36 protein-coding genes and 2 pseudogenes are annotated in these 42,999 nt (G+C 40.1%); 5 read left to right on the top strand and 33 right to left on the bottom strand.

All coding sequences use genetic code 11. The features are described from left to right. A pseudogene (locus tag HMPREF0848_RS02640) lies at nucleotides 1-559 on the top strand (transposase); the annotation flags it as partial. A 98-nt stretch (nucleotides 560-657) separates the two neighbouring features. Then, on the top strand, nucleotides 658-1,914 hold the full coding sequence (locus tag HMPREF0848_RS02635) for an ISL3 family transposase (RefSeq protein ID WP_008534445.1): 1,257 nt from the start codon (nucleotides 658-660) through the stop codon (nucleotides 1,912-1,914). A 171-nt stretch (nucleotides 1,915-2,085) separates the two neighbouring features. Here the strand turns inward: HMPREF0848_RS02635 and pyk are convergent, their stop codons facing one another. The 9 genes from pyk to HMPREF0848_RS02590 all read right to left on the bottom strand — a co-directional run bounded on the left by pyk (nucleotide 2,086) and on the right by HMPREF0848_RS02590 (nucleotide 14,028). Further along, on the bottom strand, nucleotides 2,086-3,588 hold the full coding sequence (pyk, locus tag HMPREF0848_RS02630; RefSeq protein ID WP_037608823.1) for a pyruvate kinase: 1,503 nt from the start codon (nucleotides 3,586-3,588) through the stop codon (nucleotides 2,086-2,088). Nucleotides 3,589-3,657: 69 nt separating this feature from the next. Further along, nucleotides 3,658-4,677, bottom strand: a complete 1,020-nt coding sequence (gene pfkA, locus HMPREF0848_RS02625; protein WP_008534441.1) for a 6-phosphofructokinase — start codon at nucleotides 4,675-4,677, stop codon at nucleotides 3,658-3,660. Between the two features lie 91 nt (nucleotides 4,678-4,768). After that, a complete protein-coding gene (locus HMPREF0848_RS02620) occupies nucleotides 4,769-7,879 on the bottom strand; it encodes a DNA polymerase III subunit alpha (RefSeq protein WP_008534439.1) in 3,111 nt (1,036 codons plus the stop codon). A gap of 186 nt (nucleotides 7,880-8,065) precedes the next feature. Further along, nucleotides 8,066-8,656, bottom strand: a complete 591-nt coding sequence (gene leuD, locus HMPREF0848_RS02615; protein WP_008534438.1) for a 3-isopropylmalate dehydratase small subunit — start codon at nucleotides 8,654-8,656, stop codon at nucleotides 8,066-8,068. Between the two features lie 11 nt (nucleotides 8,657-8,667). Beyond that, entirely contained in the window at nucleotides 8,668-10,059 is a 1,392-nt protein-coding gene (gene leuC, locus HMPREF0848_RS02610; RefSeq protein WP_037608821.1) for a 3-isopropylmalate dehydratase large subunit, read from the bottom strand. A gap of 30 nt (nucleotides 10,060-10,089) precedes the next feature. Beyond that, nucleotides 10,090-10,371 (bottom strand): DUF1294 domain-containing protein, encoded by a 282-nt coding sequence (locus tag HMPREF0848_RS02605; RefSeq protein ID WP_002888863.1) that lies wholly within the window; start codon nucleotides 10,369-10,371, stop codon nucleotides 10,090-10,092. A gap of 4 nt (nucleotides 10,372-10,375) precedes the next feature. Beyond that, nucleotides 10,376-11,413 carry a 3-isopropylmalate dehydrogenase gene (leuB, locus tag HMPREF0848_RS02600; protein WP_008534433.1) on the bottom strand — a complete coding sequence of 346 codons (1,038 nt, stop codon included), beginning with the start codon at nucleotides 11,411-11,413 and terminating at the stop codon, nucleotides 10,376-10,378. Between the two features lie 12 nt (nucleotides 11,414-11,425). Beyond that, nucleotides 11,426-12,988 carry a 2-isopropylmalate synthase gene (locus tag HMPREF0848_RS02595; protein WP_008534432.1) on the bottom strand — a complete coding sequence of 521 codons (1,563 nt, stop codon included), beginning with the start codon at nucleotides 12,986-12,988 and terminating at the stop codon, nucleotides 11,426-11,428. Between the two features lie 347 nt (nucleotides 12,989-13,335). Next, nucleotides 13,336-14,028 (bottom strand): phosphoglycerate mutase, encoded by a 693-nt coding sequence (locus HMPREF0848_RS02590; RefSeq protein ID WP_004184061.1) that lies wholly within the window; start codon nucleotides 14,026-14,028, stop codon nucleotides 13,336-13,338. 255 nt (nucleotides 14,029-14,283) lie between these two features. Between HMPREF0848_RS02590 and HMPREF0848_RS02585 the strand changes: the two genes are divergently transcribed. Beyond that, nucleotides 14,284-15,219 carry a dihydroorotate oxidase gene (locus HMPREF0848_RS02585; RefSeq protein ID WP_037608819.1) on the top strand — a complete coding sequence of 312 codons (936 nt, stop codon included), beginning with the start codon at nucleotides 14,284-14,286 and terminating at the stop codon, nucleotides 15,217-15,219. A gap of 66 nt (nucleotides 15,220-15,285) precedes the next feature. Here the strand turns inward: HMPREF0848_RS02585 and HMPREF0848_RS02580 are convergent, their stop codons facing one another. From HMPREF0848_RS02580 to HMPREF0848_RS02465, 24 genes are all read right to left on the bottom strand, one after another. Further along, nucleotides 15,286-15,486 carry a hypothetical protein gene (locus HMPREF0848_RS02580; protein ID WP_008534427.1) on the bottom strand — a complete coding sequence of 67 codons (201 nt, stop codon included), beginning with the start codon at nucleotides 15,484-15,486 and terminating at the stop codon, nucleotides 15,286-15,288. 58 nt (nucleotides 15,487-15,544) lie between these two features. Next, nucleotides 15,545-15,820 (bottom strand): HU family DNA-binding protein, encoded by a 276-nt coding sequence (locus HMPREF0848_RS02575; protein ID WP_002884048.1) that lies wholly within the window; start codon nucleotides 15,818-15,820, stop codon nucleotides 15,545-15,547. 136 nt (nucleotides 15,821-15,956) lie between these two features. Then, on the bottom strand, nucleotides 15,957-16,526 hold the full coding sequence (locus HMPREF0848_RS02570) for a YpmS family protein (protein WP_008534425.1): 570 nt from the start codon (nucleotides 16,524-16,526) through the stop codon (nucleotides 15,957-15,959). Then, the gene (locus tag HMPREF0848_RS02565; RefSeq protein ID WP_037608816.1) at nucleotides 16,519-17,394 is read right to left on the bottom strand and encodes an SGNH/GDSL hydrolase family protein; all 876 of its coding nucleotides are present in this window, start codon (nucleotides 17,392-17,394) and stop codon (nucleotides 16,519-16,521) included. The genes HMPREF0848_RS02570 and HMPREF0848_RS02565 overlap by 8 nt, the downstream gene beginning before the upstream one ends. Further along, entirely contained in the window at nucleotides 17,387-18,223 is an 837-nt protein-coding gene (locus tag HMPREF0848_RS02560) for a DegV family protein (protein WP_008534423.1), read from the bottom strand. Before HMPREF0848_RS02560 ends, HMPREF0848_RS02565 begins: the two co-directional genes overlap by 8 nt. Before the next feature lie 69 nt (nucleotides 18,224-18,292). Next, the gene (gene recN, locus HMPREF0848_RS02555) at nucleotides 18,293-19,963 is read right to left on the bottom strand and encodes a DNA repair protein RecN (protein ID WP_008534422.1); all 1,671 of its coding nucleotides are present in this window, start codon (nucleotides 19,961-19,963) and stop codon (nucleotides 18,293-18,295) included. An 8-nt stretch (nucleotides 19,964-19,971) separates the two neighbouring features. Further along, entirely contained in the window at nucleotides 19,972-20,418 is a 447-nt protein-coding gene (locus HMPREF0848_RS02550; protein ID WP_008534421.1) for an arginine repressor, read from the bottom strand. After that, a complete protein-coding gene (locus HMPREF0848_RS02545; protein WP_008534420.1) occupies nucleotides 20,405-21,232 on the bottom strand; it encodes a TlyA family RNA methyltransferase in 828 nt (275 codons plus the stop codon). Before HMPREF0848_RS02545 ends, HMPREF0848_RS02550 begins: the two co-directional genes overlap by 14 nt. Beyond that, complete coding sequence (locus HMPREF0848_RS02540; protein ID WP_008534419.1) at nucleotides 21,225-22,097, bottom strand: polyprenyl synthetase family protein; 873 nt, start codon at nucleotides 22,095-22,097, stop codon at nucleotides 21,225-21,227. The genes HMPREF0848_RS02545 and HMPREF0848_RS02540 overlap by 8 nt, the downstream gene beginning before the upstream one ends. Continuing rightward, on the bottom strand, nucleotides 22,097-22,312 hold the full coding sequence (locus tag HMPREF0848_RS02535; RefSeq protein WP_002884058.1) for an exodeoxyribonuclease VII small subunit: 216 nt from the start codon (nucleotides 22,310-22,312) through the stop codon (nucleotides 22,097-22,099). Before HMPREF0848_RS02535 ends, HMPREF0848_RS02540 begins: the two co-directional genes overlap by 1 nt. After that, entirely contained in the window at nucleotides 22,290-23,630 is a 1,341-nt protein-coding gene (gene xseA, locus HMPREF0848_RS02530; RefSeq protein WP_008534418.1) for an exodeoxyribonuclease VII large subunit, read from the bottom strand. Before xseA ends, HMPREF0848_RS02535 begins: the two co-directional genes overlap by 23 nt. A gap of 188 nt (nucleotides 23,631-23,818) precedes the next feature. Continuing rightward, nucleotides 23,819-24,580 (bottom strand): hypothetical protein, encoded by a 762-nt coding sequence (locus HMPREF0848_RS02525; protein ID WP_037608813.1) that lies wholly within the window; start codon nucleotides 24,578-24,580, stop codon nucleotides 23,819-23,821. 126 nt (nucleotides 24,581-24,706) lie between these two features. Beyond that, nucleotides 24,707-25,351 carry an endonuclease III gene (gene nth / locus HMPREF0848_RS02520; protein WP_021151990.1) on the bottom strand — a complete coding sequence of 215 codons (645 nt, stop codon included), beginning with the start codon at nucleotides 25,349-25,351 and terminating at the stop codon, nucleotides 24,707-24,709. Next, a complete protein-coding gene (locus HMPREF0848_RS02515) occupies nucleotides 25,351-26,049 on the bottom strand; it encodes a DnaD domain-containing protein (protein WP_008534415.1) in 699 nt (232 codons plus the stop codon). The genes nth and HMPREF0848_RS02515 overlap by 1 nt, the downstream gene beginning before the upstream one ends. A 73-nt stretch (nucleotides 26,050-26,122) precedes the next feature. Then, nucleotides 26,123-27,067 (bottom strand): homoserine O-acetyltransferase MetA, encoded by a 945-nt coding sequence (gene metA / locus HMPREF0848_RS02510; RefSeq protein ID WP_008534414.1) that lies wholly within the window; start codon nucleotides 27,065-27,067, stop codon nucleotides 26,123-26,125. Between the two features lie 170 nt (nucleotides 27,068-27,237). Continuing rightward, complete coding sequence (locus HMPREF0848_RS02505) at nucleotides 27,238-27,756, bottom strand: adenine phosphoribosyltransferase (protein ID WP_008534412.1); 519 nt, start codon at nucleotides 27,754-27,756, stop codon at nucleotides 27,238-27,240. 114 nt (nucleotides 27,757-27,870) lie between these two features. Next, nucleotides 27,871-30,081 carry a single-stranded-DNA-specific exonuclease RecJ gene (recJ, locus tag HMPREF0848_RS02500; protein WP_008534411.1) on the bottom strand — a complete coding sequence of 737 codons (2,211 nt, stop codon included), beginning with the start codon at nucleotides 30,079-30,081 and terminating at the stop codon, nucleotides 27,871-27,873. 299 nt (nucleotides 30,082-30,380) lie between these two features. Next, nucleotides 30,381-30,785, bottom strand: a complete 405-nt coding sequence (locus HMPREF0848_RS02495; RefSeq protein WP_008534410.1) for a GNAT family N-acetyltransferase — start codon at nucleotides 30,783-30,785, stop codon at nucleotides 30,381-30,383. 76 nt (nucleotides 30,786-30,861) lie between these two features. After that, the gene (locus tag HMPREF0848_RS02490) at nucleotides 30,862-31,629 is read right to left on the bottom strand and encodes an SDR family NAD(P)-dependent oxidoreductase (protein WP_008534409.1); all 768 of its coding nucleotides are present in this window, start codon (nucleotides 31,627-31,629) and stop codon (nucleotides 30,862-30,864) included. Continuing rightward, the gene (gene rnz / locus HMPREF0848_RS02485) at nucleotides 31,629-32,558 is read right to left on the bottom strand and encodes a ribonuclease Z (protein WP_008534408.1); all 930 of its coding nucleotides are present in this window, start codon (nucleotides 32,556-32,558) and stop codon (nucleotides 31,629-31,631) included. Before rnz ends, HMPREF0848_RS02490 begins: the two co-directional genes overlap by 1 nt. Before the next feature lie 31 nt (nucleotides 32,559-32,589). After that, nucleotides 32,590-33,231 carry a cystathionine beta-lyase gene (locus HMPREF0848_RS02480; protein ID WP_008534407.1) on the bottom strand — a complete coding sequence of 214 codons (642 nt, stop codon included), beginning with the start codon at nucleotides 33,229-33,231 and terminating at the stop codon, nucleotides 32,590-32,592. Continuing rightward, a complete protein-coding gene (gene hflX, locus HMPREF0848_RS02475; RefSeq protein ID WP_008534405.1) occupies nucleotides 33,224-34,462 on the bottom strand; it encodes a GTPase HflX in 1,239 nt (412 codons plus the stop codon). Before hflX ends, HMPREF0848_RS02480 begins: the two co-directional genes overlap by 8 nt. Before the next feature lie 119 nt (nucleotides 34,463-34,581). Beyond that, nucleotides 34,582-36,009, bottom strand: a complete 1,428-nt coding sequence (locus tag HMPREF0848_RS02470; RefSeq protein WP_037608810.1) for an FtsW/RodA/SpoVE family cell cycle protein — start codon at nucleotides 36,007-36,009, stop codon at nucleotides 34,582-34,584. Nucleotides 36,010-36,148: 139 nt separating this feature from the next. Continuing rightward, the gene (locus tag HMPREF0848_RS02465) at nucleotides 36,149-40,948 is read right to left on the bottom strand and encodes a glycoside hydrolase family 70 protein (RefSeq protein WP_008534402.1); all 4,800 of its coding nucleotides are present in this window, start codon (nucleotides 40,946-40,948) and stop codon (nucleotides 36,149-36,151) included. Nucleotides 40,949-41,362: 414 nt separating this feature from the next. Here HMPREF0848_RS02465 and HMPREF0848_RS02460 point away from each other — a divergent pair, with 414 nt between their 5' ends. Continuing rightward, a complete protein-coding gene (locus HMPREF0848_RS02460) occupies nucleotides 41,363-41,893 on the top strand; it encodes a hypothetical protein (RefSeq protein ID WP_008534401.1) in 531 nt (176 codons plus the stop codon). Between the two features lie 192 nt (nucleotides 41,894-42,085). Further along, nucleotides 42,086-42,999, top strand: a pseudogene (locus tag HMPREF0848_RS02455) (ISL3 family transposase); the annotation flags it as partial.

The following is a 42,999-nucleotide window of genomic DNA, read 5'->3' as shown; positions in this document are numbered from 1 at the left end:
ACTAGCTCGTAGACTTTTCCCGAACGCCGAAATTCATTATTGATCGTTCCATATAATCCAACACCTTGGTCGAGCCTTTTTGAAGACAAGAATTGCCATTATGAACCAGTTTGATAAGAAGTCACTCCCTTATCGAGCCTTGAAAAATCACTGGAGACTCTTCCAAAAGGACAGCCGTAAGTTATCCTGTAAGTCATTTCACTCGAAGACCTTTGGTCAAACCTTAAGTCCACATGAAGTCGTTAGGAAGACACTGAATTTCTCAGAAGAACTCGCTAACTATTATAACCTCTATCAGCTGTTGCTGTTTCACTTTCAGGAGAAGAGGGTAGATGAGTTTTTCGAGCTCATAGAGGAGAATATAAGCAAGGTCAATCATTACTTCAAAACTGTCTTTAGGACCTTCCTTAAACACAAACCATACATCAAAAATGCGCTAGAAACACATTACTCAAATGCAAAATTGGAGGGGACCAATAAGCTTATCAAAGACATTAAACGTCTGGGCTTTGGTTTTAGAAACTTTATTAACTGGCTCTATAATTTCTGTAGTGGGTAAAACCACCATAGGAATTATGGAGCCGATTTTGTTGTAGAAAAAAAGCCCCATAAGACCTATAATGAAAAAGTGACCAAACCCTCATTAGAAAGAATCTTATGGAACAATTAAATTTTATCACAAACATACTCGGAATTAAAGACAACAACATCATAATCTTGGATTATCTGGATGCTGGAACACATAAAGAAATCATCGCTAAGCTAGATTATCCTGCTCCTAAGTGTCTCGATTGTCAAGGACAAATGGCTAAATATGACTTCCAAAAAGAATCTAAAATTCCCTATCTAGAGTGTGCGGGCTACAAAACTCTTATTCGATTGAGAAAACGCCGTTTTCGCTGTAAAGTATGCGGAAAAATGGCTGTCGCAGAGACTTCCTTAGTCAAAAAGAACCACCAAATTTCAACGATCGTCAACCAGAAAATCACTCAACAATTAATTGAGAAAGTCCCTATGACTGCTATTGCCGAAAGTTTATCAATCTCTACTTCGACAGTCATCCGTAAATTGAAAGAGTTCGAATTCAAATCTGATCTTAACCACCTTCCAGAACACATGAGCTGGGATGAGTACAGCTTCAAGAAAGGTAAGATGAGCTTTATTGCACAGGACTACGATACAAGAAAGATCGTAGCTATCCTAGATGGACGGACTCAAGCAACTATTCGCAATCATTTCCTTCGTTATTCTAGACAGGTGAGAAGTCGCGTGAAAGTCATTACCATGGACATGTTTAGTCCCTACTATGATATTGCTAGAAAACTTTTTCCTAACGCTAAAATCGTTCTCGACCGTTTTCACATTGTCCAGCATCTCAGTCGAGCAATGAATCGCGTACGCATACAAATTATGAATCAGTTTGATCGGAGATCGCACGAATATAAAGCACTGAAACGTTACTGGAAACTCATCCAACAGGATAGCCGTAAACTCAGTGATAAACGTTTTTATCGACCAACTTTTCGGTCACACTTGACCAATAAAGAGGTTCTAGAAAAGCTGCTTTCATACTCTCAAGAACTTAGACAGCACTATAATCTCTATCAACTCCTACTCTTTCATTTTCAAGAGAAACAAACAGACCATTTCTTTAGTCTTATTGACGAAACAATTTCTTCTGTAAATCCTATTTTTCAAACTGTTTTTAAGACCTTTTTGAAAGATAAAGACAAGATCATGAATGCACTGGAACTTCCCTACTCAAACGCAAAACTAGAGGCTACCAATAACCTCATCAAAGTCATCAAGCGAAATGCTTTTGGCTTCCGGAACTTTGACAACTTTAAAACTAGAATTCTCATTGCTTTGAACATCAAAAAGGAGAGAACCAATTTGGTCCTCTCCAGGTTGTAACTTTTCATCAACCCACTACAGTTGACAAGGAGCCTATTAACTTTAGGAAGCGTGTTTTCATCACTCTGAACATACAAAAAGAGAAAACCTATCAGGTTCTCTCTAGATGTTAGCTTTTCGTCACCCACTACAGTTGACAAAGAGCCCTTTCTATTTAAGTAGAAACTCAAATTATTTGACTGTGCGGATACGCATAGTGTTTGTTCCACCTGTACCTACTGGAACACCAGCAACGATAACAATGTTATCACCAGATTCTACAAGACCTGAATGCAATGCTACTTTTTCAGCAACATCAAACATGTCATCAGTTGAAGCAGGTTTTTCAGTAACTACTGGAATAACACCCCAGTTAAGCATCAATGATTTTTGAGTAATTTCATCGAATGTTACTGCCAAGATGTCAGCTTCTGGACGGTATTTAGAAATCAAACGAGCTGTGTTACCAGATTCAGTAAGTGCAACGACAAGTTTGATATCAATTGAGTTAGTAGCATCTTTAACTGCAGATGCAACAACTTCAGTCTTGCTTGAACGACCAAATGTTGATGAATCAAGACGACCATACTCTTTAAGAAGAGTTTGTGCATTTTTATCAATTGTAGCCATTGTACGAACTGATTCTACAGGATATTTACCATTAGCAGATTCACCTGAAAGCATTGTAGCATCAGTACCATCAATAACTGCGTTAAATACGTCAGATACTTCTGAACGAGTTGCACGAGGTTTGTCAGTCATTGTTTCAAGCATGTTAGTTGCTGTAACAGCAATCTTACCTGCAGCATTGACTTTTGTGATAATCATTTTTTGGTAAACTGGAACCATTTCAAATGGAACTTCGATACCCATGTCACCACGTGCAATCATGATACCATCAGCAGCTTCGATGATTGAATCAATGTTTTCAATACCTTGTTGGTTTTCGATTTTAGCCAACAATTTAACATGTCCATTACCAGTTTCTTCACAGATAGCACGAACTTCTTGTACGTCTTTTGCAGTACGTACGAATGAGATAGCGATGAAGTTAAGACCTTGTTCAAGACCGAAACGGATATCGTCATTATCTCTTTCAGCAAGTGCTGGGAATGGGATTTTAGTGTTAGGAATGTTAACACCTTTTTGTTTAGCGATGATTCCATCGTTTTCAACATCAACGACGAATTCACGTTTTTCAGCATCTTTTTCTACAACACGAAGACCAAGTTTACCATCGTCAACAAGAACTTGTTTACCAACTTCAACATCATCGAAGATGTCAAGTCCACCGGCAACGTTCAAAGCGATAACTTCACGAGTTGATTTGATGCCTTGTTTAGTAGCAACACGAATTTGTTCACCAGTTTTGTATGAAAATTCTTTTGCATCACCTTCAAACAATTCAGTACGGATTTCAGGACCTTTAGTATCAAGAAGGAAACCTACTTTTTGACCAGCAAGTTCTTCTGCTTGACGAACAACTTCCATACGTTCACCTTGTTCAGCATGGTTACCGTGTGAGAAGTTGAAACGGAAAACATTCGCACCTTCCTTAATCAACTGAGCAATATTTTTAGCAGATGCATCGCGGTCAAGTTTTTCACCCCAATAGCCTTCTTCACCAAATTTTTTGCCACCACGGATTTCAACCGCAGGACCAAGTGTAGCAACGATTTTTACGCGTTTATTCATGATAAATAAAACTCCCTTATATTTATTGTCGCTTTTGCGACGGATTAACAATAATTAATAGAACCGCTATTATTTCAAGTTAGCTAAAGAACGGTTAAGCTCTGCAAAATCAAGACGAGCTTTGTGTGGATTGTTGACAATAATCTTGCCATCTTCAGTTAAACTGAACAAAGCACCTTCTTCTGCTGTACCGAGAATTGGACTTTCAACAAGTTCTTCATTGTGAATACCAATGGCAACACCACCAATACCTTCTTTAAGAAGATCAACAGCATGTGCACCCATCCATGACGCAAGAACACGGTCACGAGCTGTTGGTGAACCACCACGAACCACGTGTCCAATATTTGTGGCACGAAGGTCTGAAGTATCTCCAGCTTCTTTCATTTTAGCTGCAAACTCTTCAGCACCCATAACGCCTTCAGCAAGTACAATTACGTGGTGAGTTTTTGCACCAGATTCGTAACCTTCTTTAACTTTACGAACCACTTCGTTGATGTCGTATTCTTCTTCTGGCACGATAATTTGGTCAGCACCTGAAGCAATACCAGCCCAAAGAGCGATATCACCAGCGTTACGTCCCATTACTTCAACGACAAAAGTACGTCCATGACTGAAAGCAGTATCTTGGATTTTATCCAAAGCTTCTGTTGCAGTTGCAACAGCTGTATCAAATCCAATTGTATAGTCTGTACCAACGATATCGTTATCGATAGTTCCTGGAAGACCAACTGCTGGGAAACCATGTTCAGTCAAACGCATAGCACCATGGTAAGAGCCATCTCCACCGATAACAACTACACCTTCGATTCCATGCTTTTTAAGTTGCTCAATACCCTTAAGCTGGCCTTCAAGTTGGGCAAACTCAGGATAGCGTGCAGACTGAAGGAAAGTACCACCACGGCTCAAGATGTTAGATACACCTTTAGCGTCAAGTTGGAAAATATCTCCCTCAACCATACCAGCGTATCCACGATTAATGCCGAATACTTCAATTCCTTCAGAAATTGCTTTAAGAACAACTGCACGAGCTGCAGCGTTCATGCCAGGGGCATCTCCACCACTAGTCAAAACAGCAATACGTTTCATTATTCCCGATACTCCTTTTATATATTTAACATTATCATTATAACACAAACAATTCTAAATAGCTTGAAATTTGAAAAGTTTTACCAGTTTTTTATCTTATAACTGTTTTTAGAGTATATTGGGCCAATTCTTTTTGCAATTCTACCTCATCAGACACCCTAAAACGTTGACTGACTATTGTTTCCTTGCTTTCCTGATAACGGATGATAACAGGAATGTTACCCGGATACTTGGCTAGAATTTTGGAAATCTCTAAGTCCTTTTCATGATTTTCAAGTAAAATCCAGAAACGTTCTGTGCTAGCTTCTTCCATATTTGCCAAAACTAATTGGATTCTCCCATCACGCTCCTGAGTTCGTCCCTCAAGATAAAAGAGACCTCCTTCTTTTAACTTATCCTTATGATAAAAATAGGTTTCCGGAAAAAGCGTCACATCTAGCTTGTTTATACCATCAGAGACACTCAGAAAAGCCATCCGATCACCTTTCTTTGTTCTGATGATTCTAACTGATTCTAGTTGAACCAATACTGTGGCTTTACTATTTACAGTCAAATCTGAAATGGGCTGATAAGGATGCGTAGCCATTTTCTGAGCCAAATGTAAGGGATGAGGACTAAGACCAACACCCAATAACTCCTGTTCCATATTGTAACGGTCTATCTGACTATAATCGTCATAATCCACCCAGGAATAGGACGACTCTGCAAACAAGCTGCCTAACTCATTGACAAAAGTAAAGAGGTTACTTAAATTTCCAATGATTTTCTGACGATTCGTTTCAAAGATATCAAACAAGCCTATGTGGACTAAAGGTGTCAATACCTCTACTTTCTGATATTTCTTGGGAATACGTGTCAAAAAGTCTTCAATAGAGACGTATTTGCCATTTTCCTTTCGATCTTCAATAATCCAAAGAGCAAAATCTCTAGGAAATCCTTTAATGGTCTTTAGACCTAAAACAATTTTGCCATCTGAAATTTTGTCATGAAATGGAATTCTATTGATATCCAGTCTAGCCAAAGAAAAGCCATTTCCAATAGCATCCTTAATGTAATCACTAGACGAGTAATTCAGCATAACGTCATAGAAAACTTGAGGATAGTGGCTTTTGAAATAAGCCAATTGAAAAGCTAAAGCTGAATAAGCATAGGCATGACTCCTATTAAAACCATATCCGGCAAACTTAGCCATCATACTAAAAAGGCGCTCAGCAATCTGTGGGTTACGTCCTAATTGTTGACTGCCAGACATAAATGCCTCAGACATCTTAGACATTTCATTGGCATCTTTCTTAGACATGGCACGGCGAAGCAGATCCGCTTTTCCTAGTGTAAAGCCAGCGAACACCTGAGCAATCTGCATAACCTGCTCCTGATAGAGCATAATACCATAAGTTGGCTCAAGGATATGAGCAACAACAGGATCAATCAGATCTACTTTCTCCTTTCCATATTTACGAGCGATGAAATTGTCTATATAATCACTGGCGCCTGGACGGTTAAGAGAGGTTGTGGCAACCACTTCTTCAAATTGAGAGGGTTTTATACGTTTTAAGAGGTTTATAGCACCCGCTTGCTCAAACTGAAAAATCCCCTTGGTCTTACCACTGGCAAAAAGGGCGAGCGTCTGCGAATCTTCTAAATCAATCGACTTGATATCAATGACGACTCCTTGCTCTTCTTCCAACTTTTCCTTCATTTTTTGAACAAAGGTCAAATTGCGAAGCCCCAGGAAGTCCATCTTAAGAAGACCATTGGCTTCTACGGCAGAGGCATCGTATTGGGTAACCATCATGTCTTCACCGGCTTTTAGAGGGATGTGTTCTGTTAAGTCATCATCACTCATTACAATACCAGCAGCATGGATGGAAGTCTGTCTAGGCTGTCCTTCAATTGCCTTAGCAATTTCAAAAGCCCTCTGGAATTCCGGTCTCTGATTAATCAATTGCCTAAATGACATATTTTTCTCATAGACAGAGGTTAGATTATCACGAAAAGAAATCTTTTTGCTGAGTTGGGACAGTTCAAATTCCTTAGCTCCAAAACGTTTAAAAACATCTCGAATTGCCTGCTTGGCTCCAAAGGTAGAAAAAGTGACAATCTGAGCAGAGTGCATACTGCCATAACGGTCTCTCACATAATGTAGGAACTCACTTCGATAGATATCAGGCAAGTCAATATCAATATCTGGCATGGTATACCGTTCTTCATTTAGGAAACGCTCAAATAGCAAGTCATTTTTAACAGGGTCAATACCTGTTATATCCAAAGCATAGGCAACTAGGCTACCAGCTGCGGACCCACGCCCCATTCCCATATAGTAACCACGACTACGTCCAAAACGAAGGAGATCCCAAACGATTAAGAAATAGTCATCAAAGCCCATCTGATGGATGACTGCTAATTCTTTGTCTAAACGTTCCTGATAAACTGAGGCCGTTAACTCTTTAGTTTCCAAGCCATCTTGGGCTAATTGACGTAATTGATCAACTGCCAGCATGTCACGATTAAAACGGGGAAGCTTCAGTTCTGTGTCAAATTGATAAGTGATGTCTGAAACCAGTTGGTCCAAATTGTTTAAAGCATCTGGAATATCACTATGTGCACTTTCCATTTCTTGAGGCGAGAAAAGAAGCTGATTCATAGGACAAATAGAGGCCTCTGACAAGGAAACATTTTGTGAGATGGCATGCAACATCTGAATCGTCGAGCGATCTACATTATCAAAGTAACGTACTGTATGTAAAGGTAGGACAGGATAATCAAACTCTTTACCCGCATCTTCTGGTCTTACTCCAATAAAGACATCTGATTCAAACGCCATTCCTGGTTCCCACTCTTCACTGGGGAGGATAAGCGCAATCTCATTCAAATAGTTGGATAAAGCCGTAAACTCACGTTGTCCCGAGGAGAGCTCTGTTGCCAACTTCATCAAATTTTTATAGCCCTGATTATTTTTAGCTAAGAGACGAAATGCAATCATTCTTCCCTCGTAGACTAAATTTGCTTCCATACCAATCAAGGGACGTAATCCATTTTTAGTAGCCAGTTGCGCAAAATGATAGGCAGCATAGAGATTATCACGGTCCATCAAACCAAGGGCCTGGTATCCAAGCTCTTTGGCACGTTTGACATAGCTTGGTAAATCTACAACACTATCCATGAAACTATACACTGATTTTGTATCTAATTGGGCAAACATGAGAGCCTCCTTTCTATCCTTCTATTATAGCACACCGTACTTGTAAAAATGCAATCGCTTTGTCTTCTTTCCGAAAACAAAAAGATGGGACAGAACAAGTTTTAATACCCTTTGTTCTTATCCCATCCTTACATGACCGTATAATCACTGATTTCAAGGTCATGCGTTATTAAAGCTAAAAAATCCTTATTGCCAGTAGGCTGGACGTTGCTTTTCATAAGCAGAAATCAAATCTTCATATTGAAGAGTGATACCGATGTCATCAAGTCCTTCGACCAATTTACGTTTCCACTCATGGTCAATCTCGAATGGAAATTCTCCAGCTGAAGATTTAATCACTTGGTTTGGAAGGTCAATCGTGATTTCTTCACCTGCAGGAAGAGCTGCCAATTTTTGACGAACTTCCAAAGGTTGAACGATTGGCAGCATACCATTTTTCAATTCGTTGTTGTAGTGAATATCTGAAAATGATCCTGCGATAACACAGCGGAAACCATAGTCTTCCAATGCCCATGCAGCGTGTTCACGAGATGATCCTGAACCAAAGTTATCACCCGTAACCAAGATAGTTGCATCACGGTACTCATCTTTATTGAAAACAAAATCAGGATTCTCATCATAGTTATCATTGAGGTAACGCCATTCAAACATCAAATTCTTACCGAAGCCTTTTTTATCAACGGCTTTCAAGAATTGTTTGGGAATGAGTTGGTCCGTATCGATGTTATCATTCATCAAAGGTACTGATTTCCCTGTATAGACGGTAAATTTTTCCATTATCTTCTCCCTTATGCTTGAACTTCTGGCATATCACGTACATCTACAAATTTACCAGCGATAGCCGCTGCGGCTGCCATTGCTGGACTACAAAGGTGAGTACGAGCTCCGTATCCTTGGCGTCCCTCGAAGTTACGGTTACTTGTAGAGGCGCAATGGACACCCTCAGGAACATGGTCTGGGTTCATACCAAGACACATTGAGCAACCTGGATCACGCCATTCAAATCCTGCATCCAAGAAAATTTTATCCAAGCCAAGACGCTCAGCTTCTTTCTTAACGGGACGTGAACCAGGAACAACAATAGCTGTCAATGTTGGGGCAATATGTTTTCCTTTAACAAACTTAGCCGCTAACTCAAGGTCGCTAAGACGTGCATTGGTACAAGAACCGATAAAGACATAACCCAAATCAATGTCTTTAGCATAGTCACCAGGTTTTACATCCATATACTCGTAAGCACGTTCATCATTGAAGTCATTGATTTCTGGGAATGGTTGGTCGAACTCAACACCCATTTCAGGGTTAGTTCCCCATGTCACCATAGGAGCCAACTCAGCAACATCAATTGTGATGACTTTGTCATATTCAGCATCAGGATCAGAAACCAAAGTTTTCCAATCAGCTACTGCTTCTTCGAATTTTTCACCCTGAGGTGCACATGGACGACCTTCAACATAATCATAAGTTTTTTGGTCAGGATTCATGAGACCCATCTTAGCACCAAATTCAATAGACATGTTACAAATAGTCATGCGTTCATCCATTGAAAGGGCATCAATAGCTTCTCCACAATATTCAACTGCGTATCCTACACCTGCATCTACACCATAGCGAGCAATAAGGGCAAGGATAAAGTCTTTTGAATAGACACCTGGCTGAGGTTTACCAACAAACTCAACCTTCATTTTCTTAGGTTTCACTTGCCACAAACATTGTGTCGCGAATACGTGTTCCACCTCAGATGTCCCAATACCAAAGGCAATGGCACCAAAGGCACCGTGAGTAGCCGTATGACTATCCCCACAGACTACAAATTTACCAGGTTGACTGCGACCTGTTTCAGGACCAACCATGTGGACAATACCCTGACGAGCAGTACCGTGGGTAGCCGCATCAATACCAAATTCTTCAACGTTTTTCGCCAAAGTATCAATCTGGTTTTTAGAAATAAGGTCACGAATGTTGAAAATATCCACTGTAGGAACGTTGTGGTCAGTCGTACCGAAAGTTAAATCTGGACGACGCACTTTACGTCCAGCATCACGAAGTCCTTGAAAGGCTTGTGGACTTGTAACTTCGTGAATATAGTGTTGATCCACATACATCAATTGTGGTTCACCTTCGTTACCGGTAACAACGTGGCGTTCCCAAAGTTTATCGAAAATTGATTTTCCGCTCATAAAATACTCCAATTATTATCTAAGGATAAACTAATCCGAAAGTTTTGTTAGGATGAGATATAACATAACAAAATCATTTAGCAGGCCCAAAAGCCAACAAAGCCTAAAGTACCATTTCTTAATTTTATGTCTAAACACAGCCCCACCGAGAGAAGCACCAATACCACCCAAAATAAGGGTTTGAAATAATAATGTCTTCTCAGAAATTCGCCGCCTATGTCGAATAGCCTTGTGTTTGTCAAGCCCATAAGCACATAAAACAACGATATTCCATACCAACAAAACAGAAAGTAACACTTGTTTTAGTGTCATGATTTTAGAGATTGCTAATGATAGCTGCTGTCATTTCAGCAGTAGATGCCTGACCACCCAAATCACGTGTCAAGATGCCTTGATTCAAGGTCTTATCAACAGCATTTTCAATCAATTCTGCCCCTTCAGTTTCATTAAAACTTTCACGAAGCATCATTGCTACTGACAAAATCATTGAAATCGGATTGGCAATACCTTGACCAGCAATGTCAGGTGCTGAACCATGAATTGGTTCATAAAGACTTGGACCATTTTCTGAATGACTGGCTGATGGCATAACACCAAGAGTACCTGGAAGGACACTTGATTCATCAGACAAGATATCCCCAAAAAGGTTTTCTGTCACAACCACGTCGAAACGAGCTGGGTTGGTAATCATAATCATGGCAGCACTATCAACGAGTTGGTGTTCAAGGGTTATATCTGGAAATTCCAAAGAAACTTCATCGGCAACCTTACGCCACAATTTAGAAGTTGCCAAGACATTCTGTTTATCAATGCTAGTGACTTTCTTACCACGACCTTGGGCAATCTTGAAGGCACGACGCATGATGCGACGAATCTCATTGGCTGAGTAATCATTGATATCACGAGCCTTATCTTCTTTTAAAATATGTTCACCAAAGTAAATACCACCTGTAAGCTCACGTACAACGACAAAGTCAACACCTTCAATACGTTCAGGTTTAAGAGGTGACAAGTGTTTCAAAGCATCAAAGATACGGACAGGACGGATATTAGCAAAGAGATTCAACTCCTTACGAATGGCCAAAAGTCCTTGTTCAGGACGAACTGGCGCATTGTCATATTTAGGTCCACCAATTGCAGCCAAGAGGATAGCATCTGCTGATTTAGCAGCATCCAAAGTTGACTTAGGAAGTGGATGACCCTCGGCATCAATGCCAGCACCACCAAATGGTTTAGCATTAATATCGTAATCAAATCCGATTTTTGAAGCTACTTTATCCAGAACTTCAAGGCCTGCTGCCATGATTTCAGGTCCAATACCATCACCAGAAAGTGTTACAATTTTTTTTGTCATGTTTAACTCCTCTTAGGCTTGTGGAAGGTCACGGTAAGAAACTTTGCGTGCCATTTCACCAGAATTTTCTTTTTGAACAAGCGTATTTGCATTGATGTAGGCAATTGCTGAAGCTTTCAAAACATCAAAGTCCAAACCAGAAGCATTAAAGATAGTATCTGTATCCACATTTTCTACAGTTACAAGTACACGCGCTTGAGCGTCAATACCATCAGTTACAGCATCGATATTATAAGAAGTCAAGCGAACTGTTTGATTGAAGAATTTATCAATAGCATTGAAGATAGCTTCAACTGATCCTTGACCGTTTGCCAAGAATTCCACAGACTCACCATCTTCATTAACTAGACTAACTGCTGCTGTGATTGTTTCATCAGCATTAGTTGTCAAACGGAGATCTTGGAAGTGGAAGCCTTCTGGATTATCTACACTTGTACCAGCAACAAGTGCACGAATATCTGCATCAGTAATATCATGTTTTTTCCCAGCCAAGACTTTAAATTTGGCAAAGAGTGGTTTGATATCTTCTTCCACAAAGTCAAGCTCAAGTTCTTTCAATTTTTCAACAAAGGCATGACGTCCTGACAATTTACCAAGAGGAAGACTGTTACTCTTCACACCTACCAATTCTGGTGTGAAAATTTCATAAGTTTGTGGGTTCTTAAGAACACCATCTTGGTGGATACCTGATTCATGAGAGAAGGCATTTCCACCAACAACAGCTTTATTTTTAGGAACAGGAATTCCAGAGAAGCGAGAAACAAGCTCTGAAGTATTCATTGTTTCATTAAGAACAATATCACTTGTTGCTTGGAAAAAGTCTTCACGAATTTTCAAAGCAACAGCTACTTCTTCAAGAGCAACATTACCCGCACGTTCACCGATACCATTAACAGTTCCCTGTACACGTCCAGCACCGTGTTTAATTGCTGTCAAAGTATTTGCAGTTGCCATACCGAGGTCATCGTGACAGTGAACACCAAAAACAACTTTATGGTCTGATTTAATATTTTCAGTCAAATGATCAAAAATACGTGCAAACTCTTCTGGAGTCGTAAATCCTACTGTATCTGGAATATTAATATATGATGCACCAGCATCAACCGCTGTTTGAACAACTTCAGTCAAGAAATCAAGCTCAGTACGAGTAGCATCCTCTGGTGAAAACTCAACAACATCGAAACGTTCACGCGCATAAGTCACATGCTCTTTTACAGCTTCAAGAATTTCTTCTTTTGATTTCTTCAATTTAAACTCACGGTGAATCGGACTTGTTGCGATAAAGACATGAATTTGTGGATACTTGGCATCTTTCAAAGCCTCATAACAAGCATCAATATCAGATTTTACTGAGCGAGCCAAGCCAGTAACAGAAGTTGTTGTCATAGCTTCCGCAATTTGTTTTACTGCTTCAAATGAATCTGGACTAGCTGCAGGGAAACCTGCTTCGATTACAGAAATTCCCCATTTTTCAAGTTGCTTAGCAATGGCAACTTTTTCTTTGATTGAAAAGTTAACACCTGGTGTTTGTTCCCCATCACGAAGACTTGTATCAAAAAATTCAACTTTACGCATAGACAATCCTCTTTCTAAAAGTAAAAACGATAGTAGTAAAAAAACATCTCACTCGGAAACCCAAGCGAGATGTTTTTAACTCCCGCTTGGTAAGCCAAACAGGACTAATGCTTTTGCACTAGCCCTCATCACGCAATAGCAAAGTAGTTGTAGTTGCGAATGTCATTTGACTCATTTCCTTTCGATGTATCTTATCTAATATGATACATCTTTCGAACTTGAAAGTCAAGGAAAAATTACTGAATTGACTGACTTTTCTGACCGTTTCTTTCAATTTTTTTCAGGAAAAGAAAAAAGCTGACCGAAGCCAACTTTTCTATTTGTTAGTAATAACTACTTAACTCAGCTTATTTTCCGAGGTAGTATTCTTTAACAACGTTCAATTTTTCGTCAAATTCGAATACCAATGGTGGGAAGTTTGGAATTTCAACATCCATGATTTCGTCATCTGACAACTGTTTGATGTGTTTCACAAGGGCACGAATTGAGTTACCGTGTGCACCTACGAATACGTTTTTACCATCTTTAAGAGCTGGAGCAATCTTATCTTCCCAGAATGGAAGAGCACGTTCCAAAGTAACTTTCAAGTTTTCAGCATCTGGAATTACTGAATCGTCAAGTGAAGCGTAACGACGGTCTTTATGTGCTGAGTGTTCATCATCACGGTCCATGTTTGGAGGCAATACATCGTATGAACGACGCCAGATGTGAACTTGTTCGTCACCGAATTGTGCAGCAGCGTCTGCTTTATTTTTACCAGTCAATCCACCGTAGTGACGTTCGTTCAAGCGCCATGATTTTTCAACTGGAACCCAAAGTTGGTCAGATGCTTCAAGCGCAAGGTTTGTTGTTTTGATCGCACGTTTCAATACTGAAGTATAAGCTTGGTCAAATTCAATACCAGCTTCTTTGATCAATTTACCAGCGTCAATAGCTTGTTGAGTACCTTTTTCAGAAAGATCTACGTCAGCCCAACCTGTGAAAAGGTTAGCTTTGTTCCATTCAGACTCACCGTGGCGAGCGAAAACCAATTTTACCATTAGTAATGTCTCCTTTATATTTTGGGTTATACCCATTTACTCCTTCTATTCTACCCAAAAAACCTTAAAAAAGCCAGCAAAATCCAAAAAATTCTGTAAAAGTCTACAGCTTCTTGCCTGGGGTATTAAAAATACCTAGGTGAATTCACTTTTAAGATTATTACCCATCTATTCTTTCCTTGTTTTAGGCCCCTTTTCATGCTAAAATGAGATAAAATAGTAACATTTTGCTTTGTGATCTTTAAGGAGGATCTTATGGTTTCTACTGCTACAAAAATTGGCCAGTTTTCATTCGATAACTGCCTCATGAATGCTGCTGGGGTTCATTGCATGACTAAGGAAGAATTGGCAGAGGTTGAAGCTTCGGCCGCAGGTTCATTTGTTACAAAAACAGGAACGCTTGAAGCTCGCCCTGGTAATCCTGAACCTCGATATGTTAATGTTCCTCTTGGCTCTATCAACTCTATGGGTTTGCCTAATAACGGTTTTGAATACTACCTTGACTATGTCATTGAATTACAAAAGCAACCCAATACAAAAAATCATTTTCTTTCATTAGTTGGCTTGTCACCTGAGGAAACACACACTATTCTAAAAAAAGTTCAAGAAAGTGACTATGAAGGGCTCGTTGAACTCAACCTTTCATGTCCTAACGTTCCAGGTAAACCTCAAATCGCCTACGATTTTGAAACAACAACCGAGATCCTAACTGAAGTCTTTTCTTACTTTACGAAACCACTTGGTGTCAAATTACCACCTTACTTTGATATTGTGCACTTTGATCAAGCAGCTGCTGTCTTCAACCAATTACCACTTGTTTTTGTCAACTGTGTCAACTCAATTGGTAATGGACTTTATATTGAAGACGAATCTGTTGTCATTAAACCTAAAAATGGTTTTGGCGGTATCGGTGGAGACTATATCAAGCCGACTGCCTTGGCAAACGTTCATGCTTTCTACCAACGTCTAAAACCTGAAATCCAAATCATCGGTACTGGTGGTGTCAAATCTGGGCGTGATGCTTTTGAACATATCCTTTGTGGAGCAAGTATGGTCCAAATTGGTACTGCACTTCAAAAAGAAGGTGTGGCTGTCTTTGACCGAATTACTAAAGAACTGAAAGAAATCATGGAAGAAAAGGGCTATGAAAGCCTTGAAGACTTCCGTGGAAAACTTCACTATATTGATTAATTCACTAAAAAAGAGCTTGGAAAAATCTCCAAGCCCTTTTTGTATACTTTGATGAGGATTCTCTTGTTAGACAAGACCATCATCGTCATGTTCATCCCAGTCTTCAAAAGGGTCCTTGCCCTCTTTTTCAGCTTGAAGACGTTTTTGACGTGCTTCTTCAATCTGTTCTTCACTAGGCTTAATCAGCTTACTTATAGCAACAATACCTGATAGTTTTATAACTGTGAAAACCAGAAGAAAAATCATTACCACGGTTAAGGTTGTCATAGTTTCCCTCTATCATTTCATGTAAAGCAAAACCCCTAAAAGCTTAGGGGTTTTAACATTATTTAACTGCGTCTTTAAGAGCTTTACCAGCTTTAAATGCAGGAACTTTAGAAGCTGCGATTGAGATAGCTTCACCAGTTTGTGGGTTACGACCTTGACGAGCAGCACGTTCGCGTACTTCAAAGTTACCGAAACCAATCAATTGTACTTTTTCACCTGCAGCAAGGAATTCTTCGATAGAAGCAAAAACTGCGTCTACTGCTGCTGCTGAATCTTTTTTAGTAAGTTCTGTTGCTTCCGCAACTTTAGCGATCAAATCTTGTTTGTTAGCCATTGTAACAATCCTCCAATATATTTCTAAGCGTAAAGTTTTTCTAGCGCTTGGACAAGTATTATCTTATCCTAAAAGACCTATCAGGTCAAGCAATAAACGCTAATTTCATTGCTTTTTTGCAAAAAGTAAAGGCTTTTTAATTTATTGTCTTGTAGATGTCAAATTCGATACGGTCATTGACCAAATCAAGACTCTTAGCACGTACCGTTATTCCTTTTTCATTTTTCATTGATTGAATATTTAGAGTAACCTTTTCCTTCTTGTTATCAATGGAAATATAATCAGGTAGCTTTGTCGAACGCTTAATCATCTTAAGAGCATCTGAAACAGGGAGGCTTAAAGAGCCAGCTGAAAGATCAGAAACTTTTAAAACGATTGCACCTGATTCACTGACAACCGGGGTGAAATAAACATAGAGGGGGACGGCATACCCTAAAACCTTATAACTACTCTCAAAAACAATTTTAGAATTAGTGACATTAACCTTGAAATGCATTTTATCAGTGGAATAATCTTGAGCAAAACCGGTTAGAGCTGCATCAAGTTCTTCTTTTGTCATGCTATAACGTCCAATTTTGGTAGCACCCTTAGGTAAAGACACTGAACTTGTTTCTACTGGGGTCATGACTCTATATGTCACAACACTTACTAGCGCTAAGTTCAAGGCTAGTAGCCCTAAAAATAGCCATTTCCATACCTTACTCACCTGACCACTCCTTCTTTGTTTGCGTAATACGTTTCAAAATAGCATCTGACATAATTTGATAACCTGTGTTGTTGGGATGAAAATGATCATCCTCAAAAAGGGCATCGTTAAGGTTCTTTGATGATGATTTAGAGGACCGGGATGTTTCATCCGAACTGGTCACGCCCCCTTTACCATCAATTCCCTTATAGAGTAAATCATTGACTGGAACAAAATAAACATTTTGATATTCCTTGGAAACTTCTTCTGTAGCTTTGTTCCAATTATCAACAATCGTTTGCATCTCTGTCATATCTGGAAAGTTCAGATAGTAGGGATTGTAAATACCAACGATATAAATTGGCAATGTTTTATTGTCCTTACGAGCCAGCTCAACAATTTGTCGCAGCCTCTTTTGATAAGCCACAGCAGGTTTGTTGAAGGTATCAACACTAAGATTAGTGATATTATCCTTAACAACATGCATGACATCGTTACCGCCAACAGTTAAAGTCATTAGTTTGGCTTTTTTAAGATCCCTCTGAATGTCCGCTTTTTCCTTCATCCGTTTGAGAATTTGGTTACTGGTATTTCCTGCAATACCATAATTACTTGAGGTCACCTGCCAGTTAAAATCTGCCCCCATTGCCTGAGACAAAATAGGAACAAAGCCACCTTGATTCGTGGTATCGCCTACACCTTGAGTAAGGGAGTCCCCGATAGCAACATAGGTGACCGTATCCTTTTTGTCAGACTTCAGTTTTCCGACAGTTTTTAATGACTGATGATTACTTGGCACGATGAAGACAAAGAGCACGACGAATACGAAAAAAAGCAAGAAGAAGCCCAGAAGGCTTCTAAGTAATACAGATTCTTTCAACTTATTCATAGCGAACCATTACGGCAAAGGCGCCTTCACCAGTGTGTGTTTGAATGATTGACCCTGTTTCAAGAATTGAAATTGGAGCACCCAATACCTCAAGTTTCGAAGCAAGTTCATGCGCCAAATCCGGTTTTCCTGCATAAGAAATACCAATCTCTGCTACTTTGCGATCTTTGATATTGTCAATGTAAGCATCCAACCATTTTGTAAAGGTCTTAGCCCCACGACCTTTAACAATAGTATTCAACTGATAATCTTTCAACTCCATAATGACACGGATGTTGAGTAATGATGATAAGAGTCCTGTAACACGTCCAATACGACCACCTTTGACTAGGTTTTCAAGGGTAGAGACGCCGATATGAAGCTCAGATTTGCTTTTTACTTCTTCAACACGTGCTACAATTTCTTCCAAACTAGCACCTGCTTGAGCTAATTTAGCCGCTTCGACCACTTGAAACTTAAGGCATTGATCTGTAAAACCTGAGTCCATAACAGTCACATCAGCACCTGAAAGACTAGCACCTTGACGTGAGGCTTCACAAGTCCCAGAAAGAGTATGCATGATATGAATGGCCACGATATGTTCAGCGCCTTCATTGACAAGTTTTTCATAAGTTTCAGCAAACAGACCTACTGGCGGCTGACTTGTCTTTGGCAACTCTTTACTATGTTTCATCATTTCCAAGAAGCGACCTTCTTCCCGAAGATCACTATCTGAATAGATGACACCGTCAACCATAACTGATAATGGTACAACAGTGATTTGATACTTTTTAACCAATTCTGGTTCAATCGTGATTGATGAATCAGTTACAATTCTAATTTTACTCATAATTTTCTCGCTTAACAAAAATTTATATTCTATTATAGCACGACTAGAGAGATTTGCCCAACTGTTTATCTAAACTGGCTCATCTACTTTTAGCAAAGCTCTTGCTTGACTCAAGGCAGCATCGGTCACATTGTCACCAGCAAGCATCTTAGCGATTTCCTCAACCCTTTCATCAGGTGTCAAGAGACGGACACGCGATACCGTCGTCTCATTATCACTTTCCTTAGAAATAAAGAACTGATAATCAGCAATAGCGATAACTTGCGGAAGGTGACTGATGGCTAAGACCTGACCGTGACTTCCAATTTTATGAATCTTCTGAGCAATGGCTTGAGCAACACGGCCTGAAACACCAGTATCCACTTCATCAAAGACGATGCTGGTTTTGTCTTCTTTTCGGGCAAAAGCTGATTTAATAGCTAACATAAGTCGAGACAATTCTCCTCCTGACGCAACCTTAACAAGCGGTTTAAAGCCTTCGCCAGGATTAGTCGAAATGTAAAACTCAACTTGTTCATTACCATCACGGTTAAATTTTCCCTTCGTAAAGGTTACTTTAAAATCTGCCTTATCCATATAGAGGTCACATAGCTCAGCCTTAATCTCTGCTTCAAGAGCCGTTGCAATCTGATGACGTGCCACCTGTAAGGTCTCTGCAGACGCAAGCAAGTCTTTTTCCAGTTGCTTAAGCTCTTGTTCCATGGCATCTGATGAGCTGGAATTCCCAGTCAGAAGGTTGTATTCTTTAGTCGAATTGTCCAGGTAATCCAAGACATCATCGACAGTTCCACCATATTTACGGGTAATAGCATTAATGGTATCTAAACGGTGTTCAATTTCCTGCAAACGACCTGCATCAAAGTCTAGATTATCTAAAAGATCACCCAACTGTTTGGTTGCATCCTCAAGAACGTAATAGGCCTCTGATAGATTACCAGAGAGTTCCTTGTAATCAGAGTCATACTCTTCAAGGGATTGAAGGTCGTTCATGGCAGAGCGGACATTGGATAGACTAGAAAAATCTTCATTATCCAACATGACATAGGCATTTGTTAGTGTATCAGCTATCTGCTTATGATTCAGTAGTTTATCTCGCTCCTTCATCAAAGCAAAATCTTCTCCTGATTTTAAGGAAGCTGCCTCAATTTCTGCTATCTGAAAAGCCAGCATTTCAATACGAGCTTTATGCTCCTGCTCATTTTTCTGTTTTTCAAGAACTGCTTTTCTTAACTCACGGTAGCGGTCAAAATATTCTTGATACTTTTTCTTCGTTTGGAAAAATGCCTTATCTCCAAAAGCATCCAACATGCTAATGTGAAGAGCAGGTCTCATGAGTTCTTCCTGATCATGCTGACCATGAATATCGACCAAAAAATGTCCCACTGCCTTAAGAATGGTTAGATTCACCATCTGGCCATTAATACGACTAACACTTCGACCATTTTGGAAAACTTCACGGCGGATAATCAATTCATCCTCAACAGGAATTCCATTATCTTCCAAAAGACTGACTAAAGCAGGATTTTGTTCAATTGAAAAGAATCCCTGAATTTCTGCCTTGGGAGCTGAATGACGTACCACTTCACTAGAGGCCCGTGCCCCTAGCATTAGATTCATAGCATCGATAATAATAGATTTCCCAGCTCCCGTTTCACCAGTAAGGACAGTCATCCCATTTTCAAAGTTAAGAGAAATTTCTTCAATAATTGCGAAATTCTTTATCGTAATTTCGAGAAGCATAAATCCTCCTATTCTTCAACCCACTTGACAATCTGTCCCTGTAATTCAATAGCTGCTAATTCTGACTGAGCCACTAAAAAGAGGGTGTCATCGTCAGCAATTAAACTAAAAATCAAGTGCTTGTATTCGTCCAAAAGAATCTTTTTGATGAGACGACTAGTTCCAGGCTGAACCTGGATATTCATGAAAGCTTGTTGACGGTCAATACGGATTAAGCGCTTAGATCCAACTGGAGATACACCTGAACGTCTAGGGGCATTTGAAAGCCCATAGATATAGGAACCATCTTCAGAAGGGACTTTTGTGATTCCAATTTCATTAATATCACGTGATACGGTGGCTTGAGTAGCTTTTAATCCCTCGTTTTGGAGTAATTTAACCAATTCTCCCTGAGTCGTAATTTTATTTTCTTGGACAATCTTTCGGATTAGCTCCAAACGATCATTCTTCTTCATTTTTCTTAAACTCCTTATGTGCTTGTGCTACAACTTCCTTGATAGCGGATATAACCTCATTCTTAGGCGAAGTTGTTTTCTCTAAGTGGGCCAGAAACTCAATATTACCATGGCCACCTTGAATAGGGGAAAAATCCAACCCTTTAACCGAAAAGCCATAATCAACTGCAAAAGCAGTGACTGTTTCTAGCACCTTCTCATGAACACTGCTCTCACGGACAATGCCATTTTTCCCAATTTGTTCACGACCTGCCTCAAATTGCGGTTTGACCAGGGCAACAACTTGTCCACCATCAACCAAGACTTTAGCCAAAGCAGGTAGAATCAGATTAAGAGAGATAAAACTGACATCAATAGATGCAAATGATGGCAAGTCTTCAGTAAAATCGGTAAGTTCAGCATAACGAAAATTGTACTGTTCCATGGAACGAACACGTTCGTCCTGACGCAGTTTCCAAACCAGCTGGTTAGTACCGACATCAACAGCATAAACCAGTTTAGCCCCATTTTGAAGCATAACATCAGTAAAGCCACCTGTCGAAGCACCAATATCAATCGTAGTCATGCCTTCAACCGAGAGATTGAAAACCTTCAAGCCTTTTTCAAGTTTAAGACCTCCACGACTGACATACTTAAGTTTTTCCCCTTTAAGCTTCAACTCTGTCGCATCATCAATTTTTTCACCAGGTTTGTCATAACGCTCACCATTGATAACATTCACAACCAAACCAGCCATAACGCCACGTTTAGCTTGTTCTCGTGTGTCAAAAAGGCCTTGTTTATAGGCCAAGACATCTACTCTTTCCTTAGGCATGGAGTCGTAACCTTTCTATGATTTCTATAACGCTGTCCTTTTTAAAACCTTGACTCTCAGCCAAATTTTGGAAGATAGCCTCAGCTTTGTTAAGAGATTCCTCGAGAATGTCATATGATTTATCCAAACCAAGTAGGGCAGGGTAGGTTGATTTCCCAGCCACCACATCTTTTCCAGGTGTTTTTCCCAAGGCTTCAAAATCAGCTGTCACATCCAAGATGTCATCACGCACTTGAAAGGCTAGACCAATCAGCTGACCGGCTTCCTGAAGATTGTCCAAAACCTCTAGTCCTTGTTGAGCAACAATACCTGCTGCCACAAAAGGAAAGGTTAAGAGCTTACCTGTCTTATGTTCATGAATCTGAGCCAGTTGTGATAAATCAAGTTCTTGACCTTCACCCTTCATATCCAGCATCTGACCACCTACCATACCAAAGGTTCCTGAAGCATGAGAGAGAGCTTGAATCAATTCAACACGAATTTCTGCTGATAGCTCTGTTTGGGCAAGTAGATCAAAGGGATCTAAAAAGAGAGAATCACCAGCCAAAATCGCCGTTGCTTCGTCAAATTTTTTATGGTTTGTCAAACATCCTCGACGGTAATCATCATTATCCATGGCCGGCAAATCATCGTGAATCAGACTTCCTGTATGAATCATTTCAAGACTCGCTGCGACATCAAAATGACTATCAGTTAACTCTAAACCAAATCCTTCAAGCAAATCCAAGAAAATGAGAGGACGAATACGCTTCCCACCACCATCAACTGAATAAAGAATCGCTGAAATCAGTTCATGTGATACTGGAAGATTCTTCTTTTGGTAGTAATCACGGATAGCAGCATCAATTTTTCCACGCTTAGTCATTAGGCATCCATTTCCGTTTCTGTACCGTCTGCTTGCATAACCTTAACCAATGTCTTTTCAGCATCTTCCAAGGTCTTCTGCAAATCTTTAGACAGGGCCATACCCTTTTGGAACTCCGCAATAGCATCTTCAAGAGCAACATCGCCTGTCTCAAGTTTAGTAACGATGGCTTCTAGGTCCTGTAAATTTTCCTCAAATGTTTTTTTCGTTGACATTTTTTACCTCTACTTCTAGTTCTCCATCCCTCATTTGGATAGTTAATTGATCACCTTCAGTAATATCCTTGATAGTGGTTAGGGGCTTATCGTCTTTATTGACAATAGCATAGCCCCTTGCAACAATACGACTAGTGTCCAGTGATAATAGGGCCTCTTGTGCCTTCTCTAGTCTGACACGATATCCGTTAAGGGTGTTCTTGGTTGTAGTAACTAACAAACGCTGTAAGGACTCCCGACGGTCCTGATAATTCTCTACACTAGCCAAGAGATTCAAACCTTGCAGTCTCTGACTTAAAAGAGCCGTTTCTTTTTGTTTACGTTCAAACTCCTGCTTTATCAAGGTTTCAAGTCGGGTTGTCAATTGGTCAAGCTTTTGCAAATAGCCGTCATAAAGGCGCTCAGGCTGCCTAAAGACAATAGACTGTGACAATTTGGCTAAACGCTCTTGGTTATACTGTATACGTCTCAAACAAGCTTGATAAGCCCTGTTTTGTCTTTCCCGAATCCAAACCAAGGTATCCGCCTTAGATACTGGCGTTGCAAGCTCTGCCGCTGCTGTAGGGGTAGCGGCCCTACGATCTGCTACAAAGTCAGCCAAAGTCGTATCGGTTTCATGACCAACACTAGAAATCACAGGCAAACGACTCTCAAAAATCGATTGCACCACAACTTCTTCGTTAAAGGCCCAAAGATCTTCGATAGAACCTCCACCACGACCGACGATTAAAAGATCCAGATCATCCCTTTGATTGGCTCTTTGGATATTTTCAGCAATTTCTTGTGCAGCTCCTTCTCCTTGAACCTTGGTAGGAAAGAGTAAAATCTCCACTCCGGGAAAACGACGACTAACTGTTGTAATGATGTCTCGAATAACCGCACCACTAGGACTCGTGACAACCCCAACCCTTTTGACAAAATTAGGAAGAGCCTGTTTATGACGCTCGTCAAAATAACCTTGAGCAGTTAGTTTCTTACGAAGCTGTTCAAATTGGAGAGCCAAGGCACCCACACCATCTGGCTCAGCTTTCTCGATAATAATCGAATAGGAACCACTAGGCTCATAGATTTGCACCCGACCAACAACATTGATTTTCATCCCTTCTTCGAGGTCAAAACCAAGTTTTTTGAAGACTCCTGCCCAAATTGTTGCTTGGATAACAGCTCCCTCATCCTTAAGAGAAAAATACTGATGACTCGGCCGACGACGAAAATTGGAAACCTGACCTGTCAAATATACCCTCTCTAAATAAGGATCACGGTCAAATTTCATTTTCAAATATTTGGTTAAAGAGGTGACCGATAAATAGTCTGACACGACAACTCTCCTTTTTAAAACTGATTAGTGAAAAATCCGAGGAGACTAAAAAAGTTCCGTCCAACTGATAATCTCAAATCTCCATAATCAACTTTTTAATTGTATACACGATTACCTTAAATTATACCAAAAAAGACTGTCAAAAGACAGTCTCAGACACCCTAGTCAGGCGTTTTATAACGGTTTAATTAGCTTGTTGAATATTTTTTGGAAACGACGTCCCAAGATCCACTTGAACCATCAAGACCACCATAGGCTTCTAACTGACCTTTTTTGTCAACTCGGAAAAGAAGGACATCATTACCATAACTATCAGAGAGTTGGGCATAGACCAGATTATCGTCATCGTCAGTCCATGAATAAACATTCCAACCCAGATTTTTATAATTTTCGCCTGTTGAGCCTTGTTCCTTGGCATAGGTAGAAACTACCCAGTCTTCTAACTGCTGATCAGACAATGATGACGTATCAACATTAGAGGACTGATTTTCTGAAGATGCTGCAGCTGCTTCCTTACTTTTGGCTAACTGGCCATTTTTCCAAGGATTGGTTACGTTTTCGTTTTGGTTATTACTATACCACATTAGAGTGACAACAGGAATCACAACAGCAGCTACTGCCACAACGCCAATCACCCATCTAATCACTTTAGGGTCTCTTAGCCTATCAAAACTCGAAACCTTCCTACTTCTAGTAGGTTCATTCTTACGACGTCTAAATTCGCTCACAGCTTTTTCCTCTTTTTCTTGAAAGTAGTCCCTTTTTTTCTTTTCCTCTTGTTCCAAGAGTTTTTGCACTTCCTTACGGCCCTGCGGATCACTCGTTTGAGCCAAAGAAATTTGCAACTGAAAGATACGATTATCCAAAGCCTGCTCATATTCTTTGGCTGCTTCTCTATCACCATTATCTGCTAAGGCTCTGAGATACTCTTCATTACTGAATTCAGCCATACTATACCGCTCCTGCTTCTAAATCGTTTCTTCTATTTTCTTAAAGCCTGAGACTTTTGTCAAGTTACTAGTTTGTAACAAAATCTTACAGCTATAAAAAAGTTGAAGAAACTCACATTCTCCAACTTATTTCTTAATCATTTCCTTATAATACTTACAATAGCTTTGAAGGGGGCAGGACTGACATTTAGGATTCTTAGCTAAACAATGATAACGTCCAAAGAAAATCATGCGATGATGACTAATAATCCAGTCTCTTTTGGGGATTTTCTTCATCAACTCTGCTTCAATTTCCTCTACAGTTGCATCTTCTGCAACAATATTTAGGCGTTTCGAAACACGTGAGACATGTGTGTCAACAGCAATGGATGGAATCCCATAAACTTCGGCTAAAACAACATTAGCTGTTTTCCTTCCCACACCAGGTAAACTCTCTAATTCTTTGTGTGTTTTGGGAACTTGCCCATCAAAATTCATTAGAATAGCTCTAGCCGTTTTAATGATATTCTTAGCTTTATTCTTGTAGAGGCCGATGGTCCGTAAGCACATTTCAACGTCATCAAGATTGGCAGATGCTAAATCTTCAATTTCTGGATAACGCGCCCACAGACCGGGAGTAATCTTGTTAACAGCTTTGTCTGTTGTCTGGGCTGATAAAATAACAGCAACTAATAGCTGGAAAGGAGTTTTCCACTCCAACTCTCCATGAGCATTGGGAAACATCTCTCCCATCAAGGCTAGAGCTTCATTAACACGCTTTCTTCCCAACATTATTGACCCCCCCATAATTGACGGGCTGCATCCATTCCTGTTTTGAAGTCTTCCGAAACCTGATGAACCTGTTTCTTTCCTTGATGCTCCAGACGACGCTGTTCAACTTGAAGTTTAGTAGTGATGCCACTCAATTTCCAGTTGCGAAGAACGCCTTTAACGTAATTCCAATTTGTTTTTTGGTTAAAGACAGCTTCTCTCAAAGCCTCACGAATAAGTTCAGGATCAGTATGTTCTTCTTGAATTTCCTTATTTAAATCTTCAATAACCATAGGATTCAAGATTCCCAAAGCCTGTTCTAACTCATCCGTCAGTTGTTTGATGAGTTGTGTATTGGTTGGTTGACCAATGACAGGGCCTGACACTGTCTTTTCCTTACTCATTAGCTTATCTAAAATAGCTAAAGCAGGTGAAGCATCAACAACCATCTCAATTTCATTATTAACCTTAATTGTTGTGAAATCAAGGAGTCCGGCCTCAGTCAATGTCGTAATACTCTTATTAACCTCAGTTGGTGTCTTGCCAGTTGCTTGCGCAATCTGACTAGAAGCCACTTCTCCAATCTGAGTTGTCGTTTGCAGATAGAGAAATTGCCAGACTAAAAAGTCATCCGCCGACGGAAAAATATCCTTAAAATGGAAAAACAAGGCGTTTGGAAGGACCAGATTTCCTGATCGATACTGTTCAAAAAAACTCATAATAACCTTTCAGAGTTGCTAGACTGACGCCAAAAGTCTAAATAATCACATATAAGACTCTTGAATCTGTCTGCTACAAATAACCGTAGAATGAAAAATCATCTTCCAACTCTTCTAAACGATATGGTGTTTCTTGATAGACCGCGTAGTTAATCCAATTACTAAAGAAAGCTGATGCTGCAAGGTTCCAACGCAGTTGAGGTTCCTGATTAGGATCATCCTCTGGAAAATAATTCGCTGGTACATCTGGGTTAATGCCCACATCCAAATCCCTTCGATATTCTCTAGCCAATGTATCTCTGTCATATTCAAAGTGGCCGAAACTATAAACCTCACGAAGATTCTTACTGGCTAAAATAGACAGTCCTACTTCAGGCCCTGAAACAACAACATCTAAATCTGTCTTGTTTTTGATATCTTCAAGAGTGACTTCTGTATAGCGTGAGTGAGGTGACACAAAGCTGTCATCAAAACCATTCATGAGGAAATTTTCTGGCATATCAACGGTTTGTTTATAGATTCCAGATAATTTCTCTGGCAAGGCAACCTTGTCAACCCCATGTTTGTAGTAAAGGCCTGCTTGAGCCCCCCAACACAAATGAAGGGTTGAATAAACATGCTTTTTAGACCAGTCAAAAACTCGTGTCAATTCCTGCCAATAATCAACTTCCTCAAAAGGCATTTGTTCAACAGGAGCCCCCGTCACGATAAGACCATCGTAATACTTGTCCTTGATTTCATCAAATGTCTTATAAAAAGTCTTCATATGTTCGGCATGGGTGTTTTTCGATTTATGGCTAGCCATATAAAGAAACTCAACGTTAATCTGTAGTGGCGTATTTGCCAAAAGACGTAGCAACTGGGTTTCTGTCACTTCTTTAGTTGGCATTAGGTTAAGGATTAGGACCTCCATTGGTCGTATATCCTGACTACTAGCCCTATTCTCATCCATGATGAAGACATTTTCCGAACGCAATACATCAAGAGCTGGTAACTTATTATCAAGTTTTATAGGCATAACAACATCTCCATCCTTGTCTATTCTATCTTCATATTATAAACCGGGGAGGTATTGTTATCAAATATATATTTTCTCTAGTTAGCTATAGCTTAAAACTATATAAGAAAGCATATTCTGTTTAAAAGAGTTAAAAAGGCCCTAAGGCCTTTTGTAAAATCAGGAATAAATTATCCTGGGAAGTTCATCAATACTTTAGTGTCATAGCCTTCGATAGCTTGACGTCCATTAAGACCGTCAAGTTCAATCAAGAAGGCACAACCAGAAACAACACCGCCAAGGCGTTCTACCATTTCAATTGTGGCTTTCACAGTTCCGCCAGTCGCCAAGAGATCATCAACGATAAGGACACGTTGGCCAGGTTTAATGGCATCAGCGTGCATACAAAGCGTATCAACACCGTACTCTTTTTCGTAATCTGCTGAAATGACTTCACGTGGCAATTTACCAGGTTTACGAACTGGCGCAAAGCCAATTCCAAGTTGATAAGCAACTGGACATCCAACAATGAAACCACGTGCTTCTGGACCAACAATCATATCAATCTTCATGTCCGTAGCATACTGAACGATTTCACGAATAGCATAGCCATAAGCTTTTCCATCAGCCATCAATGGGCTAATATCACGGAAAGTAACCCCTTCTTTAGGGTAGTTTTCAATAGATGCAATATAGTCTTCTAATTTCATTTGTTCTTCCTATAGGCATTTTGCCAAAAAATATTTACATATTATTATAGCATGAATCCGTGGATTTAGAAAATGCTAACCCCTAGATTCTAAGCCAATTATCTTAGTTGGTCACTACTGCTCTGGCTTGTAGAGCCAATCATAAATTTCCCGTGGTGTTCCCAAAGCCATAAGTTCTTGGAACTTAACTAAATGTTTAAGGTCTTGGAAAATCTGACTGTCTTCAATGTCACGTTTTTCAGCTTCTTTATTGACTGTCATAACACCATTATCAATGTTCACAAAATCCAATTCATCAAAAATCTGAATCATCTTGATAAGGAGAATTTTATCAATTTTAAGGTAATGACTGAGGTCATCTAGTTTATAGCGGACATCAAATTCTGGAAATTGGTAGATGGTCTTATAGAGCCTTGCAAACTGCTCTCTGGTTCCATAGCCGGTCAGATAATAAGCCTGTTTGATGCTATTCTTAAAGTATATCGCTTGGAAATCCTTACCTTCAAACCACTCTTTCAATTCTGTCGCAGATTCAGGCAACTTATTAAGGACTACCTCAGGTGCTGTGTCTGATGCTTCTTCTACCATCGGTACGCCTTCTGGTAGAGTCATATTTTTAGCACGAATATCAAATAATTGGATGCCTTCTACACGCGCATCCTCAAGCATAAGCTGGAGTGTTGTCTGACCATTCCAAACATTTACAGATAAGGTCACGGCTAATTCCAAACCTTGAGCTTGTTGGAATTCTTGAAGCAAATCACCCTTATTGAAGGCGACAACATCAAAACTAGCCTTGCCTTGCTTAACCTTAAACTTAAGATGGGCTCCATTTTGCCCCATAGTCCTGGCTTGAGTCACTGTAATATCATGTAGGCAAAAGACTGGCTTTTTATTATCCATGCCAAAAGGAGCTAATTTTCCCAGGCTCTTTATAGTATCCAAGCTAAGCTCACTGAGCTTGAGTTCCTCGTCTAGATTGAGTGTATTTTTAGCGCTTGTTTCAATGTCATTGTCATAGACATAATGGCACAAAATATCGGAGAGTTGACCAAGATTTTCCTCTGGAAGGGTCATCCCAGCTGCTCCAGCATGCCCTCCAAAAGCAGTAAAAATGTCTCGATGATTATCTAGGGCATGGAAGATATTGATAGATTCCAGACTACGGGCTGAACCCTTAGCCAAGCCATCTTCAATATTCAAAACCACTACTGTCTGGCTGATTTGCTCCATGATGCGCCCCGCTACAATACCTAGAACGCCAGGATGCCAACCTTCCTTGGCCAAAACCTGAACTGGTTTGTCCAAGTCTACCATAGTCATGGCTTCATCAAAGATTTTTTGAACAACTTCCTTACGTTCTTCATTTTTAGCATTGATTTCCAGAGCAATGGCTTGAGCTTCCTCATCGTCAAATCCGGTCAGTAGTTCAATGGCTGGATTCGGATCATCTAAGCGTCCCAAGGCATTGAGTTGAGGAGCCAGTTTGAAACCGACCGTTTCTTCAGAAATCGTTGTTGGGTCTACATCTGAAATGCGGAGCAATTCTTGAAGCCCAATACGCTCAGTAGTCTTTAGAATTTCCAGGCCGACCTTGACCATAATACGATTTTCATCCGTTAGGCTAACCATATCAGCAATGGTACCAATGGCTACCAAGTCCAACATCTCTGTAGGAATAGTTTCAAGGAGGGCCGTTGCCAATTTGAAAGCTACACCACAACCTGCCAAATACTTAAAAGGATAATCGGCATCTGGATGCTCTGGATGGACAATGGCATAGGCATCTGGAAGTTGTGCCGGCATACTGTGATGGTCTGTAACGATAACGTCCACACCTTGCTCTTGCGCATAAGCGATAGCCTCATTCCCCGCTACCCCATTATCCACTGTAACAATGAGTGAAATACCTTCCTGTTCAATGAAGTACTTGTAGACACTTTCGTTTGGCCCATAACCATCTGTAAACCGGTTAGGCAAATAGACTCTAGCTTCAGCCCCCATCATTTCAAGGGCTTCCTTGACAATCGATGCTGATGTCATACCATCTGCATCATAGTCTCCATAGACTAAGATTTGTTCATAATTTTCAATGGCCTGACGAATTCTAGCCACTGCCTTATCCATATCATGAAGAAGATAAGGATCATGAAGGTGTGATAAATCAGCCTTTAGAAAGTCTTCAAGAGCATCTTCTGTCGTAATGCCTCGTTCATAGGCAATCTTGGCTGCTGTTTCTGCCAGCCCTCGTTCTTTGGCAAGTTTAAAAAAGCCAGCATCTGGCTCTTTTGTGTTTATTTTCCAATCATACGTTGATGTAATCATGTTACTTATATTTTCTCCCTGTTCTCTAGTCTACATATTATAACATGAATAAATTTATCATAGTGGATAGAAACCTAAGTTTCCTAAAAAGAAAATGGAAAACATCGGAAGGTGTTTAGACTCGTGGTACATTTATAATCAAGACCTGCTTTTCTAGACAAAATAATAGTCTGGATATTGTGCCCTTTTTGACTTGTGTTTTCTCCTCTTCCTTTTATCTAGCTCTATTCTACTATCGTTTTCAAGCAATGTAGGGTAAAACAAGAAGAAAAGGATTCCCTGTCCGGAAATCCTCTACATCAATTTTTATAAATCATCCCTGTACAGGCTTGCTCTGAAAGTTCGACAAAGCCCAGAGATTGGTAAAAGGCTAGATTTTTCTCGCTACGTTCAGTGGCAAGGAGCCGTTGATAGACATTGGGGAAAGTTGCTAAAGCCTCTTCTAAGAGTTTCTTTCCGATACCTTGGCGCTGATGATCTGGTTGCACCAAGAGGTCCTGCACAAAAATGACAGAGTGACCATCTCCTACCAAGCGAATGTAGGCTACTAGCTCCTCCTTATCATAGACTGACAACTGCCAGAGACTGGCTTTGACAGCTTCTTCTAGCATAGATGGGTTGTTAGTATAATTGGTCCAGCCAACCGAGCTGTACAATGCGAGTAGGTCTTCCATCGCTGGAATTTCTTGTTTGTATTCTAACATCTTAACTCCTTTTTTAACCTATAGTGCTGGAGGTTTTCTAAATAAGATTGGATATTTGATGCCGTCTAGCACCCCCCTATTTGTAGTTAAATATATTGGTAGCTAGCTTGTCCGAGATGCGTGGAAATAGCGTATAGCCTTTGTGAGCAACTGCTAAGAGTCGTGGCAGATTGACTTCTCGTTTGTTTTTGCCAAAAATACGGACAATCTTTTTAGCCACGTACTTAGGACTGAGGACAAACTTTTTAACACTCTCAAGATAAGCTCCAGAGGGGTCAGCTTGATCAAAGAAGCTTGTCTCAATTGGACCTGGATTGACGGTTGTCACATAAACGCCCTTATCAGCTAGTTCCAGACGTAGGGCATCTGAGAAGCCAATTACCGCAAACTTTGTCGCTGCATAGACACTTGAGTTGGCTGTCGCAATTTTCCCCGCCATACTGGCGATATTGATGATATGGCCATGGCCTTGCTCCACCATTTTCTCAGCCATCAGACGTGAAAAGGTCATGGTCGCAAAGGTATTGATATCAAACATATCACGGACTTCTTGGCTAGTGTAACAATCATAAGATTTAAATTCGCCGAAGCCAGCATTATTGATAAAAACATCAATACGGCCAAAACGTTGATAGAGATAATCTACCATTTCTTTAATGGCATTGTCGTCTCTAAGGTCAATGGCAAGACAGGTTTTATTTTCCACATGACGATAGCATTTCTCCAGCTTGTCCTTATCTCGGCCTAAGAGGATAATGCCATCACTGGGGGAGAGCTGCTTAACAATTTCTTGAGCAAGACCTCCTGAGGCACCCGTAATAGCGATAATACGTTGTTTAGCCATTAGATTTCTACCTCTTCCAAGTCTCGTACAATGTAGGTATTTTTGAAAATCGTTTGGGCATCTGCCGCCATCCTACCGATGTCTCGGCCCAAGAAACGAGCTGACACATGATTGAGTAACAAACGCTTGGCTGAAGCATCTTTAGCGACCTGGGCTGCTTGTATATTGGTTGAATGTCCATGACTTTTGGCAATGTTTTCATCACCCTTACCATAAGTTGACTCATGAACCAAGACATCAGCACCCAATCCCAGACGAACACTAGCATTCGTCTTCCGGGTATCACCCAAGATAGTAATCACTTTGCCTTTCTTAGGCGCAGAAATATAGTCCTTGGCAATGATTTTTGTACCATTTTCAAGAACCACATCTTGACCATTCTTGATTTGACCAAAGAGTGGTCCAAATGGGACACCAGCTGCTTTGAGAGCCTCAGCATCCAGAGTACCCTCTAGGTCTTTTTGAACCACACGGTAGCCAACACAAAAAATAGTATGATCCAACTTGTCAGCATAAACAGCAAATTTGTCATTTTCCATAACCAAGCCTAACTTATGCACATCAATCTCAGTAAAATGCACTCGGTAAGGAAGACGTGTCCCCGAGGTACGAAGACTGGTCATGACATATTGTTTAATACCGACTGGACCATAAACCTCTAGATCTGTTTGTTCTTCACTAGATTGGAAGGAACGGCTAGCCAAGAAACCAGGTAGACCAAAGATATGGTCTCCATGCATATGCGTGATGAAGATTTTCTTAACTTTACGAGGCTTTATCGTTGTTTCTAAAATCTGACGCTGGGTTCCTTCCCCACAATCGAACATCCAAACTTCATTGATTTCATCGAGTAGCTTCAAAACCAAGCTCGATACATTCCGAGCCTTGGATGGTTGTCCAGCTCCTGTCCCTAAAAATTGTAATTCCATAACGTTCTATACTTTCTATCTATTGTTCTTCTTATTTCTGGACAATATAAGCCAGGCATTCACGTTGTGCAAAGCCATAATAAATCACTTGCCCTTTATACTGAGCCAAAAGTTCGACTAATTCATCCTGATTGAAACTAGCCAACTTGATGACATTTCCCTTAAGCTTAGACACACGACTAAGAAGCTGACCTTCTGGAGTTAGTTCTTCTAGCACCTCTTCATCAAAGTCAACCTTAGCCATCTTAATTTTGCTTCCTTCAAGATAAACTTTATAGTGTGGAAAAACTTGAGCAAGTTCAAACAAAATAGTCGTTGTTGGAACCTCTAATTGCTCTGAGAAGACATGGGCAACCTCATCATCTGTTTCATAGCAAAAACCGTATGATTTTCCTGAAAGATTGAGACGAATAAAGGGCTTACGCTCATCAAAAGATGGTGCCAAATTAAACAAATCCAATGCTTTTGACAACTCCAAGTAGTAATCCGTTGCTGCTTCTGGAGATTGTTTCTGGTAGATCTCTGCAAAATAAGCATTAATGACACTTGGTGGAGGGGTAATAAAGGCCAATTTTTGACTGTCCGAAAGATCAGACAGGGTATTTTTCAAATAAACCTTATCCAAACTTGTAAAACCACCATATTTCAAAGCTAAATCCATATAATCAGTCATAAAATTCTTCCAATTTCCATTTATTTTTTGGGGAAATAAATCCTGTAATTTCTTCCACTTCTGTCTCAAAGTTGTAACTATCTAGCAAGGCCAATTGACTCAACTGATAGAGTTTATAAGCTTGGTCTTGATGAACCTTAATACTAAAAGGCTCAAACAGTTGCTGAATCTCATCAATCAAGAGTCTTCTAAGTGTTTCTCTGCTCCCCTTGTCACGCGCTGAGAGGCGAACATTAGGAAAGACGGTTGCCACCAAGTTATCAGCTACATCCATCTTATTGTAGATAGCAAGGCGTGGAATATCACTCATATCCAAGTCTTTGAGAATGTCCAAGACCACCTTTTCATGCTCTTCATGATTGGGGTCACTGGCATCAATGACATGCAAAAGTAGGTCAACATTACGGCTTTCTTCCAACGTTGATTTAAAAGCCGCAACCAATTCTGTTGGCAAATCCTGAATAAATCCAACCGTATCCGTCAGGGTCACTTGAAATTGGTCCTTAAGATAAATTTTCTTCGTTGTGGCATCAAGAGTCGCAAAGAGTTCATTGGCCTCATACTGCTTATCATCCGTCATAAGGTTCATGATAGTTGACTTTCCAGCATTGGTATAACCAATCAAGCCAATTTTAAAGGTACTTGAATCAACACGCTTTTCACGAATGGTTTCTCGGTTCTTCTCCACAATCTTTAATTGACGTTCAATATCAGCAATCTGATTACGAATGGAACGACGATTGAGCTCCAACTGACTTTCACCAGGTCCACGGCTACCAATGCCCCCCGCTTGACGACTGAGCATAATCCCCTGTCCAGCTAGACGTGGTAACATGTATTTGAGCTGGGCTAGATGTACCTGAAGTTTCCCTTCATGACTTCTGGCTCTCATGGCGAAAATATCCAAAATCAATTGCATACGATCAATGACTTTTACACCAAAGGCTGCTTCAAGATTGGTATTTTGGCGAGGCGTTAAACGGTTATTAACAATGACAGTGCTAATCTCATCCGCATCCACCATGGCCTTGATTTCCTCTAATTTTCCTGAACCTACGAAGGACTTACTATCATAGCGCTCACGTTTTTGGGTATAGCTAGCTACAACCTCTGCTCCTGCTGTTTTGGCAAGACTGGCAAGCTCCTCCATGGACATGTCAAAATGCTCTGTTTCTTGCAATTCAACACCTACTAAAATAGCACGTTCTTGCTGCTTGGCTGTCTCTATCATAGCAAACCCCTTTTCGAAATAGTCGCCTTCTATTATACCACAGGCAGGGGCAAAGAGGAGGACACGGGCCTTAATTTTTTACAAAGAAAAACAAGTTGAACTTGTCAACTTGCTTCTGCTTAGTGTTTGCGTGTCGGTTTATTTTTCGAACCCTTACGACGCTTACCTTGATGAAGGCTTGGCGTATTTTGAGAAATGGTTTGACGCATTTTCTCTGTTGCCTTATCCACCTTATCTTTAGCCTTGACTAACTCTTGAGTGGCCTTGTTAGCACTCTTAGAGGGTTTATTTTTTTTAGGATGAGTCTTGGTAACAGGCTTCACATGACTAGTCCCTGAGACACGCATGCGACGAGACATAGCTAGGAGAATTTTATTTTCCTCATTAAGATTGGTTTGATAAGCCATCGAAAGCACCAAACCAACTCCAATTAGGTTCGAGATGAGTGAAGATCCCCCTTGAGAAATAAATGGCAAAGGAATACCTGTCAAAGGAAGGATGCCTACTGCTGCCCCAATATTTTCAAAAATATGGAAGACAATCATCATAATAAAACCAGTAGAGATAAAGGTATAAAAGCGATTGTTAGACCTAAAAGTCACTCGTAACATACGGTAAATGAGGAAGAGATAGGTCAGAAGTACCAAGCCACTACCAACCAAACCAAAATCCTCTGCAATTACTGTGAAAATCATATCACTCTCACGAACTGGGACATTTAACTCTAGATGGTTAAATCCTTTACCATAGATACCACCAGTACCAATAGAAATCATGCCTTGAGTCTGTTGAAAAGCAATACCATCCGCATAAGTGAAAGGATCCAACCAAGCTGAGATACGGTTAATCTGATAAGTTTGAACCCCCATCTTAATCAGAGCTTCCTTACCCCAATCTGTGATAAAGACCATGACAAACAGGGCTACACCCGCCACAAAGGCTAGAACCACTGGCAAGAGGATACGCCAGGATATTCCTGAAACAACGACTATACCCGCTAAAATTGCCAGGAAGACCAAGGCTGTCCCCATATCACCCTGGAGAACCAAAAGGCCCAAAACAGGGAGGGTAACTGCAGTATACTGGAAGAGGAGAAGCCAATCATCCTTAAGGTCGGTCACTTCCCGGCCTTGCTTAGCCCAGACACCTATCCTCGAAAGAAAGAGGATATAGGAAATCTTCATAAATTCAGACGGTTGAAACAAGGTAACCGATCCAATACTGACCCAGTTTTTGGCACCCGTAGATTCCACCACAGCAGGTGAATAGAAAACAAGGGGCAGGACCATCAACCCCAAGCCAAATACATACAGCCAAGGAGTTATTTTCCAAAGAAACTCAGTGTTAAATAACATGACAACAAAAGCAAGTACTGAACCTAGGAAAATCCATAGTACTTGCTGGGACATGACTTGCACGAGATTCTTGGGGTAATCAAAGTTTGTCGCAATAAATATCGAGACTAGGCCAACCAGTAACAGGATTAGAACTGGTAAGAGAATCGAGTAATCTATCCGACTTTCAATAGTGTTTTTTGACTTAGTCATGTGCACTCCAAAATAAAGATTTAGTAAGAGTTATTATACCACTTTTTCGTCCAGACAAATGACCTAAATGTATAAAAAATTAACATTTTTTTAACGAAAAAAGCAACCACACAAATGTGATTGACTTCTTTCTTTAGTCTTAATTTGACATGTAGCCTTTTCCTTCAGAATTGAAGTATACCCATTGACCTGAAGGAATCTTAATCCAGCGATTAACAGCCTTATCCCCTGTATGAACATCATAGTAAGAGATTGAACCATCAGGATTTGAAGCCGTTGCTCCTTTCACCTGTCTTCCAGTTTGGTCAAAGTAAAGGTGTTGTCCGTTGATAGTCTGTTCACCGACAACGACTTCTCCCTTAGCATCAGCATAGTACCAGTTATTGTCTCCACTAGTGAAGAAAGTTGAAACTAACTTATCTCCAGTAGCACCGTGGTAGAATGAACGAGTACCATTTGGATTTGGTGCAAAACCACCTTTAACTTGTTTACCATCAGCTCCAAAGTAAAGTTTTTGACCGTTGATGACTTGAGCACCTGTCACCACATGACCTTTAGCATCGGCATAGTACCACTTATCATTTCCAGTTGTAAAGAAGGTAGAAACTAACTTATCTCCAGTATTCCAATGGTAGAATGAGCGAGTGCCGTCAGTATTGGTCACAAAGTCACCCTTAACTTGTTTACCCGTTGATTCAAAGTATAGATCTTGACCATTGATGAATTGAGCACCTGTGACATTATGTCCATGTGAATCTGCATAGAACCAGTTATTATCACCAGTCGTATAGAAACCTGATGTATGGGCCTTAGTTGCAACCCCTTTTTCATCCACATTATAGGTCTCGCCATTGACGACAACTGTCGTATCAACAAGTTTCACACCTGTGATAGCATCATAATATGAGCGTGTACCATCAGGATTTGCCACGAAGTTACCTTTAACTTGTTTACCTGACTCATCAAAGTAGAGGTCATCACCGTTGATGGTTTGGGCACCACGAAGGACATCACCATCGTTGTTGGTATAGTATGTCGCATCACCTACTTGGAAGAAACGGTTCTTGACTTGAACACCTTTGTCATTAAAGTAAAGGTTTTGACTACCGACTTTTGTAAATCCAGTAGCCAGGTAACCCTTGTTATTCGCATAGTACCAGTTACCATCTTTTTCAAAGAAGCCTGAGTACTTACGTTCACCTGAATCATTGTCGAAGAACATGATTTGACCGTCTTTTGTTGGAACAAAGATACCTTTGGCTTGGTAACCATTGTCATAGAAGTATTTTTCTTTACCTTCTACTTGAGCCAATCCAGTGGCCATAATACCACCCTTGAAGAAATATCGGTAGAATTTTTCTTCATTACCAGCGGTATCTTTAACGCTAACTTCTTTCCAGCCAGTTTGCGTCGTCAATTTACCAGTCTTGCCATAAACCAAAGATTGACCTTGAGCGTTTTTAACCACGCCATCTGCCAGCATGACACCATTTGGCAAGAAATAATAGTTTGCTCCATCAATGGTTTGTTCACCCGTCACCAGATAACCCTTATCGTTAAAGTAGTATTGTTTGCCATTATAAGTCACGAATTGACCCTTAGCTTGAGTACCTGATGTTGTGTAATAAGTCACACCAGTACCATCATAAGCAAAGCCAGTCTTAGCTTTGGTATCACCAGTCAAGGCAGCAGGCAAGAAGCTACCTTTATCATTAACGTTGAAGTACAATTTACCATCACTGAGAACATAGTCAGAACCACGTTTTTGGATGTTTGTACCGTTAAAGTACTTAGCTTCCCACTGTTTAATCTTAACAGATGGATCGATTGTCTTACCTGAAGCTTCCATAACTTCTTTGAAGATTTCTGGATAAAGGGTTTGAAGTTTTTCGAGGAAGGCCCCACCATACTGTGCTTGGAAATCTTGACCTGATGATTTAGTGTTTGTCACATAGAGTTTATTGACCAAGCTAGTATCATCAATCACCTTACCGTGCGTGTCAGTACGAGTTGCTGTAACCACTTCTTTTCCTGGAAGAGTGTACAATTGGTCAGGAACCCAGTCAGCAATGACTTGGATACCTTGTTTGTGAAGTGCCTTAAGGGCATCACGAAGGTCTTCTTTAGAACCATATTTATTGTTTTTGCTCATGGCAAGATCATAACGGTCTGTGAAGGCATAACCATTTTCGATAATAGAATCGAGGAAAGTTCCATCAGTAGATGACACATACTGTGGTGCAATCTCAAATGACGTAATTCCCCATGACTTGAAGAGGTCTGCATTTGCCGCAATCAATTTGTTGGTGTATTGGCTATCTTTTTGGACGAAGTCTTGGAAGTTTGAGAAACCTTCATAGATAACTTGTGCTTCTAGGGCTGCAGATGAGCTGTAAACCTTATCCCCTTCTTTATAAGCTTTTGTTGATGGTGTCGCAAGAACATTTTGATCGTCAGTAGCTCCTACTGGTACCCAAACAGCAAGGTAACCACTCATATCAACAGTTTTAAAGCCTTTGATTTCATCAGCTGTGAAAACAAGATTACCTTGCGCATCTGTGTATTTCACAACCTTAGTATCAGCATCAGTTAAGGCTGAGACAATACCTTTATCTGTACCAAGCAAGAGTGGACGATAGGCTTGGTTTTTATGGGCTGCACCCATGTTAACGGTAATCGTTTCACCATCTGCCAATTTCAAATCTGGGTTATTAGCGATAAGGGTCACCATTCCAGAATTACGGCCGTATTTTCCACCTTCAGTATCTGTCTTAGACATCAAGTCTTGACCATAACGGACTGAAACAAGGACTTCCTTGTTATCCTTAGCAGAGGATACTCCAGAACCGGCAAGATTGTGGACATAAGATGTTTGACCACCGGCAACATATTTTGAACGTGCTTTAAGAAGGGTAGTGATTTGGTCAAAGTATGGTGACTTCTTAGCCATGTACTGACCGTTATCAGTATACAAGTCTCCATAATAAACACGTGTTGCCGCACCCATTGTTTGAAGCATCAAAGCATAGGCAGCTGGAATATTTGAATGAGTATATTCTTTATCAACTTTCAACATATCAGCATTATAAATGTCAAAAGCTTGTTTCAATTGATCTAATGTAAAAGTAAATCCATCTGTTGTAGGATCAATTTTTTTGCTGATAATGTCTGCGATAACCGTTTGAACTTCTGAGTCGTGTGCACGAACAAAGAGATAGGTTGCAAAACCAAGTTGATCATATGATGTAACTTCCGCACGGTTTGAAAGACCGAAATAACCACCGTTAATAAGGTCCTTCATTGATGCATTACGTGCACCTGTACCCTTATTCGTTACCGGACGAGTCAATCCATGAACAATAGACAAACGGAGACCATTATCCATAGAAAGGGCAGCTGTATTGTGTTCGTCAACATAATATGGGTCATTTTGAGACCAAGCTTCAAGAATTGAGATATTAGCAAGGGCACGTGCTTCAGACTCATTGACCTTGTAAGCAGCCTTCATGTATGAAGACACTAATTGAAGCATATCGATGCTGACATTGTCCACAGCATCAACACGGATACCATCAAAGTGAGCATCTTTGTCCTTGTCACCAAAGACGATTTGTCCCCAGTTCATGAAGTAATACAATTGGTTAAGCATTTCAGCTTGCACAATTGGGTTTGAGTTGTCGATATCGCTTGATAGCAAGAACTCATAACCAGCATCACTACCACTCTTGATCTTATCGTTTGCCAAACGACTTGTTGCCGTTTGGTCAAGTTTACGGTAGTCTGAGTTAGCCCACTTCGTTAAATCACTATTAACAAAGAGGAGAGCCCCTTTTTGGAAGTGTTCTTTACCTGGAGATTCAGAGTTAATGTCCCATTTATCTTGGTCTTTAACAAAGGCCTCGATTGACTGACGCAACCAGTCTGTTGACTTATTAGCAGCAATCTTAACCTCAATCTTACGTTGAATGATTTGCGCCGCAGCATTCAAGCTCGCTTGAGAATTTTCAATCGTAAAGACATCTTTTGTTTCTTCACCATTGCTAAGAGCCTTAGTCATGTAGTTCAAGTAAGCTACTTGAGTATCCTTATCAGGCCACCAAGACATCAAAAGTGGGCGAAAATCTTTTTCAGTTGACGCTTTCCAAGTTGTTCCTGCTTCAAGGATTTCTTTTGGACGGTACCAACTATCAGCTGTCAAATAACCATCAACAAGTTCAAAGCTTGCTTTTGTTGAATCGTAAGCAGCATTGTTTTTAGTAAAATCAGTGACAAGATTTGTTGTTTCTTGTGTGAATGAATAAGTTGATGTGCTTGAAAGGACACCATTCTCATCAAAATAAAGGACCTGACCATTTACAGTAATGGCAAAGTTTTTCTTATGTGATCCATCTTCTAAAAGATAGTAATATTTACCATCTTTTTCTTTTTTAATATTATCGAGTGAGACTGCAGCTTTAATTTCAGCTTCAGAAAGCTCTTTAGACTTCTCAGTCGTTGGAGCGGCTACTCCAGCATTTGCAGCTACTTCAGATGTTGTAGCTGTTTCTGGTTTAGCGGCTACTTCTGGCTTAGCAGTCGTTTCAGGTTTGGCTTCAACCTCTACTGCTGCAGCTCTATCACTAGTTGCTCCTGAATTTGGTTGAACTGTCGTTTCAGCTGGTTTATCAGCAGTAACTGCTGCTCGGTCTGTTGTTGTGGCATTTGAAGTATTTGCCACCTCTGTTGTTGTGCCTACCTCTTTTTCAACCACAGGATTTGTATTTTCCCCGACTGTAGTTGTTGAAGGTGATCCATTAGTATTATTTATTTCTTCTGCCGAAACAAGTGAAGACGTGGTAACACTAGCACCAACAATGGTAGCCAAGGCTACTGAAGCAACCGCTAAAGTAACCCATTGCTTCTTCACTTTGTGCAGTTTATAGCGTACTTTATTTTCCATATTCAATTTTTCCCCAATATATTTTTTGTCTAAAAATCTACACCTTAAAGACTCATTCATTATATCACGTTTTATTGTCAAAGAAACTTAAGGAAACTTATTCTAATGGCATTTTTATCATCTTAAATTGACATTAGAATAACATTGCTAAATCAACTAAATAATGATTTGTTAAAAAAATCCAAATATCGATTTTTTCTGAATCAGGCTATATGTTTTCTTTCATCTTGCAAACTTCTTCATCCTGATGATTTTAATCAAAGGTCATCTCAATTTTTACCTGTCGTTCAGAACTTTAAATCTAAGCATTGACAGTTTTTCATCTGATAAGCTATGATCGAGGAGATTACAATGTCATATCACAATTTGAGCAAGACTTATTTACCATTTCATTAAAGAAACAAGGAGTCCACAATGAAAATCTATTATTCGAAATACATCGGTTATGGCTCTCTAAGCTTAGCCATTGTTCTCTTTATCCATTTAGCTTTCTTATACACTCTAGGTTTCGAAGCCTTTCCTAAATTTACTCTTATAACACTCCTTCAATTATGTCTATTTCTAGTGGCTGTCTATGCAATGATTGCTGGGATCAAGAGACTAACAAATCGCCAGATTGCCTTTGAATTGACTCCTACAGGCATCCATGTCTATCAAGGAATCATTTTGCCAAAAGATATCTTTATTCCTAAGGAAGAATTGGTGAGTGCCGCCTACAAAGTCGTTGATGTCAGTGACCCAGATCACCAAAATAGTAAGAGCTATTTTATCGAATTTCAACTTAGAGACGGGTCTACTCTCCAAAACCTCTCCAAGTCAAATATCGTCATTAATAGTCAAAATCTCACTGTAAAACTCTTTGTCAATCTTTGTCGATTTAAAGAGGAAGAATGGCAAGAACTGTCCAAATATTTGAAGGAAGAATACCAAATCACGATTATATAAAACATGAAGGGCCCTAAAAAGGGCGCAAAAAAAGCAACACCGTGTACTGACCCAGAAAGTTAGATTTTTTCGGCTCTATAATTTCTGTAGTGGGTAAAACCACCATAGTTCTTATAGAGCTTTTTGAATGCAGACAAAAAGTCCCATAAGAACTATAATGAAAAGCAACCAAACCATCATTAGGAAGAACTTATGAGACTTATTAAGAATACCACAGAATTAATCGGAATTAAAGACCCACACATCATTATTTCTCTTGTTTTTGAAAAAGATACCTACATCGAGGTTCAAGCAACACTCGATTACCCTGCACCACCATGCCCTCATTGCCAAGGAAAGATGATCAAATATGACTTTCAAAAATCTTCTAAAATTCCTCTCCTTGAACAAGCTGGAACTCCAACACTACTACGCTTGAAAAAATCGCTTCCAGTGTAAAAATTGTAGGAAAGTCATGGTAGCTGAGACATCAATCATTGAGAAAAACCACCAAATCTCCAACCTTGTCCGACAAAAGGTTGCTCAACTTCTAACTGAGAAGGTATCGCTAACGGATATTGCCAGAAGACTTCGTGTGTCGACGTCCACTGTCTATCGTAAGCTTAACCAGTTTACTTTCAAGGAGCATTATGACAAGCTCCCAGCTGTTATGTCTTGGGATGAGTTTGAGTTCAAGAAAGGTGAACTCGCTTTTGTGGCGCAAAACTATGAGACCAACAAACTCATAACCATCCTTGATAATCTCCGTCAAACCACTATTCGAAACCACTTTTTGAAGTATCCATTGAAGGTTCGCCAAAAAGTGCAGTTTATTACAATGGATATGTCAGGAGCCTATATCCCACTAGCTCGTAGACTTTTCCCAAACGCCGAAATCATTATTGATCGTTTCCACATCATCCAACACCTTGGTCGAGCCTTTTTGAAGACAAGAATTGCCATTATGAATCAGTTTGATAAGAAGTCACTACCCTACCAAGCCTTGAAAAATCACTGGAGACTCTTCCAAAAGGACAGCCGTAAGTTATCTTGTAAATCATTTCACTCGAAGACCTTTGCTCAAACCTTAAGTCCACATGAAGTCGTTAGGAAGACACTAGACTTTT

Source organism: Streptococcus sp. C150, assembly GCF_000187445.1.
Classification (GTDB): domain Bacteria; phylum Bacillota; class Bacilli; order Lactobacillales; family Streptococcaceae; genus Streptococcus; species Streptococcus raffinosi.
Note: the sequence above shows the minus strand (reverse complement) of the source record. Positions and strands in the feature narration are given on the sequence as shown.

What these genes read in the sequence shown, in the direction of transcription:
- metA (WP_008534414.1), bottom strand. Translation starts at nt 27,067, where the DNA reads ATGCCTATAAAACTTGATAATAAGTTACCAGCTCTTGATGTATTGCGT.
- leuB (WP_008534433.1), bottom strand. Translation starts at nt 11,413, where the DNA reads ATGACAAAAAAAATTGTAACACTTTCTGGTGATGGTATTGGACCTGAA.
- pfkA (WP_008534441.1), bottom strand. Translation starts at nt 4,677, where the DNA reads ATGAAACGTATTGCTGTTTTGACTAGTGGTGGAGATGCCCCTGGCATG.
- HMPREF0848_RS02565 (WP_037608816.1), bottom strand. Translation starts at nt 17,394, where the DNA reads ATGAATAAGTTGAAAGAATCTGTATTACTTAGAAGCCTTCTGGGCTTC.
- HMPREF0848_RS02585 (WP_037608819.1), top strand. Translation starts at nt 14,284, where the DNA reads ATGGTTTCTACTGCTACAAAAATTGGCCAGTTTTCATTCGATAACTGC.
- HMPREF0848_RS02470 (WP_037608810.1), bottom strand. Translation starts at nt 36,009, where the DNA reads ATGACTAAGTCAAAAAACACTATTGAAAGTCGGATAGATTACTCGATT.
- HMPREF0848_RS02590 (WP_004184061.1), bottom strand. Translation starts at nt 14,028, where the DNA reads ATGGTAAAATTGGTTTTCGCTCGCCACGGTGAGTCTGAATGGAACAAA.
- nth (WP_021151990.1), bottom strand. Translation starts at nt 25,351, where the DNA reads ATGTTGGGAAGAAAGCGTGTTAATGAAGCTCTAGCCTTGATGGGAGAG.
- HMPREF0848_RS02495 (WP_008534410.1), bottom strand. Translation starts at nt 30,785, where the DNA reads ATGTTAGAATACAAACAAGAAATTCCAGCGATGGAAGACCTACTCGCA.
- HMPREF0848_RS02480 (WP_008534407.1), bottom strand. Translation starts at nt 33,231, where the DNA reads ATGACTGATTATATGGATTTAGCTTTGAAATATGGTGGTTTTACAAGT.
- HMPREF0848_RS02560 (WP_008534423.1), bottom strand. Translation starts at nt 18,223, where the DNA reads ATGAGTAAAATTAGAATTGTAACTGATTCATCAATCACGATTGAACCA.
- HMPREF0848_RS02515 (WP_008534415.1), bottom strand. Translation starts at nt 26,049, where the DNA reads ATGAGTTTTTTTGAACAGTATCGATCAGGAAATCTGGTCCTTCCAAAC.
- HMPREF0848_RS02580 (WP_008534427.1), bottom strand. Translation starts at nt 15,486, where the DNA reads ATGACAACCTTAACCGTGGTAATGATTTTTCTTCTGGTTTTCACAGTT.
- HMPREF0848_RS02620 (WP_008534439.1), bottom strand. Translation starts at nt 7,879, where the DNA reads ATGTTTGCCCAATTAGATACAAAATCAGTGTATAGTTTCATGGATAGT.
- HMPREF0848_RS02605 (WP_002888863.1), bottom strand. Translation starts at nt 10,371, where the DNA reads ATGACACTAAAACAAGTGTTACTTTCTGTTTTGTTGGTATGGAATATC.
- rnz (WP_008534408.1), bottom strand. Translation starts at nt 32,558, where the DNA reads ATGGAATTACAATTTTTAGGGACAGGAGCTGGACAACCATCCAAGGCT.
- HMPREF0848_RS02535 (WP_002884058.1), bottom strand. Translation starts at nt 22,312, where the DNA reads ATGTCAACGAAAAAAACATTTGAGGAAAATTTACAGGACCTAGAAGCC.
- HMPREF0848_RS02540 (WP_008534419.1), bottom strand. Translation starts at nt 22,097, where the DNA reads ATGACTAAGCGTGGAAAAATTGATGCTGCTATCCGTGATTACTACCAA.
- hflX (WP_008534405.1), bottom strand. Translation starts at nt 34,462, where the DNA reads ATGATAGAGACAGCCAAGCAGCAAGAACGTGCTATTTTAGTAGGTGTT.
- HMPREF0848_RS02575 (WP_002884048.1), bottom strand. Translation starts at nt 15,820, where the DNA reads ATGGCTAACAAACAAGATTTGATCGCTAAAGTTGCGGAAGCAACAGAA.
- leuD (WP_008534438.1), bottom strand. Translation starts at nt 8,656, where the DNA reads ATGGAAAAATTTACCGTCTATACAGGGAAATCAGTACCTTTGATGAAT.
- recN (WP_008534422.1), bottom strand. Translation starts at nt 19,963, where the DNA reads ATGCTTCTCGAAATTACGATAAAGAATTTCGCAATTATTGAAGAAATT.
- HMPREF0848_RS02635 (WP_008534445.1), top strand. Translation starts at nt 658, where the DNA reads ATGGAACAATTAAATTTTATCACAAACATACTCGGAATTAAAGACAAC.
- HMPREF0848_RS02505 (WP_008534412.1), bottom strand. Translation starts at nt 27,756, where the DNA reads ATGAAATTAGAAGACTATATTGCATCTATTGAAAACTACCCTAAAGAA.
- HMPREF0848_RS02465 (WP_008534402.1), bottom strand. Translation starts at nt 40,948, where the DNA reads ATGGAAAATAAAGTACGCTATAAACTGCACAAAGTGAAGAAGCAATGG.
- HMPREF0848_RS02460 (WP_008534401.1), top strand. Translation starts at nt 41,363, where the DNA reads ATGAAAATCTATTATTCGAAATACATCGGTTATGGCTCTCTAAGCTTA.
- HMPREF0848_RS02550 (WP_008534421.1), bottom strand. Translation starts at nt 20,418, where the DNA reads ATGAAGAAGAATGATCGTTTGGAGCTAATCCGAAAGATTGTCCAAGAA.
- HMPREF0848_RS02525 (WP_037608813.1), bottom strand. Translation starts at nt 24,580, where the DNA reads ATGGCTGAATTCAGTAATGAAGAGTATCTCAGAGCCTTAGCAGATAAT.
- pyk (WP_037608823.1), bottom strand. Translation starts at nt 3,588, where the DNA reads ATGAATAAACGCGTAAAAATCGTTGCTACACTTGGTCCTGCGGTTGAA.
- HMPREF0848_RS02490 (WP_008534409.1), bottom strand. Translation starts at nt 31,629, where the DNA reads ATGGCTAAACAACGTATTATCGCTATTACGGGTGCCTCAGGAGGTCTT.
- leuC (WP_037608821.1), bottom strand. Translation starts at nt 10,059, where the DNA reads ATGAGCGGAAAATCAATTTTCGATAAACTTTGGGAACGCCACGTTGTT.
- HMPREF0848_RS02595 (WP_008534432.1), bottom strand. Translation starts at nt 12,988, where the DNA reads ATGCGTAAAGTTGAATTTTTTGATACAAGTCTTCGTGATGGGGAACAA.
- HMPREF0848_RS02545 (WP_008534420.1), bottom strand. Translation starts at nt 21,232, where the DNA reads ATGCCTAAGGAAAGAGTAGATGTCTTGGCCTATAAACAAGGCCTTTTT.
- recJ (WP_008534411.1), bottom strand. Translation starts at nt 30,081, where the DNA reads ATGATTACATCAACGTATGATTGGAAAATAAACACAAAAGAGCCAGAT.